The organism is Paenibacillus terreus (assembly GCF_042138595.1).
In the GTDB taxonomy this organism is placed as follows: Bacteria; Bacillota; Bacilli; order Paenibacillales; family Paenibacillaceae; genus Paenibacillus; species Paenibacillus terreus.
The window spans coordinates 173015-230685 of the sequence record NZ_JBHIRX010000001.1; the positions used below are offsets into that span (position 1 = coordinate 173015).

The window sequence follows — 57671 nt, forward strand, 5'->3', positions numbered from 1 at the left end:
ATCTCAAACCTGTTTAGTTTGGCGGGGAAATGCGCATGCTGAGTATGGGAGGGGAAAAAACGCTGCCACGCAAGAGGCGGCAAGGAGGTTGACAAGATGGCCAAAAGCGACGAGCTTGTCCGGTATATTACGGAGCAGGTCGTAAAATATATGGAACTGCCCCGTGATGTCCGGCGTGCCCGGAGAATGGAGAAAGAACCGTGGCGGACGCGCTGGTTCGGCATGCTTCCGTTCTCATTCTCCATGTGGCTCAAATCTTCGCGCAGCGAAGACAGAAAACAGAAGGCGGGAAGATAGTCCCAACCGACAAGCCCGGGTCCGGATATGGAGCGGGCTATTCGGTCTGCAATGATTCATTTTTCCTCGATTGTATAAAATGCGCCTGCAGCCGCAAGGCGGTTAAACGGCAGGTAACGTGTAGTTAGACCGGTATAATTCGTCCGTATATAAAGGCTTTCGGGTGCAGTATGATTCCCTGAGGCCCATTGCTGGTATCCGTTCACGGTAAAAGGAGAATTAAATACATAATTAAGCCCTTGAGCGCTGTAAATCATCATCATGTTGGGAGATGCTTGCAGCGCTTCTTCAAATTCACGGCCGCTGTGAAGTGAAAGCGGTTTTTGCTTCAGCCAAGCCAGGTCCGTATAAGGGCTGGCGTCCGCCGGGGCGGAATCGGTAACAATCAAAGCGATATCTGTAAGCGGTGAGGCTGTACCGGCAGAACTTGTACCGGTAGAGCCTGCCTGTTTAAGTTTATTTCTCCAGCCGGGTTCCCCCAGGGGCAAATCCTGTCCGGTAAAAGCGTCTATGTATAAGAGGGGCTCCCCAGCAGGGGATTGGATCTTCCAATAAGCGAGCGCAGGCTCCTCATACACGGGTGTCACCCGGATCTTGTCCATGGTGGTCTGATCCGCCGCCGCGAGCGATTGCAGGACAGGCTGCAATATATTCAGACTGAAGGGAGGAAGGCTGCCGGAGCCGTATTCATTTAACTTGAAAGAACCGTCCTTGTTCTGGGTTATGATCATATAACCCGCAGGCTCTCCCGCGTCCTGCACCAGTACGAGCCAGGAGTGTGTGCCCGGACCCAGCGGGTTGTAGGTTAAATCGGCGTTCTCCCAGCCTCTAAACTGCGGTTGACTGGCCAGCGAGGCGCGGGCTGCTTCGGCCGTGAGCTTCACAGCCTTTGGTGCGGCACTGCCGGAAGAGGCTTGTCTTGAGAGGCTGCCGATATCACTTTTGCTGTCTGCGTCAGGCTGACTTTGACGGGGCTGGACATCTGACAGCTTTGCCGCCACACTGGAGGAGACAATAGCTTGTCCATCCGTTTCTGCACGGACGGGCAGGGAGCACAGCCCAGCCGCTGTAAAAGCGATGATGGCCGCAGCGACAAGTCCCATCCCTTTGCCGGATGCGCTTCTGCGTTTCATTGGATTTCCACCTCTTTCATATACATTTCTGCAAAGTGTCGTATGATAAGCATAAACCGGGCGCAGCGAGAAGACTGCTGCTTGCTGTCGCCGGACGGGCCATAAAGAAAGGCACATACTGCTGTCGATTTAAAGATACAAGCGTCTTACGACAGCAAACGAAAGGCCGGAATCGCACGAATGGTGGCATCCGGCAGCCGGCTCCGTTGAATTTTGAAAGGTTATGTCCTCAGCGGAGATGGAAGAGCCCGCAGTTAATTGCGGAAATTTGCACCTTCGGCTCATACTGCCAGGACATTTCCTGACGGCGCGCGCTGTGCTGCTCCTGCACAGCCGTCCGTTTGGCTTCGTCGGGTTCCTTCAGCAAATCCTCGTAATACAGGTCGATGACCGCCAGCTCTTCAGTCAGGCGTTCTCTCGCCAGCTCCGACCACTGGTAATCCCGCTCCCGGATCTCCTCCAGCAGATAGGCTTCCAGCTGTGCCGCCGCCGCTGCAAGCGGCAGCTTGGCTGTCGGAATATGCATATTGCCTGCAAGCTGCGGGCTGAGCTCCTTGCCGGCCAGCAGCTTGCCGAAGTCCCCCTGAATCTGGCCAGTCCGCATGGAAATGCCGAGAAAGTGCAGTTCTTCCCGCTTCAGGTCGCAGACAAATTCCACCTTGAAGCATACGCCCAGCCAGGTCTCATACTTTACCGGCCTGCGCGCGTCGAGCTGCTCGGGCCCGGCCTGCTCGAACAGGTTGACATAACGCCCTCCTTCGCGGGCTGCGGCAAAAATCTGCTGCAGCCTTCTGCTGCCAAAGCTGACATCCTCGCGCAGAATCCGGTTCGGACCGAGCTGAGGCAAAGCCGGGGCCGCTCCGAAATAACGGGCAACCAGCCCGTTCGGATCTGGATTGGCGGCTGCGGGAGTGCTGTTCTGCTGCAGCTGCTCATATGCAGCCGGATCAAACACAAACGTATACGACATCGTTTCCGCCGGCACCCCGGTACGTTCAACATAGCTCCAGTAATACGGCCGGTTCGTCAGCGCTTTATCCGCCTCGGGAGACAGCTTGACGGTGACATGTGCCGGTGACTTTTCAATAATGCTGCAGCCGGTGGAGCGAAGGTAAGCCATTACATAACGCAGGATCTCGTCAGGACTCATGGACAAGTTAACGTTCTCCTTTCATATGTCAGCTGTGGCCTTCCCGCTCTACCTCCTGTTTGATGGAATCAAGGGAACGGCCGAGGGAATGCAGTTTGCTGCGGATTTCTTCTTCACTGCCGGACTCCAGCATAATTTTGTACAGGCTTTTTTCAATGGACTCGCGCTGCTCGAGCCGTTCGAGAATGACGTCCAGGCCGCCGATGACCCGCTCGAACATATTGATTTTTTCATGCAGCAGGTTCAGGATATGCTCTTCAATCGTGCCTGTCGTGGACAGGTTGTAAATGTGGACATCGTTCTGCTGGCCCAGCCTGTGCACCCGGCCGATCCGCTGCTCGACCCGCATGGGGTTCCAGGGAAGATCAAAGTTGATCATCTGGTTGCAGAACTGCAGGTTGATTCCTTCGCCACCGGCTTCGGTCGCAATCATGACCTGCACCCGCCCGCGAAAGAGGTCCATCATCCAGTCTTTGCGTCCCCGGTTCATTCCCCCGCGATAAGGGACGGCCGTAAGCCCGCGTTCCCTGAAGTAGTTCAGCAGATATTCCTGGGTAGCCCGGTATTCCGTGAAAATAATAACTTTATCATTCATTTCGCGGATCAGCTCAAGCGTCTTTTCCGCCTTGGTATTGGATTTGACCGCTTTGATCGCCGCGACAAGATCCCAGATGCGGTCGCGTAGCGGGGAGTCCGGCGCCAGCTTTTTGGCGAGATTGACGAGGGTGATGAACACCGCATCACGGCTGCTGCACACTTCCCGCTGCAGCGTCACCATAGAGAGCATGCTGCTCAGATTGCCGCCATTTGCCTGATACTGATCTTTAACGAAGGAGGTGACTCCGTCGTACAGATTCTGTTCATCAGGCGATAGCGCCAGGTTGATGTTGGATACATTCCTTTTTGTAAATTGCACGGGTCCTTCTCCACGCCGGTTGCGGATCATGACCTTGGCCAATTCGTCTTTTAGCTGCTCCTCGTTCTTGGGCAGACGCTTGTCGACTACGAAGTTGGCCGCGAAATCTCCCTGTCTGCCGAGCTGTCCGGGCTTGAGCAGGTTGATCAGATTAAAAAGCTCGGATAAATCGTTCTGTACGGGTGTCGCCGTCAGCAGCAGGCAGTATTTTTTGCGCAGCTTGGTAATGAACTGGTAGTTGGTCGTTTTTTTGTTCTTCAGCTTGTGGGCCTCGTCAATGATCAGCAAATCATAATCCGTATCCAGCAAAATATCACAATGCGGCTCCCGCTTGGCTGTATCCATAGAAGCAACGACCACATCGGAGTACCAGGAATGGGCTTTCTTCTGGGCGACGGCCGGGATGCCGAATTTGTGGTTCAGCTCCCGGACCCACTGCAGCACCAGCGAAGCGGGAACCAGAATCAGCACTTTGGATGCGAGGCCGCGAATAAGATATTCTTTCAGAATCATGCCGGCTTCGATTGTTTTGCCAAGTCCGACTTCGTCGGCGAGAATGGCGCGTCCGGACATTTCGAACAGTACCTTCCGGGCCGTGTCCAACTGGTGCGGCAGGGGGGTCAGCCCCTGCAGATGCTTGAGACACTGAAGCTCATCAAAGCTTGGTACGATGTTGGCCTCCTCGGCTTCAATAGCGAGCCTGAACAGCTCCCAGTCCCCCCAGGGCCCTCCTTTGCGCACTCTGGCGTCCAGCTCCTCTGCCCACGAACGGTCGAAATGGACGGGGACAGGCAGCTCATGCGGGGAAGTTGGAACAGCAGTTGAATTTGTCGATGGTCTCACAATCGATCCTCCTTCCTGAGGCTAATGGCAGGATACTCGTAGGTATTAGTATGGACCTAAAGCAGAAAGTTCATAACATAGCAGCGGAAGAATGACAGGGAAGCTCTATTAGATGAAGTGTTTTTTTCTCTTCAGCAGATGAATTGCAACCACGATCAACAAAGGAATGGTGAATCCGGTCAGCTTCCAAAGAGGCAGGATTACCGTGATGTGCTCCGTCAATCTTGTTTCGCTTCTGTGTAAAATAAAAGCACATATCATATTGATAAAAGTTAACGGAAATATGAGTAATTTCTCATCCTTTAATTTACATATACGTACGATTAATTGATTTAATATGAAAAGAATAATGCAAGCTTTCATGTAAGAACCTACGATTAAGGCTATCCCAACAATAAATTCTACCCGCTGAATAATAGGCTCTATATCAATCATTCGTGCAACCTCTACCATCGAATACTTTCTTTCCCCGGCTAGGGGTCCGAAGACAAGAATGGTTGATATCGTGACCGCAATCAATGTGATCACGCTGATACCAAACACAATAATCAGCTTTTTATGCAAATCCCGGGTCGGACGACGAACAAAAGGAAGAAGCAGGGCGAGTAAGACCGGTTCTGCGTGGGTGAAACCATATGAAAGGTAGGCGCCATGAAGTACAGGTTTGATTCCGTCAGGAAGAATAGGCAGAAGAAATTCGCTGTGATAATTAGGAAAGGACAACAACATCGTTAAGAAGATGAACAGCATCACGATGATGATTAAAATGGTAAACATTCTGCTCATGACTTCAATCCCTGCACGTACAGTTATGGCCACTGTGGTGAAGATAAAGATATCGAATACGTATTGGGGAGTTTCCCTCATTAAAGAACTGTTAGCATATTTGCCTACTTCAAATACGATATCCGTACTCATTTCAAACAAAAGTGAAATAAACGGGATAAGAATAATAATGGCGGGCCAGGTTCCCAAAACAGCTTGGCTATATTCATTAAAAGATTGTCCGGGATATTCCTTATCCAAGTAAAGGACAAGCAGCAATTGAATCATGGCAACCGCGCCGGAGAGCAGCAGAGATATCCACACACCGTTATGGGCGAATCCAATTAACGGACCGGGAAGGTTTACACTAGCTGAGCCAGTCAAATAAACAAAAAACAATACGATCAATTGTTGTTGACTAATGATCTGCTTATTCATAAAGATTATGCGGCTCCTTTTCTACGAATATTTTTCTAAATACTCGACAATGCTATGACCCCAATCTTTATACAGCCATAATGCAATGTCATGAAGAATAGGCATTCCAAATTCCCCAACATACTCAATACCAAGATAAATGGAGACAATAACGGTTACTTCATATGCGATCTTGTCGCGCAGTGCCATTTTCTTTATTTTGGCAAGATTATAGAGCGTCATTAACAAATAACTCGACATGACAACCATCATTTTTTCAGCCATTCGTTCGTGCTCCTTCGCTACCTGTCCATCGAAAGTGGTTTTGGTGATGCAGTTCCGCTATTCTTTATTTCAACTTTTACTTTAATGTCGAATTGAGTATCAGCGAAACGCTCACCCCAATTCCGCTTCCACCGTTTCCATAGAGCTGGATCTTTACGATAAATCCGGTCTCCTAATCCAATGAGGTCTAATTTCTTTTGGGTCATTCGGTTCAAAGTTTTTCTTAGAGATTGTTCAATTGTCCGAGCAGCGGCTTCAGTAAATTTTTTTTCATCTTCCGGAGTTTTTAATTTCGTGCATCTCATTTCACCAAGAGCTCCTGAGAGCTTAACGAATATTTGAAGTTTGACTGCTTCACCTTCAATTTGTGGTTTTAGTTTGGAATGGATGGATAATACTTCAAGGGAATTGTCGCTTGCATTGCCCGAATCGCGTTGTATTTCGCACGGAACGCGGATAATTCCACCCTTGTACTGACTAAGCAACATATGTATCATTCGTGAATCTTGAGCAGAAACGATCCCCTTCCATTTTCCTTTTTTTAAGACTGCCATTCCGTTAGCAACCAGCTCTTCTCCTTTTTCTCCGACTTTTGTGATGTAAGGAACTAACGAAATCCCCGTCTGGCTGCGAAGTCCGAGGAAAAGATCAAGTAAAGAAGTTTCGGTCGTTTTGTAATTTCCTTGATTGGAATATTTTGTGATTTGCATTAATTGTTGACTTTCTGTTTTTTCGATTAAGGGCTTCATCTTCAAATATTGCGCTGCTTTCCCTTGGGCAATAAAAAACGAAGAACTAAGTCTAGCCTCGTGATCCCGGTAAAAGAAATCCAAAAGCTGACCGACAGAATAAATTTGTACTAACTGATCTTCTATAATGATAGCCTTCAAATGACTCCATTGCCCTTTGCGTCCTGTATGAAGGATAATATCCCGAATCCCGTCAAACATCGTATTACCCTTAGTTTTCACATTGATATAGGATATACTTCCGCCTTGTTTTCCTTCTGAACCACCAGAATGTAGGGGTTTGTATACTTGCATGGTAAGATCAACCATTCCATGGTCGGCTTTATCGACAGCAAGCCCTAAGACAAAACACCTGTCCGTAAGTTCTGACTTATCCCAGCAACCCGGCAGCAATAGAACGCAGACCATCATACAGCCGGCAACTGCAATTTTCCGCATCATAAAGCCTTCTTTCAATAAAATTGCCTTTTATTTTTTAGATCCGAATATCAGCTTGCTGCGTGGTGAACGCAGTAAAATTTTTAACGGGGCACGAATGAGCGTATCCAATAATTGTTTAGGTTGAAGAGGAGCCAAAGGGGTTAGATATGGCTGCCCAAGGGATCTGAGACTCGTTAAATGCAGCAAGATCCAGAGAAAACCTATCATCAGACCGAATCCGCCCAGGACTGTGCTTAAAATCATGAGTGGAATCTTTAAAATTCTTAAAGCGGTAGCCATGTTGTATTGAGGAATGGCAAAAGAAGCAATTCCGGTTAATGCAACGACCACGACCATCGTTGGGGAGGCAATACCTGCAGATATGGCCGCTTCACCAATAACGAGAGCGCCGACAATACTAATTGTCGCGCCAATCTGTCTTGGTAATCGCGCTCCGGCTTCCCGAAGAAGTTCAAAGAAAAATTCCATGATAGCTGCTTCAACAAATGCAGGGAAAGGAATCCCTTCACGCGCATTCATGATGGCAAGTAAAAGGACGGTAGGAATCAATTCCGGATGAAAAGTCGTTAAAGCAATATACATGCTGGGCAAGCTTAAAGCCATAAAAAATGCAACGATCCTCATCAGGCGAATTAGAGAGGACATTATACTTCTTTGGTAAAAGTCTTCCGAGGATTGATACATTTCTGTAAAAAGTCCCGGACATATTAAAATCGAACCTGTACCCTCGACAACTATGATGATTTTGCCATCCAACAAAGCCGCCGTAGCAGTATCCGGCCGTTCTGTATAGCGGTATTGAGGGAACGGAGAATAAGTCGAATCCTCAATCCACTCTTCAATAAAAGAGGAATCAAGAACATTGACTTGCTTCATTCCGGAAATTCGCTTTTTTAACTCAGCTAAGACCTCCAAGTTAACTGCATTTATCAAATAAGCGATATTAATTTCAGTTTTGGTTTCTGCTCCAAGCGTAAATCTTTCTAATTTAAAATTAGGCGTTTTTAGCCGCTGCCGTAACATACCGATATTCTTTTGCAAATTTTCAACTGTACTCTCGCGGGGTCCATGAACCACGGATTCTGCGTTCGGTTCGGTCACTTGCCTGGTTATTAGTGAAGCCATTTTGTAAGATAAAGCTTGGTCCCAGCCATTAAAAAAGATAACAAGATGTCCTGTAACAATATCATCAATGGTTTCCTTCAAATTGTTTACAAGCTTGGCATATTGTGAAGAAACACCGTGGTTGCTGAAAAAGCGAATTACATCTTCGGGAGTGACAGAATTTATAGGGTTTTCTTCGGGGGGAACAAGGTCCTGAAGCGATGCTTTCATAAAATTTAATGTTTTATTCTCGAATAACGTTTCGAAATAAACGGAAAATGCTGTGTGCCGGAGCTCCGGTCCAAAGTGCCATTGAAAAACGGATAGATCGGCGCAGTCTTCAAAACGCGTTTTGATCCACTTTAAATTAGATTCCAAAACGGGTGAAATCGGCTGGATATCCGTTTCTGAACGAGTCCCGGAAAAGCTCGTCTGGTTCACGCTGTTAACCTCCTGAAGTAAAAACTATGGTTAGATTATTTCCAGCTCAATTTGGACTCATTCATGCTGTTCGAAGCTTTTTTAATATTGAACCGGGCTTAGGCTTTTTAATCCGTAAAGTCATTTATCTTTATGGTACACAAGGTAAGTTGAAATCGATGGCTAAAGGCGCCTATTCTCATGTTTTATCCGTGTTATGGTCTAAATACCCACGCACTACAGTACCGTTTTAGATATGATAAGGTATCACTCGGATTTAGGAGTGAGTTTTCATTGATGGAGGTGACTTTGAGATGTCTTATGCAGGATCTTGTTCTTGCGGCGGTATTCGCCCGTTCACAAGCACTGGAATAATTCTGGTCCTTTTCATCTTGCTGGTAATTATTAGCCGTACTTTCTTCCTGTAATATATAACTTTCGACAATTTGATATGTACTGTTTTAAGCACTCGCGCCGGAGAGCGGAAGCGCAACCGTTACGTGTGTGGCTTCGTACACGATGGATTGATCCATAGAATAGGAATACCATCTAAAAAAATCGGCCTTGTTCGCATTGCTTGCGAAGGGGCCGATTTTTAATTCGTTTTTGGATTTACTTATTTCAATTTTCCTGCACGGATGTCGTCTGTCGGCGTTTTCCAAAAACGTGATATCAGCAAATTCTGGAACAACCTGAACCAGGCAATGAGAAATCTTTGCTGTGGCTTCGGGTTTTTTTATAGCTTTATGACCCGGCAGCGTGGCTGGCTTAAAAAATGACAACGCTTTCTTAAGAAGATGGCTTTTAAAGACTACAGCATTTCAGACGGCATTAAGGGGATCTTTACCAGCGAGTGGGTCGGTCTTAGCGCTTTCGGGCTTTCCGGCACGGCGTATATACTTCATCCTCCTGCAGCAGGAGGATTTTGTTTTTTCCTTCAATTGGTTACTTCTTATTTCCCGAAAGTGGGCGTTTAACCCAGACCTATAAAATTGGTTTGCCATATATTAATTACAGCTTGCCGGGCAGCAAAGCACAAATGTCTATCGAAGTACCTTCAAAGTCGACAGATCTCGTTTAACGGAAGTTATTCATGCGATCTCAGGAAGCTTGCGTTTCAAGGTTTATACTTTCCGAGCTCTAAAAAAAGGAGGAGTGTTATGAACAGGCTCTTGGTTGCAGGCAACCGCTCGGTTCTAAAGTTTCTAATTCCCTCTTTGCTTCAGGCCATTCCCGAACCGTTCTCGATCATAATTACAGAGGACTGCTCGTCCTCTCAAACCGAGCTGGATGAAGAAATGAATGAAGTGCTGAATGGGAAGCAACCTGACGGAAGGATCGTGATAATAAAGAAAGATGAAATGTCATGGAGAGAGCTAGTACAGCCATTTCATTTTGTTTTATTTGCTTCAGTAAACAACAAACTTGAGCTTTACCATGAAATTTACAGTTGCTGCATAGAGGAGCAAAAGGTCCTCCTGCCTTTAACGTTTACGCACGAATACGGAATTCTTGGTCCAACTACAATAGAAGAAACTGATGCATCCTGGGAATCCTGTTGGCGGCGTCTGCATGTGCAAAACCGGGTGTCCCCTGCTCCCGCGCCAACGATTTTAAATATGATGTCTCATATAACATCCTGTTACGTGGAACGGCATCTGAGAACCGGCATTCCTGAACTGCAAAACAGTGTCTATATCTTGAGTGCAGATCCAATCCGCGGGCAAATCCATTCCTTTTTCAAACACCCTTTGACAGTTCAGCATATTCCGCTTTCCGGCTGGTCCCCCCTCCACATTCCCTTCAAGCAGGAGCAAAGCAGTATGATTGAGGAACAATTACAAGATTATCTTACGGGGCTTGTCTCTTCCCGCACTGGAGTTTTTTATTCCCTTGAAGAAAGCTCCTTTGATCAGCTTCCGCTTTCTTTATGCAGCATACAGACAGCGGATCCCCTCGCCGATGGTCCTTCCACGACGCTTCCAATCATGATTCATGCAGGAATTGATCATCATGAGGCGAGGAGAGAAGCAGGCTTATCGGGACTGGAAAGATATATGTCCAGCCTATGCAATCATCTCTTTGCAAATCAAATGCCAAATACTTATGTAGGTGTGGGAACGACTGGTTCAGAGGCGGCAGGACGCGGATTGCAGTCCCTGCTTCAAAGTGAATTGGACTATTTGTATCAAGGGGTTATTCCAGCAGCAGTTCCGTTTGAACCGTCTAAACTCCATGATCTGCGCAGTAAATATTATCTTGAATCCTTGAGGGCTTTAGCAGAGGATCTGGTTTTAGGATACAGTGAAGATTTATATCCTCACATCCCTATTGTCTGGGTTCGTTCCAACGGAACCTGGTATTATGCTATCGATTTAAATCCCACTTTGGCATTACGCCGTGTATTGGCTGAAGCTCTTCGACATATCCAGACGGGACATAGACGGTCAGACAGCATTTCATTCAAAACGATTTCGCTTGCCGGTCAACCAAAACAGATATGTCTGCCGGAAGCCGGCACCAGTTACTGTGCACAAGATATTGAAGACATATTGTCTGTATTGCATCCATTTCAGGTTCTGGTCACCAATTTGGCAGTAGAACCTTTTTTGAAGGAACTTGTGGTATACGGAGTACGCCTGAGCAAGGAGGTCTGCAAATGAATGTGCAAGGTGTGCAGCATGCCCGAAATAAAATACTAATTATTGGAGACGGGAAGCTGGCTGAGCTCGTGCATGATCAGTTAAAAGAAAGTTATTCTGTTGTCCGGCAGTCCATGATGCCAATGGACACGTCAGAGTTTAAGCTCGCGCTGATTTTGCAGGATGACTGGAATCCTGATTTACTGCACCGGACGGAGGAACAGACTCGGCAACAGGGCATTGCCTGGATTACCGGTTATATAACACAAGAGGAGGGGGTCATTGGGCCGCTTAACCGCCCCGGGATTCCAGGGTGCTCGCAATGCGCTGAATACAGGCTTCTAAATGCCGGCCGTGAAAGAGAGGAAATCCTGAACTCCCAGCTTAGTTTGCTTCTTCATGGAAAAATTGTACGGGATAAGCCCCTTCAAGATTGTGAAATCAGACCAATGGCTTGCTTCATTTCGGAAGAGGCCGACAAATACATTACAGGAAGAAGCAGTGGATTAGAAGGACGGATATATCTCCTGAATATGAAAACAATGGAAATCAACACACATCGCTTTCTCCCTGATCCAACATGCACAAGCTGCGGGCAATTGCCGGAGGATTCTCCCCAATTGGCTGTGCCTGTATTCGGTGCAAGCCAGAAAGCCGGCTCACACAGCTATCGCTGCATTCCTGAGGCTGAACTGGAGCGGGACTTATTAACGACCTATTTTGATGAAAGAACAGGTGTGCTAAGTCAAAAAATGAGTATACCCGCATCCATTTTTGCTGAGGTGGCTATGAGAGTCCCTTCACCTTCCGGGGATGAAATCGTTGGCGGAAAATCATTGTCCTTTAAATCAAGCGAAACGGTAGCAGCCCTCGAAGGGCTGGAACGACTGTGCGGCACATCGCCCCGCGGCAAAAAAAACGTCGTTTTTGCCAGTTATCGCGAGCTTGGGGAAGATGCAATAAATCCGGCTGAGGCAGGCACCTATTCGCAAGAGCAATACTCCATGCCGGACTTTCCCTATCAACCTTTTGATCCTGATCTTCCTGTTCCTTGGGTATGGGGATATTCCTTTTCAAAGCAAAAGCCGATTCTTGTGCCCGAGCAGTTAGCCTATTACAGTGGAACTGCCGGTTTTGTTCATGAATTTTCCAACGGATGCGCATTGGGGGGGAGCCTGGCAGAAGCTATTTTTCACGGTATTCTGGAGATCGTTGAACGTGATTCGTTTTTGATGACCTGGTATGCTCAGCTGCCGCTTCCCCTCCTTGAACCGTCCGCAAACCAAGACAGCATGGTGCAGCTTATGATGGAGCGAATGAGATTTGTTGCCGGCTATGATGTATTCTTCTATAACTCGACTATGGAGCATGGCATTCCCAGTGTCTGGGCTGTTGCAAAAAACAGAAAGCAGGGGGGACCCAATCTTCTATGTTCCGCAGGAGCACACGTGGATATCAACCGTGCAATTAAAAGTGCTTTATTTGAGTTGGCAGGTGCTATTCCAAGATTCGAAGCAGAGTACAAAATCCGACAGGATGAAATTTTAGACATGTTTAATGACCCGTATCAAGTTCAGTACATGGAGGATCATGCCCTCCTGTATTGTTTGCCTCAAACTGAAGAACGTTTATCCTTTTTGCTTGAAAATAAAGGGGCAAAATCTTCGGTTGCTCAATTCCCCCCTCTCACAACATATGTGGATATGGTTGACGAGTTATATGCTCTTATGGAGAAGCTTCGGAAAATTGGTCTTGATATCATTGTAGTCGATCAGACTTCTCCCGAGATTTCTGTAAAAGGGTTGCACTGTGTAAAGGTATTGATACCAGGTATGCTGCCCATGACATTTGGGTATCATTTGACCAGGCTCGAGGGATTGGACCGGGTGCTGCGTGTTCCTGCAGAGCTCGGGCATACAACAAAGAGGCTGACGAGAGAAGAGTTAAACAAGCATCCCCATCCTTTTTTGTAAAATGATTTAAAACTTGATAAGTTTGTATCAATCGCTTAAAATACTGAATAAACGTTCAGTGTTTTGAGCGATTTTGTTTTATCAGCACCAAAAGGGGTGGGGCAAGTGTGAATAAAAAGAAGCAGCAAACCGAACAGACGAAAAAAAGGATCGCTGATGCAGCCAAGGCACTATTTGTCCAAAAAGGCTACAAGGCTACGTCCATCGAAGATATTGTGAAAGCGACAGGGTGCAGCCCTGGCAACATTTATTATCACTTCAAGAGCAAGGAAGGGCTGTTTCTTCAATTAATTGAAGATTGGAACAGGGAATGGGAAGAAACCTGGGCGACCAAGGAATCTCTGTACCCGACAGCGACCGATAAATTGTATGGTATGGCCGAGCATTTGGCTGACGATCAGCTGAACCATCCGCTGACCAAGGCTGTTGATGAATTTTTCAACAATTCGGAGAAAACCCCGGACATCGATGAGCGCATGAACGAAATGGTCAAAGGTTATATTGCTTTCAATCGCCAGCTGCTGCAAAAAGGGATTGATGACGGTGAATTCAAAGCTGCGAATGTAACCGGACTTGCAATTATCCTGGATAGTCTGATGATAGGCTTAAATCAATATGCCCGGGGAATGGAACAACAGGAAGCGTTGGCGACTTACCGGTTAGCGATGGATGTTTTTTTACATGGCATTGCGAAGCCGGGGAGCTAACCTTTTTTTTCACTGCTATCTAGAATGAAAATTCAGTGTTGACGTGACTATGGGGGAAACAACATGACATTATTGTTAAAAAATCGGGGAGCACTGCTGATCCTGATGCTCAATCTTTTGCTTGTCTTCACGGGGATCGGGCTTATTATCCCGATTATGCCCAAGTTCATGGAGAATTTGGGGATTACGGGCGGCATTGTCGGTCTGCTCGTAGCAGCCTTTTCGTTAACACAGCTGCTTTTTTCACCGCTGGCAGGGCGGCTGGCCGATACTTATGGAAGGAAAAAGATGATCGTCATCGGCATGCTTATTTTTGCCCTTTCCGAAGGATTATTCGGGATTACAAGCTCTACATGGGTGATGTTTTTGGCGCGGATGCTCGGAGGAATCAGTGCCGCTATGATCATGCCAGCTGTCATGGCTTATGCGGCAGATGTCACCACAAAAGAGGAACGGGCCGCTGGAATGGGTTATATTAACGCCGCCATTACAACCGGCTTTATTATCGGTCCCGGTATCGGGGGATATATTGCCGAGTTTGGAATCCGGGTGCCTTTTTATGCTGCGGCAGCGGCGGCTATCATCGCAGCTTGTATCAATTACTTTATCCTCCCGGAATCCAGGGCGGTAGAGGAATCAGCATCAGAGGCTCCAGCTTTAGAGAAGCATCAGAGTGGCGGTCTTCTTACTCAATTGCGATACGCTTATCGGGAGCCATATTTTTTAAGCTTGATCATCGTTTTTGTCATGTCCTTTGGGCTCGCTAATTTTGAGACTGTCTTCGGATTGTTTGTTGATCAAAAATTTGGGTTCGAGCCTAAAGATATCGCCTTTATTATTACGTTTGGCTCCATAGCCGGTGCTGTGGTTCAGGCCACAGCTTTCAGCTGGATATTGAAACGCTTTGGCGATAAACGTGTCATATCGGTTTGCCTTTTCTTTGCCAGTCTGTTTATTCTTCTGACGTTATTCGTGCATAAATTCTGGCTGATTTTTGCCGTGACGTTCGTTATTTTCCTGGCGATTGACATTTTACGTCCGGCGATCAGTACGCAAATGTCCATGGTTGCGAAGGATCAGCAGGGTTATGTTGCAGGTCTTAACTCAGCCTTTACGAGTCTCGGTAATATTATCGGGCCCATTGTAGCCGGGTTTCTGTTTGATCTGAATATCAATTACCCATACACATTTGCTTGTATGATCCTGCTTATCTGTTTCTTTTTAACGCTTAAAAGACGTGCTATGCAGGGGGCCAATACAGCTTTATAGGATAGATCAAGTCGGAAGCACAATCCTGTAGAAATCAAAGTGGACGAAAAAAAGCAGCCGGACCGGACAAGGATGAACCCCTTGCCCTGGTCCGGTTTTCGATTTTTGTTGCTTTTGGGAGAGATCCCGTTATCCTATGTCTTACTTATCGTTTTCAGCTTCTTCGATATCTTTAATTGTCGTTTTCGTGAGATCTGCATTTGCAAAATCTTCTGTGTCAGGAAGCACCAGATCGAACTCGGACAGCTGCTGGATTTCAACTGCCGCGCTGTCAAATTTCACGTCGAGGATATGGCCGCCCTTCGTCCTATCATCCGAAAGAAAATGCATATGAAAACCCGGAACTTGAATCGTTGAAGCATAATTCGGAGTGTAGAAGCCGATAATGGTGCCTTCCACATCATGATCCTCGAAGACGGTTTGATGCGGGGTAACCTCCGTAAAAGGAGGATAAGGACGAGTCTGCTTTGGTACGGATCTATTTTTAATATAGTCGATTTTGCCATGTATTTTGATGGCATAGAAGTGATTCTTGTTATCGAAATTCGCTTTGAGCTTCTCGGAGAAATCCTGAAAGTCCTTTACGTTGGAAAGAGTCACCTTCTTCTTCGCATCGAATTTAGTAGTGACTGCAAAAGGAGTTTTCATTTTCCCATCCAACTCTTTCACTTGACCATTGCTGCTAACTTGATAGAATTTGTTGTCCAATTGAATCAATTCGCCGTCGAGACCATTCAGTGTTCCCAGCCCCATATTTCCATGCGTATTGAGTTCCTGCAAGGTCATTTCGCCATCATACTGGCCCTGCATAATCGCATTGATCGTGGAGTACTGGAACAACTTGTCCTGATAGCGCCCGTTTCTGCCTGATGCCGCGAAGGCAACAGAAGTAAACAACAGTGCTGTGAGGAGAAAAACAGAGAATGCAGTAAGCTTCTTTTTCATAAGCTACCTCCAAGTTAGTATTTATAGCAAAATGAAAGATTCCCGGGGGGATTCTGTCATTAAACTATCATGCTGTTTTTGCACTTCCGTTCATGTGCTCTCCGAATCATAAGAAGTGGAATTGGGCGTTATAGATGATTGGTAGAGGGGTTAGAATAAGGGGTACACTGCCTTTATCGGAAATTTTTTCTTGTTTGTTTAGAGCAATGGTGTAAAAAAGAGGAAGAAGTAATACCCCTCTACCAAATAAGCAGAGGGGTGATTGATATGGACTATGGTTAATCCTGTAAAGAACCATGAAGCCTTAACTCGGCTATATTCCCGAACCATGAGCCTGAATTGTAAATGCGGATATACCGGTATGGTGCTGTGTCGTTTACCGTAAAGGTTTGCCATTCTTGAAGGGCGGCAGCCCCTGGCGTGAGGTTCGACCAGTTCTCGTTGTTGTTGGAGCCTTGAACCACGGCGCCTTTGATCCGGCCGTAATATTGATCCTGTCTGGCCAACATTTCGACCTTCGAAACTAGAAGCCTCTTATCCGTTTTGAAATCAAAGGTAATGTAACCTCCCGCTCCGTTGCTGCCAAGCCGGAAATCGGAATTGGTGCTTGGATTCCCGTCAAACAGATAACCCACCTGTTTCATTGTTTCAGCAGGAGTTCGATTTCCGGCTGTTGTAGGATCAATTAAATAGGTTATCTCCGTCACATTGGGTATCAACCGGGATTCATCCGCAATAAACAGATTGGTGCTGTCCGTCGTCAGAATCACTTCATCTCCCTCAGTTCCGTTCGCTATTAGCTTGTAATTGATCGAGAAGCGAACCTTCCTATCCCCGGCATCGGGGCTGACGGTCCATTGTGCCGTCCAGTGGATATTATCCTCAGTAACAGCAGCAGCTTCCTGTCCTTGCATCAAGACCTTCACATCCCGAATCGGTTCGACCGCTTCAAAATCCAGCTTCACCGTATCGCCCGCTGCAATCCGGTTTTTCAGACTTTGGTCCGAGCTGATCGACACAGAGCTCATTTTGCTGATTATTTCGTGCCGCTGACCATAGATCCGCAATTCGCTGATTTCGAACATCGTGCTTTGCGGCTCAATGATGGCCAGCTTGAAGAAACGGAACGGGGTGTCTTTATAATCATCCTTCAGGGCGAGCCGTTGTTTCTCTTCGCTGCGAACGGTCATTTGATCCGTCAACCGTGTCCAGTTGTCTCCATCATTCGAGCCGAACACGGCAAGACCGGCGATGCGCTCGGGGAAGCTCCTTCTACCCTGGATCTCGAAAGCTTGCGCCGTAATTTTAAATCTGCTGCCGAAATCAAGGGTATGGTATTGATCCGGTGCCAAGCCATAAGCGACATAGCTGTTGTCATTATCGTCCGTAATGCTGGGGAGGTAATTACCGAAGGAAGAGGCAGGTACCATCTTGCCAAAGTCAAGGCTTCCATCGGGCAAAGCTTTGTTTAGAGGCTCCAAGCCTGCTACTGCCGTATGAAGGGTTTGCAATTTGGCGTAAAACACTGCATCCGTATCCGTCTCAATATATTTGATAGCGTCAGCGTAAGCATTGGTGTATGTCGCAAGGGAAGCCGACACATAGCTCTCATCCGGATCATATCCGGTGGTGGCTGCGGCAACGGCAGCAGCGCGATCAGCCTCTACCTCAATCTTTACATGCTTCGTGGATACCGACGTTTCATCGCTGGCTACAACGATAAAGGAGCTTGTTCCGGTATGCGTGGGGGTCCAGGTGAAAGCGCCGCTGCTGCTGTCCAATACAGCTCCCGCAGGACCATCCGCCATTTCATAGGTGACGATGTCCGAGGCGTTCGAATCCGCAGCCGCAAAATCCGCATGGATCGTTCCTCCTGCAAAAGCGAACAGATTCAGTGCCGACGGACCGGATTTAAATACAGGAGCGGATAACCCGCTGCCCGCCTGGACATGGAAATGATCCAGGTCCACCCTGGTGCCGTTACCCTTTACCTTCATATACATAAGGCTGTAGTTTTCATCGATCTGTGCGTAGGGAACCGTGTTGATGGACATATCAAAGGTAACGTATCTCCATTGTCCCTTTGTATCCGGAAGCGTAATCGTATGAAAGGGGATGGAGTTCCTTTCTTTACTAAGCTCAAGGGTGGCAGTCCCGTTGGTCCTGATTTTCAAACCGATGAGCTTGGGGGAGGTTCGCTGGCCGAAGGAAAGATTCAAAGGCACAATGGTGCTTCCCTCATCTGTTGCCGTGACTTCCACATAAGTAATGGTCCCTTCCTGCCTGGTTGCCGAATGGCTGTCAAGCGCCGTGTACCGGTCTTCGATATCTGCCAAAGCATCACTTGTCATTTCCTTGGGCAGATATTTGGCTCCCTCCGCTGCGGCTTCCTGCGGAATGTACAGCCAGAAATCCCCGCCACCGTCCGGGCTTTCCCAGGCTTGTGAGAGTCTCCCCTGATAATAATAATTGGACGGAATACGTTTCGTGAACGCTTCATAGAAGTAGGGTGCCTTCTCTGAGAGATCGACTCCTTTACTATAAGTATAATAGTAGTAAATATCCCAAAACTGGGCGGTGTTCATCCGGCCTCTGTAAAAATCGGATATGACCCGGTAAATGCCCAGGGGGCTGCCGTTCTCATCCATGGTGTAAACTACCGGGGTCCATGGGGTATCATATCCCAGCATGTATTGCCAAAAGTAATTGGCTGCTGTAAGAACACGGTGATCAAGAAATTCAAAAATATCCACCGCATCCGGAGCGCTTGAGGCCGTGCCTGCCACCGGGTCTACCCTAGTGCCCTGGGCCAGAAGCATCCGCGAAATAATTGCTGCATTCGTAATGTCTCCGGCGCCGTGAGCTTGATCTCTGCCCATTTCCACATGCTGAACGACTGGTGTCTCCAGCTTTTCTCCCGTGACAGCGTTGGAATCAACCAGGCGGAACAGCTGTTTAATGGAACCGTTAATGCCTTGATCTTTCGCCGTTTTGTTCACGGTAAACCATTCTACGGCTTCTTCGTATCGATCTCTGTTGTCTGTGAAAATATAACCCGCCATGGCTCCCAGCAGGGGGTAAGTGTGTTGGTTCATGAAGTGATTATTATCGTGAAGAAACGTTTCCGTCACCGGAATAATGAGATGGTTGGTGAAATTGGCCGTATCCTCGTCCGTCCACTTCAAGGCCTCCGTTCGGGAGCTCGTATACCGTAATATTTCCGCCGCTGTTACCATCCGGTTCAGCGGAATGCCTGTATGGATGTGAGCGTCAGTAAAATAAACGTATTTGGCAGGATCCATCTGGGACCAAATGCGAATGATGTGCATGGCGTTAGCCCGATAGGTTTCATCGCCGGTAATATAATACAGCAGTGCTTGTGTATACGCTTTCAATCCATCGGATATAAAACGCGAGTTAAAACCCTGACTGTCAAACGCATCACTTGCCGGTTTCGTTGGCTGCAAGGGATCCTGATTGCTGGAAGTAACCGTTTTGGAGGCTGTTGAGGAAACAAGCATGGCCTTATAATACGAATACCACGGTTCCTGCTTCGCCATGATCTGTGCCCGCATGTTTTCAAGAATGTACTTGGTCACCCCGATGCCCGGATGAAGAAATCCGTTGCTGCTTGTTTCCGTAATCTCTACCGTATCGGTTGCGCTCGGTGGCTCCTCTGCAGATACCGAGGCAGACGCTGGCAACCAGGGGATACACACAGCTGCAAAAATGAATGCAATAAATACGGCTGTCATCCGCCACCTCAGGCATGATTGGTACAGTCTGTACGTTCGCTTCAGAAAAATCTCCTCCTTTTTCTGTATAGTCAAGAAACACAATAGCAGAATCGCGAAGGGCAGGTATGCCGGTTTTTTAAGCGAAATATGCATTCTTTTTTGGATTTAGCGTCAGGACACAGAGGATCGACACAGGTTCCAGTTTTGTCATACAGCATTTGTCGTTATAATCGTAATCAAATAAAGGCAATGTTTATATTGCGGGTAAGCAGGAAGGAGCATGCTATGGAAAACATTAAATTATTGCTTGCAGACGATGAACCCGTCATATTGCGCGGACTGAAAAAACTGATATCCTGGGAAGAGCTTGGATTTGCCATCGTAGGTGAAGCCAATGATGGCCGGGAGCTCCGCGATCTGATCCGTGTACATGAACCGCAGCTAATCATCAGCGATATCAGCATGCCGGATGGCAACGGGATTGATATTATTGCAGAGTTGAATGAACAAGGGTACGATGCCAAGGTGATTTTTATCAGCGCCTTTCAGGAATTCGGCTATGCCCGTCAAGCTTTACAGCTGGGAGCGCTGGATTACCTGGTAAAACCTATAAATAAAAATCAGCTCGAAAAAGTGGCAGGAAAAGCAGCATCTATCATCCGGGAAGAATCCGACGGCGAGCGAAATAAAGAAATGCTGAGTTATTACGAAAAAAAGAACCGTTCCGCCACAATAGAACAGCTGCTAAACGGGTTGCTGGACGGAGACAGGAAGACACTCACTGAGCTTTCGCAAATGGGAGTCCTTGCAATAAGCCGCTTTACCACTGTATGTGTGCTGGAAATCGATGAAAATATCAATAGCTCGCAGTGGGAGGAACGGGAACGAAATCTGGTCAATTTTGCACTGTCCAATATCATTAGGGAGGCATTGGAGCAGGAACGGAGCACAGGCAACGGGTTGCTGGTTCAGAAAGAAGCAGGCTTTGCCATTCTTATTCAGCATGAAGAAAAAGAATATCCGCTTCAACTGGCGAATGATCTTCACCGTAAGATCAACGATTATTTAAAGCTGAGTGTTTCATGCGGCATAGGACAAAGCATGCCAGACATTGAAGAAGCGGCTGAATCTTATCGTTCTGCACTGAAAGCGCTTAACAGAAAATATTTCGAGGGGTTAAATCAGGTCATTTTGTATGAGGATCAGCGCACAAGGAACAACCCGGGGAATACATCCATTGCAGAGCTCCAGGCAGATTTGGTAAAAGCGTTAACCGCCCGGCAGAAGGAACTGCTGCAGCCACTGACAAGGCAGCTGCTTGAGCAAATCCGGATTCAAGCCGGAGATAACCGGAATCTGGCGGTAACGGGGGTTTACAATTCAATCCTGACCATCAATCGGGAGTTTGAGAAGATATGGGGTGGGATGGAGTCCATTCGTACTGACCAAGGCGCCCTGCTGGAAAAGCTGGCTGCATGTCCTTCCTATGCGGATGTTGCCCACACGTTTGAAAAGATTGTATCGGAAATGCTGCAGCATCCTGTGAGCAAGCTGTCAGGCAAAGAACGCGCGTTGTTATCGAGAACCAAAGCGTATATTGAAGACCATTATGCCAGTAATATCACACTGGAATCCATGGCTGCCCTTGTCTATATGAATCCCTACTATTTCAGCAGCTTCTTTAAGAAGCATACCGGGCAAAATTTTAAAAACTATGTCACCGAGGTGCGGATGAGGCATGCGCTTAAGCTGCTGCTTGAGTCGGATCTTATGGTCTATGAAATTGCCGACCGTGTAGGCTATAACCATGTAAGGCACTTCAGCGATATGTTCAAGAAAAGATTTGGCAAGGTACCGCAGGAGTACCGGCAATCCATCCGCCGGCATCAATCATAATCAACGAAGAAGGTGCTCCCTTCATGCGCTTCTGGAGATTGTTGACGAAAAGCATATTCGTAAAATTTGCCGCTTCTTTTATTTTGGTGGGTCTTATCCCGCTTTTTACTCTAAGCTATTTTTCCGTACAAATATTCTCGGGTTATGTAGAACGATATACGACGAGCAACCTGCAGCAAATGGTTATGTATATGAGCTATAATCTGAATTCAGCATTTCAGCAGTACAACGATATTTCAAAGCTCATGTATAACGTACGTTACGAAGGATTATCCGAAGATATAAAGCAAAATCAGACGTTTAATGTGAATGAACTGGAGCAGATCAATGCGACTCCCATCGATTCGTTCCTGAAGACCATCGTTTTTAGTGACAATTATATTACCGGCGCCTATTTTGTCCGGGCCGCAGACGGGCGTATCTATTACCAGGAACGAGAGAATAGAGGGATTAGAAGCGAACTGCTCCCGATCCGGGAATGGAGAGACGAAATGAGCAGCCATCCTTCGCAGGCGGCCATTTTTCCGACGCATCAAGATTCATATTTTACCGGGTCCAAGCGGGAGGTTTTTACGCTTGCACGCAATCTGATTGATACTTCAGGACGGCTTACCCGGGAACCCAAGGTGGTCGGCACTCTGTTTCTCGACATTGATACGGTCATGTTCAATCAATTTCTGAACGAGCTCTACCTCGGAGACCGGGACGAGCTGGTTTTGATCGATGGCCAGGACCATATTTATTTCAGCAACCAGGGGAACAGGACGAAGGATGAATTTTTATCGGGCAGCAAGGATAACGAGATGCTGGTGCTGAGTGAAGACATTCCTTTTGTCAACGGTCAGCTAATCGCGATGATTCATCGCGCAGGGCTGTTCGAGCAGCTTTTGTCCGCCCGGGCCACCGTATATATTGCGATTCTCATTTGTTCAGTGGCTTTGATTGTCATGGGAGCATGGTTCTCGCGCCGGCTCGCTGCGCCGATCCGCAAGCTGATTCAGCAAATGGCAGTGGTGGAGTCCGGAAGGCTGGACAGCATGCTTGCGGTCAACAGCAACGATGAAATAGGCAGGCTGACCCAAGGCTTTAACCGGATGGTCGAGCGTCTGCGGGTGCATATTGATGAAGCTTATGTGGCCCAGATCAAGCAAAAGCAAACCGAGCTGAATGCGCTAAAGAGCCAGATCAGACCTCACTATTTGTACAACACTCTTGAAGTAATCCGGATGAATGCGGTGGATAAAGAGGCGGATGAGGTTGCAGATATGATTCATTCCTTATCCAATCAATTGAAATATGTCATTGATTACGGAGAAGAACGGGTAAGTCTGCGCCGGGAGCTTGAGCATTTGCATGATTATTTTTATATCATTTCGGTCCGGTATGACAACAAATATATGCTCTGCTGCGATGTCGCTCCTGATGTGGAAATGGACTGGCCAATCCTGAAATTATGTCTGCAGCCGATCGTGGAAAATGCGATTCAGCACGGACTGCGCCAGAAGAAAAAGGGGACGGTTGGGATAACCGCAGAAAAGCGGGAAAAAGACCTGGCCATCACGATTTACGATGACGGCGTGGGAATGGACAGAGAGACGCTGATACGCATCAATGATTCCTTGTACGAGCCCAGCGCCCCAAGCAAGTCTATAGGTTTAAAAAATGTGCATGAAAGAATCCGGTCCATGTACGGAGAAAACTACGGTCTGTCCGTGAGCAGCCAGAAGAATATTGGAACCTCTGTGCTGCTCTGCTTTCCTATACCGGATTGAGGTCTTTACCAAGAGCGGATGATGTATCCGTTCTTTTTTCTTCTTAAATTCCCCGCATATGCGGCTTAAAAAAGTTCATACAAGCAAAAAAGCGCCAATGTTATTCTAGTTAACGAAAACGCTTACCTGTTTGGCAGAGCAGTTTCAACAGCTTTTATGAGATTAAAGGGGGGCCACAATGTGCTGAAAAAAGCGAAATTCAGGTTAACCGTACTCATGCTTGCAACAGCTATGATTTTGGGGGCTTGCGGTGGAAACAGCGGAGCAGGTACTGGGAAAACCGGGGCTGAACGTGGAGGGGACAAAGTAAGCTTTACCATTGGATACGCTGCCGGTGATCCGGCTGCGAAAAAAGCGATAGCCGATACCGTTAAGAGATTCATGGAAGCCAATCCGGATGTTGAAATCAAGGATCTCAGTGAAAATTCCAGCAGCTCCTATCTGGACTGGCTGAAAACGAAGGATGCGGTCGGCGAGTTTCCCGATCTTGTAGAGATGCGGGATACGGAAGTGTTTGCTGATGCGGATAAAATCGTTGAGCTGCCTTCAGACCTGCTGGATTTGTTTGATTCACCTCCGGCCGTGGAAGGCAAAGTGTGGAATGCGCCCTTGTCAATGAATGCGCCGCAAGGCATCATTTACAGCAAAAAAGCCTATGCGGATGCTGGCATCACCGAGCTGCCCAAAACGTATGGCGAGTTTATCGCCATCCAGGAAAAATTAAAGGCTTCCGGTATAACACCGATTGTAGTTGGCGGGAAAGATATTTTCCATATGGGATTTTGGGTAAACAAATTCCTGATAGATGAGGTGTACACGAAGGACCCGGACTGGAATTCCAAGAAGACGGCCAAAGAGGTCAGCTTTACAGACGCCAATGTCGTACAGGCGATGACGGATTATAAAGAGCTGTTCCAAAATTATGTGGACAAAGGCTGGCTCAGCACACCTGACAATCAAACGGTTTCTTTCCTGATCTCAGGCAAAGCCGCTCAACTCTATTCCGGAACCTGGATGTTCTCACAAATCGAAGAGGCCGATCCAAGCTTTGAATACGGCTTTTATGCAGTGCCTGACCGTGCGGGCAAAGTGAATATTATAGGGCTTCCATCACCTGCCGGATGGTCTTTATCCGCCGAAGCGGCCAAGGATCCGGAGAAAACGGAAGCGATCAAAAAATTCATTCGTTTCTTCTTCGAGCCGGAGCAATACTCGCAGTATCTGGCGAGCATCAACGGAATTCCGTCAACGAAAGAGAAAGTTACGTATAAAACCGGGGAAGCCATGCAAGCGGCTCTCGCTTTGATGAACGACCCGAATGTTACGAAATCCTTGGCTATTAATAACTGGTGGGGAGAGAATCTGATCCCGCCTCAGTTCCGCAACTGGTTCTATAAAAAGCTGCAGGAGATGGTCGTGAGCGACGGGGATGTCAAGACTTATATGCAGCAGGTGGATGCGGAATATGACAATCAGGTGAAGGCAAATTCGATGTAAAAATAAAACCTTTGGAGGAACCCGCGCCCAGAGTCCAAGGCGGTTCCTCTTTTTAAGGAAGGAGTGGATTGAATGGGAACGCCCGCATCATCTGCAGGGAAGCACATTGCAGCAGCAGTTCGTCGAAAAAAGAAAAAGCAGCATCCTTTTGCAGTCGTATTTATACTTCCGTCATTAATCCTGTATACCTTGTTTGTGATTGTCCCTACTCTTGGCAGCGTGTATCTCAGCTTTACATCCTGGGATGGAATAAGCGAAGATATAAGGTTTATTGGCTTCGCCAACTTTGTTGAGATATGGAACAGTCCCCGGGTTCATAATGCGCTGAAGAACACACTGATCATGACCGTAAGTCTAGTCATATTGGAAAACATAGCGGCTATTGCCATGGCTCTGATGGTTGACAAGGTGAAGTGGCTCAAGAATCTATTTCGCAGCATATTTTACTTTCCCACTTTGCTGAGCGGGATTGTGATGGGTTTCGTGTGGGCGATGATCCTGAATTATAATTTTGGCGTTGTCAATCAAATCCTGAATACCATCGGACTCGGAAGCTGGGCGGTGGATTGGTTGGGGGATCCCAAATACGCCATGCTGTCCGTCATCCTGTCCACGGTCTGGAAAGGCGCAGGCTACTACATGATCATCTATCTGGCTGGACTGCAGGGAATCCCGGCGGAGCTGTCCGAAGCGGCAAGCATCGATGGGGCGAATGGCTGGCAGCAGTTCCGTTATGTTACCTTTCCGCTGCTTGCAGGCTCCTTGACCGTATGTATGGTGCTCTCCATGATCAGCGCGTTGAAAATATTCGATCAAATTGCTGTCATGACGGACGGAGGACCGGGCTTCGCGACAGAAACGCTAACTTATATTATTTATAAGGTTGGTTTTGGCGAATTGAGGCAGGGCTTCGGTACAGCACTTGCGATGGTATTGTTTGTTATCATCCTGATCATCACCATTATTCAAGTGAAAATTCTCCGCAAGAGGGAGGTGCAGTATTGATATGAGCATGCAGACACGCAAAAAAACAGGTGAAGCGATTCTGTTCACGGTGACTTTGCTGGTGGCGGTTGTGTTCTTTTTCCCGATTCTGTTTAACCTGATGTCTGCATTTAAAAGCAATGGTGAGATTATGCGCGATGCTCTGTCGTTTCCGACCTCACTGTATCTGGAAAATTTCAAATATTTGTTGACTGAGACCGAGTTCCCGCGTGCAATCATCAACAGTCTGATCTTGACGATCGTTTCGATCGTCATGCAAATTCTCATTATTCCGATGGCAGGTTATGCGATCGAAAGAAGAAATGCCAAATGGACTCATTTCGTTTTTCTTTACTTCCTTGCCGGCATGATGATTCCTTTCCAGGCTTACATGATCCCATTGTTCAAAGAGCTTAAAATGCTTGGGCTTTACGGCAGTCTGGCAGGGCCGGTTGTTGTGTATATTGCAGGCGCAGTTGGCTTCGGATGCTTGCTCTACACAAGCTTTGTCAAAGGCATTCCCAAGGAAATTGAAGAGGCGGCCGAGATTGACGGCTGTAGCCGGTACACGATTTTCTGGAGAATTGTGTTTCCGCTGCTCGGACCGGTTACGGCCAGTATGGTCGTGTTGAACGGGTTGGGCATCTGGAATGATTTTCTGCTGCCGATGCTCGCGCTTCCGTCTGGGGAGCCCAAAACGATGGTCGTAGAAATTTACCGGTACATCGGGGAATTTTCATCGAGATGGGATATGATTTTTGCGGGAACGGCCTTGTCCGTTGTTCCTGTGCTTATTGCTTTTGTTTTTATGCAAAAATACTTTGTTAAGGGAATCTCGTCAGGGGCGACGAAAGGATAAAGTGGGTTACCCCACCATCATTTTAGAGAAGAAAGAAGAGGCGAATCCATGCTTACTTTTGACAGAAAAACCGCTTGGGTAGACGAGGTCGTGGACAAAATTACCGCCAAGATGGACTGGGTCAGCGAAAAATCAAAAAACAAAATCCCGTATACGACCATCGCAGGGGAGCATGATGACCGGTCACTCTATAATCCTTCCAATACGGAAGCGGACGGCATCAGCTGGTGGACCAACGGTTTCTGGGGCGGGATGATGTGGCAGATGTATCATGCAACAGGCAATCCGAAATACAAGGACGTCGCCGAAATCTCCGAGCAGAAGCTGGATGCCTGCTTTCAGGACTATTATGGTCTGCATCATGATGTAGGCTTTATGTGGCTGCCCACCAGTGTGGCCAGCTTTAAACTGACCGGCAACCCGGAATCCCGCAAACGGGCAATGCATGCGGCTAATCTGCTCGCAGGCCGCTACAATCCGGCAGGGGAATTCATCCGTGCGTGGAACGATCTGGATGGCGAAGATACGAGAGGCTGGGCCATCATTGACTGCATGCTTAATATCCCGCTCTTGTACTGGGCTTCTGCAGAAACAGGCGATCCCCGTTTCCGGCAGATTGCGGAGAAGCATGCCGATACAACCATGAATGCTTTTGTCAGACCTGATGGCTCCGTCAACCATATCGTTGAATTTGATCCGTTTGCAGGCGAAGTGGTCAAAACCTATGGCGGGCAAGGATACGAGGAAGGCTCCTCATGGACGCGGGGGCAAAGCTGGGCATTGTATGGCTTTATGATGAGCTATAACCATACAGGGAAGGAAGAATATCTGTATACGGCCAAGCGGGTCGCCCATTATTTTATCGCTAACATTCCCGGAAACGGAATAATTCCGGTCGATTTCAGGCAGCCCAAGGAGCCGGCATTGGAGGATTCAACAGCTGCGGCCGTTGCCGCCTGCGGTTTGATTGAGATTGCCAAGAGAGTAAGCCCTCATGAGAAGGATCTGTATCTGGGAGCTGCGATCAAGCTTCTGCAGACACTGGATCAGACACGTACCGACTGGACGACAGGCTGCGACTGCATTCTTAAGAACGGCTCTGCCGCCTATCATGCCGGCACCCACCATCAATCCATCATTTACGGAGATTATTTTTTCATAGAAGCTATGCTCAAGCTTAAGGGCAACGATTTATATATTTGGTAATTGTATTGTGCGCAATGGAGGGCTGCGATAATTTGGGATTTGACTTTAATTGAATGATCGTTTATTATTCAGACATGAGATATAAAGACAAAAATAAAAACGAAGCCATTTTTCAGGCAACCATTCAGCTTTTGAACGAGATCGGTTTTTCCGAAATTTCCATGTCGAAAATCGCCAAACGTGCTCAGGTATCGCCAGGAACGATCTATGTTTATTTTGAGAACAAGGAGGATATGCTGAGGAAGCTGTTTTTGAATGTCGAGCAAAAGATCAGTTCGAGTATGTTCGAAGGGCTCCATCATCCATTGCCGGTCAAGGCAAGATTTGAACTGATCATGAGCAACTATATTGAATTCATTCTTAACCATAAAGATGAATTCCTCTTTTATGAACAATTTTGCAATTCACCGCTACTCGAGAATTTGTATCTTGAAGACTCCAGTTTGATGTTCCAGCCTTTTTATAAATTGATTGAGGAAGGCAAGGAGCAGAAGCTGCTTAAAGATTATGATACCATGCTGCTGTTAGTTTTGATTTATGCTCCTGTAACCGAACTGGCCAAGCAGTATTACAGAAGAGAATTTGAATTTAATGATAAAAATGTGAAGGACTTGATTCAATCGAGTTGGGATGCTGTCAAAGCATGAGAGTCCTTCTTTTTTTAATCATAAAATGAATGAATATTCAATTTCTATTAATTGCAAAGGGTTGTTGGTACACATGTCCGGCAAGAGAAGAGTTCAATACCAAGCATCCAGAAATTTCGTAAACGGGAAGTTTAAATATCCGGTTGAAACGCCTATTAACTACACTGCGAAGGCTTTAATCCCAATCCTGCGGGATTATATCAAAGGCAACCCTAAGATACGGCCAAAAGAAAAGCTTCCGGTTCAGCCCATAACAATACCCGCATCAAAAGAAGAAATTAACAAAGCGGGTGTTACATGGCTAGGGCACTCTACCTCTTTAATACTGCTGGATGGACATCTTTTGCTGTTAGATCCGATATTTGAGCCCTATTCCTCTCCTTTGAGGTTTGGCGGGAGACGTTATAGCGGACAGCTACCAATTGAAATTGAAGACCTTCCGCAGATTGATGCGGTGCTCATCTCACATGATCACTATGATCATCTGGATTACCGGTCTATCAGGAGATTAAAAGATAAGGTGCGAACATTTCATGTTCCCCTTGGAGTTGGCAGTCATTTGGAAAGATGGGGTGTTGCTCCTGAGAAGATTGTGGAGCTTGATTGGTGGATGGAGGCCGGGTTTGAAGGTCTGAAGTTTCGCTGTACACCAGCAAAACATTCCTCGGGACGAGGTGTTTTTAAGCAAAATACCACATTGTGGTGTTCGTGGATTATCGAAGGAAAACATACAAAGATATTTTACAGCGGGGATAGCGGCTACGGTCCTCACTTTAAAGAGATTGGTAATCGTTATGGCCCTTTTGATCTGACGTTAATCGAGGCCGGACAATACGACAACAGCGGGTGGTGGCCGCTGCATATGCAGCCCGAGGAAACCGTTCAGGCCCACATTGAGCTGCAAGGAAATATTTTACTCCCGGTGCATTGGGGTGCTTTTACATTATCTACTCATGATTGGGATGAACCAATTGAGCGTGTACTCAAGGCCGCTGCTGCCAACAACGTCGTCTTAACCACGCCACGCATAGGAGAAACCGTAGAGATTGGGGCTTCTGAAGTACCGTCGGCTCCATGGTGGAGAGATATGACTTGAAGGGGGTGATGCATAAAAAACGGGGTATCGAACGATGAGTTTATAAAAAAAATCTAACACAATTATAGGAGGCATATATGAAATATTATTTCTTAGGTAAAAGCGGATTACGCGTTTCGGAGCTTGCTCTTGGCACTATGACTTTCGGTACAGATTGGGGATGGGGCGCAGGCACGGATGAAGCCCAGAAAATGCTGGACATTTATCTCGACCGGGGCGGAAATTTTGTCGATACGGCCAGTGGATACACGAACGGAAGCTCGGAAAAAATGCTGGGTGAAATTCTGGGCGAACGTCGTAATCGCATCGTGCTTGCCACGAAATATACGATGAATACGCGCCAAGGTGACCCTAATGCAGGCGGAAATCACAGAAAAAGCATGATCCGCTCCGTTGAAGCAAGTTTGTCGCGAATGAAAACAGATTATATCGACCTGCTGTATTTGCACTCCTGGGACAACACGACGCCGGTTGAGGAAGTGCTGCGGGCTATGGATGATCTGGTACGAGCGGGCAAGGTGCTTTATGTAGGAATATCGGATACACCGGCCTGGCAGATTTCGCGGATGCAGACGATCGCCGACCTGAGAGGGTGGTCTCCTCTGGTCGCTCTGCAAAATGAACACAGTCTGATCGAGCGAACGTCGGAAAGAGAGCTCACTCCGATGGCTCAGGAGATGGGGCTTGGGGTTGTTGCCTGGTCACCTCTGGCCAACGGTCTTTTGACAGGAAAATATTCAAGAGAAGATTTGCAGCAGCAAAGCAAGGAATCCGAAGGCTGGAGCTCGCGGGTAACCATGATGGCTAACCATGGCATGCTGAATGAACGCGTATTTAATATTGTGGATGAAGTCAAAAAAGTAGCAGATGAAGCGAATGCTCCGGCAGCGCATGTTGCGCTGGCATGGCTGAGAGCACAATCGTCCGTTACATCCATTTTGCTGGGGGCAAGCAAAGTCGGACAGCTTGAAAGCAATTTGGATATGCTTGATTTGCAGCTTACGGAGGAACAACTGCAAAGGCTCGACGCGGTAAGCGCGATTGAGCTCGGGTTTCCACATAAATACTTAAATGACCCAGCAAATCTGTGGGGAGTCTTTGGTGGCGTAGCTGTCGAGCGCCGCTAAGGTAAATCTATAACACCTTCAAGTGATTGTCGCCATGTCGATAGATATGGAGATGAGCTTGGAGGTGTTTTTTTTAATAACGGCTAAATATATATTAATTACAAAAATGCTGTATCACTCAGGTCATATGATTAAAAGTGCTGTAATAAAGTCCCGGCAAACGGGATGAGAGGGCATACCAGAGCTTTGCAGCAAAGATCATGGCACTTCCGGGTACTCTGGTGCTCGTAAGCTGTGCCTTGATTCGGCAATGACGAACGAGATCAAGCTTGCAACTTTCACAAGTATATTTACAAAAAATATGTTTGAAAGCGTTGACATAATAACGAAATAGCTTTATACTCCGCAATAGATACAAAAATAATGTAATTAAACAATATTATTGTCTGTATCTATGAAGCTACTTCAAAGGGGAGATTCGCATGAAAAAGAAGATTGGATGGCTCGCATTGACACTGCTGCTTTCGTTCTCATTGGTTTTAAGCGGATGCGGTGGAAGTGGCGGCAGCGGCGGAAGCAGTGAGCAGGGGGGCGGCGATTCGTCCGGTGACGGAAAAGTGACCCTGTCCTTCTGGACGCTGTTTGACGGCGGCGACGGTCAGAATATGCAGGCGATGGTCGATGAATTTAACAAGACTCACCCGGATATCGTCGTGAAGAATACGAAGCTGGCCTGGGGCGAGTATTATACAAAGCTGGTTACCGCTGTAGGCAACGGGACTGGACCGGACGTCGGCATCTCCCATACCTCCAGGCTGCCCGACCTGATTAACCAAGGGGTTGTAACGGAGCTGGATACCCCGGGAGCCGAGGCTGGTGTGGACTGGAACACCTACAATCAGAATCTCTTGAATGCGGTTACGGTAGACGGACAGCATTACGCCGTACCGATCGATACACATCCTTTTATTATGTACTACAACAAAAAACTGCTTAAAGATGCGGGTTTGCTTGGCGAGGACGGGAAACCGGTGTTTGAGCAATCGGCGGACGGTTTTGTGACCTTCCTCAAGACGTTGAAGGAGAAACTTCCTGCCAAGGTTACGCCGTTTGCGTTGTCCAATACCAACGATGACCCATTCCGTTTATGGTGGGCTTTGTATTCGCAATTGGGCGGTAATGACGTGATTTCAGATGATTTGAAGTCGGCAGCCATTGATAAAGAAAAGGGCATTAAGGCGGCTGATTATGTGCAGAAGCTGTTCACGGAAGGTTATATCAAGAAAAACGATCCGGACTTTTATAAAAACTTCCAGAGCGGCACGGCAGCGATCATGATGACGGGCGTGTGGGCAACAGGCACCTGGGAAGCAACAAAAGGGCTTGAGTTCGGTGCCATGCCGATTCCGAAAATTTTCGATCAGGAAGCGACTTGGGGAGATTCCCATACGATTATTTTGCCGCTGACCCAGAATGAGGACCCTGCCAAACGCAAGGCAGCCATGATTTTTGCCGATTGGGTTGCCGAGAATGGCCAGATCTGGGCTAAAGCCGGACATATTCCATCCAAGCCTTCTGTACTGGAAAAACAGGAGTATAAGGATATGCCTTACCGCAGCGATTACGCCGAGGTTGCGAGCGTCGTTAAATTCAGCAAGCAGTCCACGAAAAACTGGCAAATTCGCGATAATGCAGAATTCAAATTTTTGAATGAAGTATGGACCAATAAAATGACTCCGGCGGAAGCAATGGACAAAATGGAGACAGCCATTCAGCAAATTCTGAATGAGTAGTGCCAAAAGAGGGACGCTTATGAAAATCAAAAAATGGAGAGCGGATGTTCAGGCACTGGTATTTTTGCTTCCCTTTCTGATCATATACGGATTGTTTACCATTTGGCCAATGCTTAAAGGCGTTGAAATGACCTTTTACAAATGGACGCTGATCCGAAAAATGAGTTTTGTCGGACTCGACAACTTCCGTAAGGTGCTGCAGGACAGAGAGGTGTGGGAGGCGCTCTGGCATTCAACCTTTTTCGTCATTTTAAGCACGCCGACCATGATTGTATTGGCCTTGCTGCTGGCTCTGATCGCCAACCGGAAATCATTTTTGCAAAAGTTCTACCGCATCATCTTTTTTATACCAAGCGTGCTTTCTGTTGCCGTTGCGGCTTACCTGGGGCTGTTTGTATTCCAGCCCTATACCGGGCTTGTGAATTCAACGCTGCATGTCATCGGCTTATTGCCCGAGAATGCCGAAATTTTCTGGCTGACGGAAACGGGGCTGGCCTGGGTCGTCATTACGGTGGTCACCCTGTGGTGGACGGTCGGGTTTAACTTTATTTTGTATCTGTCCGCCATGCAGGAAATACCGGATGAAATTTACGAAGCGGCCAGGCTGGACGGGGCGAGCGATGCCCAAATCTTTTGGCGCATCACCCTTCCGTACCTGACTCCGCTGACCAAAACAATTACGATGCTGCAAATCATTGCTTCATTCAAGGTCTTTATGCAAATTTATGTCATCACAGGCGGCGGTCCGCTGGATCAGACACGTCCGATCATCCAGTTAATTTACCAGACCGGATTTAAAAACAACAATCTCAGTTATGCAGCCACCATGTCCTATATTTTGTTTGTCATTCTGCTGGTGCTGTCTGCGCTGCAATACTGGATTAATAACCGGAAAGGAGCGGAAGGCTGATGAAATGGCTGTATCGTATAGGCTCCCTGCTCATTGCGCTCATGTTTGCGGCTCCGCTCGTCTGGATGCTGGTCGTGTCTGTCAAGGAAGAGGGCATGAAGATCATCACCGTGCTGGACTGGTTCAAGCCGCCGTATTCACTGGCTGTTTATCAGGAGGTATTGCTGACCACAAAGCTGTCCCAGTGGATCGTCAACAGCTTGCTGGTTGCCGTGGTGGTCACGGTGCTGACGGTGATTTTCGCCGCCATGGCGGGTTTTGCCCTGTCCAAGGTGCCGTTTCGCTACCGCACGTTCATGTTCTTCTTCATCCTGGGCGGGCTGCTCATTCCCGGAGAAGCAACCATTATTCCGCTTTATCAGGTAGCCAAGGATTTGCATCTGCTGAACTCATACAGCGGGCTCATTATTCCGGCGCTGGCCTCTCCGGTGGCTGTAATTGTGCTTAAAAGCTTTTTCGATGGCATACCCAATGACCTGCTGGAGAGCGTGCAAATGGACGGCGGCGGCATCTGGAGAATTTTTATGAACATTATGCTGCCTCTGACCCGTCCGGCCATGGCTTCCATGGCGATTCTGACCTTTATCGGCTCGTGGAACAACTTTCTGTGGCCGTTTCTTTCCATCACGGACGACAACTTGTTTACACTGCCGATGGGCATTCCCACACTGATGGGCCAATACTCGGAGGATTACGTCAAACCGATGGTCATCAATGCGGTGGCTTCCGTGCCGATCATCATCTTGTTTATCATCTTCGAAAAGCAGATCGTAAAAGGTATCAGCATGTCCGGCATCAAGGGATGACCGGCAGATGTTAAATATATCAAGGGGATAGGTGGAAACCGTATGACTACAAAAGCTTATATCAAAGATTATCCGAGGCCGCAATTTGTGCGCAAGCAATGGCTGGATTTGAACGGGGAATGGGACTTTTGCTTCGATGATGAAAGGATTGGGGAAAAGGAGCAATGGTTCAACGATTTTCCGGAAGGGCAAAAAATTATTGTCCCATTTACCTATGAGACAAAAGCGAGCGGGATTGGAGTTGAGGACTTCCATTCCCTTGTCTGGTACCGCAGAAGTGTAGTGATTCCACAGGAGGCGGCAGGGAAAAGAACGATTCTGCACTTTCAGGGCGTGGATTATAAAGCAAAATGCTGGGTGAACGGTGTGCTTGCCGGCGAGCATGAAGGTGCTTATGCTGCTTTTTCGTTTGATATTACGCCTTTTATCAAGTACGGGGCGGAAAACCATCTCGTGCTTGAAGTGGAGGACAGTCAGAGCTGTACGCAGCCGCGGGGAAAACAGCGCTGGGTGGATCAGAATTTTGAATGCTTTTATGTGCAGAGCACGGGGATCTGGAAAAGTGTGTGGCTGGAGCATGTGAATGAAGCAAGAATTGAAGCGGTCAAAATGACACCCGATATCGACCGCCATATGATCCGCTTTGACTTTCAGCTCAAGGGCATCGAAGGCAAGAACAATCTGCGTCTGGAAGCAGCCATTGAGCTGAAGGGACAGCCTGTGAGAACGGTCAGCCTGTCTGCCGACAGGTCCTGGATCACGGTGGAGGTCAATGTACTCCACGAGGCCGGCGGCCCATGGAAGCAGAGTCTGTGGTCGCCGGGCTCGCCAAACCTGTACGATGTGGAGTTTGCTCTGTATGAGGGCGAGCAGGAGTGCGACCGGGTGTATTCTTATTTCGGCATGCGGAAAATATCGATTGAGAACGGACAGATTCTGCTGAATAACGCTCCGCTCTATCAGCGGCTGATTCTGGATCAGGGATATTGGCCGGACAGCCATCTGACTCCTCCGTCCGAGGAAGCGCTTATTGAGGACATCGATAAAACGGCCGCGATGGGCTACAACGGGGTCCGCAAGCATATGAAGCTGGAAGATTCGCGCTTTTTATATTGGTGTGATGTGAAGGGCATGCTGGTCTGGTCGGAAATGGCGGCTACCTTCGAGTTTAACGATGATGCAGTCAGCCGTTTTACGAGAGAATGGCTGGAGATTGTGCCGCAGCAGTACAATCATCCGAGCATTATCACCTGGGTGCCGTTTAATGAATCATGGGGCTTGCAGAGGATTGAGCATGATGTCATGCAGCAGCAGTTTACAGAAGGCATCTATCATCTTACGAAAGCATTCGATCCGTATCGCCCGGTCGTTACCAATGACGGATGGGAGCATACAGTCTCGGATATTTTGACCCTGCACGATTATGTGGAGAAGGGTGAAGAGTTCCTGGAGCGGTATCAGGACAAGGAGGGCATCGTAAACAACGAAATCTCCTTTAACAAATGGAAACGCGCGTTTGCGGAAGGATACGCCTATCGGGGACAGCCGATTATTATCAGCGAATTCGGAGGCATTGCGTTCCGCACGGATAAGGGCTGGGGATACGGGAACCAGGTGGATTCCGAGGAAGCCTTTATCAATCGGTTCCGCGCCATTACCGAAGCGATTAAGGCCACTCCTTATATCGCGGGTTATTGCTACACACAGATCACCGATGTGCAGCAGGAGGTCAACGGGCTGCTGACGGAAGACCGTCAGCCGAAGGTGCCGCTTGAAGTGATCCGGGAGATCAATCTGGCTTAAGGCAGTTATTGATTCACAGATTTTTTGGAGTGGAGGAAGAATATGTTCACAAGTGCGTCCTGGGAGGGCGAATATCAAGGGGAAAAAGCGGTTTGGTTGCGCTACGGTCCTTACGAGGCCGTCATGCTTCCGGAGATCGGCGGCAATCTGGTCGCATTTCGCAACAATGAACTGCAGTGTCGCTTCCTGCATGAACCGGCTCCGGAAGAGATGGAAGCGTTCAAGGCAAGGCCCATGATCCACGGCATCCCGGTGCTGTTCCCGCCGAACCGCTATGAGGACGGGCGGTTTGCCTGGAATGGGCGCACACTGCAGTTGCCTGTCAATGAAGAGGCTACCGGCAACCATCTGCACGGCTTTCTGTATAACATTCCTTGGACTGTGGATGAGTATGGGCAGACCGGACAGGAAAGCTATGTATCCGTTTCGGTCACCGTTGATGAAGGTCACCCGGTATATGCCGTCTTTCCTTTCCGCTTCAGCATCACCTTGCGTTATTCGCTCAGCAGCGACGGTCTTATGCAGCATGTGAGGGTCCGCAATCATGGCAGCACCGTGATGCCCTGCCTGCTTGCATTTCATACGTCCGTGAATGCACCGTTTGCCGCGGAGGGTTCGGCCAGGGATTACAAGCTGAAGCTGACCATCGGGCAGAGATGGGAGCTGGATGACCGTATGCTGCCGACGACACGGTACCAGCCCTTTGTGCCGGAGGAAGAACAGATGCGTGATGGAGGGGTCTATCCTTTCTTTGCCGAAATGGATAACCATTACACAGCCGTGCCGCAAAACGGGCGCAACCGGATGGAGCTGCACGATACGGTGCGGGGAATTACGCTCATCTATGATGTTGGGACCTCCTATAAACAATGGATGATCTGGAACAATGGCGCACAGGAGGGCTTCTTCTGTCCGGAGCCCCAGACCAATCTGGTGAATGGCCCCAACCTTGATGTGCGGGCTGAAGAAGTAGGAGTATTCAGTCTGCAGCCAGGGGAGATCTGGGAAGAGAGCAGCAGATTTTATGTGCGAAGAACAGTTCAGGACTAAGGATGAACATTCGTATGCCGTACCAGTTTTACACTTACAGAGCAAGAGTACTTCGCACTGAACGCGGAAGGTCAAGTCGTGCGGCTGATTACCGGCTTTGCTTGCCTGAGTGATTAGGAGAGAATAACACCGGATGATCGCATGATTTAAAAAGGGGCTGTCCCAAAAATCATTAATGGGACAGTCCCTTTCTTTTGCTCGTTATTCACAATTTTAAGCTTAAAGTCCGTACCTAGGGCAAAACTATCCGGTTAAATTAAGGCTCAAAACCGAGATCAGTGCTTGACAAAATAAATTATGACTTTGGCTCTGAGGCGGCTGTCTTTAGCGTTCGTGTCTTGGTATCCCTGCATGCTGCTTTGCACGATTATCCCTTTTGTTCAGGGGGGAGAGGGTGGGGGGATCACGGTCCTTTCATTTTTCCCCGGTGTCTTGCCCCCTTCCTCCCGTCAGGTCTGCTTCACTTCTCCTAAACCTTCTTCTCACAAACCTACTATCTAACGATCTCGAACATGTATGCTTCTCCCAAACATATTTTCTTCTCCTGAATTTATCGTCCTCTCTGCTTCCGGATCAAACGGGATAATCGTGCAAAGCGTCCGGACAGCGGATGTTGATCTGCTTTCAACGCCCTTCCGATATTTCTTGCCATGATCGGTTACCGGCTTGCCTGTCAAGTGCTGATTGTTAGGCTGAGCCTAAATTAATATACCTTTTTTTCACCCTATCAACACCTTCCCATATGACCCAGGCTGCATTATCTTTGACCTCAAAATATTGAGTTACTCCGTGGTTGCTTATAAAAAACCTTTTAACTTCACCATAAGGAAAATAATATGTGGTTGAGTGTGATTCATCTGAAGTAGTGAATTCCTCATGAAATGATATTCTCGGCAATTTGAGAGCTGCGGTTCTCGCTGTTTTTAGGTCTTTACTGTTCAAACTATCGATTACGGCAGGATCAGTGTTGTAGATAGCCACTGATTTCGAAGCATTGTCCCACTTTACTGTAGCTCCAAATGCCTCGCCGATAAAACGAAAAGGCACGTAAGTTACTCCGTCGATAATGCGGGCCGGCGCGCTTAAACTGATCTTATCCTTTCCTTTTGAAGCGACTTTGTTTCCTGCAACCAGAGTTACTTTTTCCTTGGTATTGGCGTTTGTAACCGTGACCGTTTTTGTCTTGTTGTCCCAGGACACCTGTAGATCAGGGAGAAAGTCGATAGTACGGATAGGAACAAAAGCAGTCTGATCAATCACTTTAGCTTCTCCATCATTCCTTAAAAGCCCATTAATATTCAATCCCACAGATGCATTGGCTGCAGCATAAGATGTGCTGCTCCAAATCAGTGGAACAGCTAGGGAAAATGTGGCAAATACGCAGACTATTTTCTTAAACATTTTGCACCATCCTAATTCAAGATTTGAAAAGGGCTTACCTTTCTCTTGAGGGATATAGTCAGGTTCGGCCCCGGCCTGTTCTCGGGTTTACGAAGAAGTCGGGGCGAATCTGCCCATGACCACCGTATTATAAAACCTTCCGTCGGCAAGCAGCTTGTCGTTTTTCAGCACACCTTCGATTTCGAAGCCAAGCTTTTTATACAGTGAGATGGCTTTGTCGTTCGTCTCCAAAACATTGAGGGACATTTTCTTAATGCCCGTGTTATCGGCCCAATTGATCGATGTCTGTAATAAATTTTTACCGATCCCATATCCCCAATACTCCTTCAGCACACAAACCCCGAATTCCACTTTATGTGAAAATCGCCTTAGATCAAAGCCCTCGCATCTGGAAAATCCCACGATCCGGCCTCCAACCTCGGCCACCAGAAACAAGTTGCAAGGCTTCTCTGTGTCTGTTTTGATCAACCGCTCAAATCCCGGAACGTCTATAAAGGCTTCTCCCGGTTCTCTGTCCAGATACTCGGTCTCGCCATCAATCTGCATCCTCAGCGCTGACAGTTGCTGCGCATCCTTATGAATTGCGGATCTTACCGTATAGATGAGACCTTTATGATGTATTTCTTGTTCAACCACTCTGCAGGGCTCCTTTGCACTGAAATTATATTTACTATATTACATTCTCCATTAAAAAGAGAATCGCTAGTGTCGAGGGTCAAATCTGCTTGGGCTCGTTATTAAGCTTTTCCCAGGAAATAAAATCATTATAAGCGGAGCGAAAAATAGGACAGGAATTTATTTCCAAATTTTATACGAAATCATATAGTAGAGTTATAGAGAGAAACAAGCAGTCAGTAATTCTCTCTTTCAAGTTAATGAAAACGTTCACCTATCCCCTGATTTATGAAGGGAGGTGGTTTGCAAAGTATTGGAGTTCCGCTGACAGAGCGGACGGATTCTGTGGATGTTGCTGTTTTGCTCATTCTGATTGATTAGATGAAGGAGGAACTGCATATGAAAGGAAACATCAAGGCTTCCTATACGATCTCAAACGGCAACTTTCGGGTGACAACAGGGGATCATGGAGAAATTACGAACCTGCAGATCGTCGGTGACAGCTTTCCGACCAACTATGTGATGAATGCCGGCAACGCCCCGCAGCAGAACACTTCCGATCACCAATGGCTGGGCGAGCTGATGTTTACGTACCGCTTGAATAATGGAGCTTGGACAACAGCCTGGAGCAGCCGTTCCGCTAATGGACGGACAATAAGTCAGAACGGCAGCACAATCAACGTAACCTATCAAAACTCCAGCAATGCGCAGGGAATTCGCAATTTTAAAGTGGATGAGTCCTATTCTCTGGTCAGCGATTATTTGCGCTGGTCGATTACGGTAACGAATACAAGTGGACAAACACTTGAAATCGGGGACTTCGGTTTGCCGCTGCCATTCAATGAGTATTGGTCAGGGGGCAATAACGAACAAATTTATGAAACCCGGGTTGTTACCCACTCCAATGTGGCCAACAACAGTTCTTTTATTACCGTGCAGCGGCCGAGCGGAATCGGAAACACGCTTCTTATGGTGCCCGACAGCTCCACCGGTGCAGGCTTTGAATATATGGACAACTGGCGGGTCGAAGAGCACCAGGGGAGCACATGGGCTGCGGATCAGGGCGGCTGGTCCGAAGGTTTGACGGTGTTCTATATTCATTCCAACGTGATCAAGAGTACCAATCGCGGCTATTTGCCGAATACGAGCCTCACACTCGCGCCGGGAGAAAGCAAAACGTATGCATTCAAGTTTTTTAAAGCTGCGAATGAGCAGGGAGTAAAAGACAGACTGTACGAGGAAGGCTTGATCGATGTTACCGTCATCCCGGGCATGATCGTGCCGACGGACCAGACCGCCAAGTTCAGCCTGCGCACGAAAAAAACGATCACGTCGGTGACCGCGCAGTACCCATCCCAGACGACGCTCACCCCGATTGGCACCGCTGCAGGAGGCCATAACCTGTATTCACTGCGCTTTAGCCGCCTGGGTGCAAATAACATTACCGTCAACTACGGAAATGGCGAAAAAACCGTGCTGCAATTTTACGCCATCGAGCCGATCGGCAGCGCTTTGCAGCGCCATGCGACGTTTATGGTCGAGAAGCAGCAGTGGAATGTGCCCGGTGATTTGCGCGACAAAGTATTTGATGACTGGATGATGCAGACCCACTCGCGCCGAAATGTTTTTAACGGATATTGGGGCTGGGGGGACGATTGGGGTTATACACACGGTCAATTTTTGGCTGAGAAAAATGTGCAGAAGCCCGTTGCCTCGGAAATCAGGGCTGTGGACCAGTATCTGGAGACGGCAATTTGGACCAATCTCATGAACGGGCATCATTCAGACTACCTTATTCATGACTTTTTAATGCCAGAGCCCAATACAACGCCGACTTACCGGGGATACGCTTATCCGCATGTTTACAACACCTATTTCAGCATGTACAAGATTGCCAAGCTGTACCCGGGCATGGTTAATTATATCCAGCCCCGTACGACGTACCTGCTGCGTGCCTACAATATTTTCAAAGCCCTTTACGAAGGTCCGGTCGCGTACAACTGGAATACCGGGCTGATGGGCGAAATGACGACACCTGACATCATCAAGGCCCTAAGGGATGAGGGGTATACGGCACAGGCCAACGATCTTGCGAGCAAAATGAATACCAAATACAACAACTTCAAAAATACAACGTACCCGTACGGGTCTGAGTACAATTACGACAATACCGGCGAGGAATCCGTCTATACGCTGGCCAAGATGAACAATAATCAGCAGATGATGGAAAAGATCAACACCAAGGTCCGGGCGACGCGCGGGCATATGCCGTTATGGTATTTTTACTCCGTGCCGGTCACCATTACCGGGGAGCCGTGGTGGAACTTCCAGTACACCGTCGCCTTGCAAGGCTACGCGATGGACGATTGGGTGCGCAATTATTCCACGAAGCCGGAGATTGAGCAGCGTCTGACCTATGCCTCCAAGCTTGGCAATCTCAGTGCGATCAACTCCGGGCAGATCAGCTCCGATCCGGCCGATATCGGCGCGGTGGCCTGGACCTACCAGATGACGAAGGGCAATTATGGAGCGCTCGGTCTGGGAGGCGGACCGCTGTTCAACGGCTGGAGGGGAATGTCCGGCGAAGCCGATCTTGGCCTGTGGGGTGCGATCAAAATATTGAGCGCCGACGTGGCGATTGACCCGCTCTTCGGCTTGTACGGCTACGGCTGTGAAGTGACGGAGGATGGGGGCAATTATGTGGTAACACCGAAGGACGGCGTGTTCCAGAGACTGAATCTGATTACGGAAAAGCTGGGCATGTCATTGGAGCGCGACACTTACACCACAGCTACCGTGGCCAAGAACAAAAGCTATGTCCGCTTCTCGCTGGCCAGCGCTACGCCTGGCACCGCTCATACGACTAAAGTGACATTTACCGGATTGCAGCCTGGATCATATAACATCCTGATCAACGGCAATGCAGCCGGTAATCTGACTGCCGTGAGTGGACAACCGGCTGTTGCCGACCTGGGCATCGGGACGGCTGCCGCTTATACTGTCGAACTGCGGCGCGGCTCTTGAAAAACGTGATGGTTGTGCCCCGTAAGGTGTGAAGAAGAAAACATGAGTTAAGCAGCCTCGGTCCCAGATTTTATTGGACCGGGGCTGCTTGTTTCATGAATAATTGCCGAAAAGCCCTGGCTAAAGGCAACTCAGAACATACACTAAAGCATACCAAATAACCAAGGAGGTAATTATTAATGAGCCATGTTAAACATCATTTGCACCATCCTTTTACATCTACGGGTGCAATCCTGGTACTGTTCATTCTGCTTGTAATCATTACAAGAGCATGGTGGATCTGATTCAGTAACCGGTGGGAACATCGGAAAGTCCATGGGAAAAGCCGCCCTTCGATGGCTTGAAGGGCGGCTTTGATTTGTCTGTACATGGTTATTGGTCTGCTTTATCGTGGGAAGAATGCAGTTTAAAACGTGCGACCAGTTGTTGAAGCTGCTCGGCCATCCGGGTCAGATCCGCGGCGGAGCTGCCGATCTCCTCCATGGAAGCAAGCTGCTGCTGGGCCGCAGCGGACACTGTCTCCGAATTACCCGCTGTTTCCTGGGAAAGACGGCCGACCTCTTCCATGGCCTGAACGACAGTGACCGTATTCTGGGCGAGCTCGGCGGCCGCTGCGGCGATGGAATCGATTTGCTTCGCGGACTTGGCGACCGACTTGCGGATGCGGGAGAAGGAGCGTCCGGAAAGATCCACGGCTGTAATGCCTTCGCCGACGCGTTCCTTCGCCGCATCCATCCGGTCAGTGGCGGTTGTCACACCGGATTGGATATCGTGTATCAGCTCGGTAATCTGCTGGGCGGACTGTGCAGACAGCTCGGCCAATTTGCGGACCTCTGTCGCAACAACGCTGAAGCCGCGGCCATGCTCGCCTGCCCGGGCAGCTTCGATGGATGCATTCAGGGACAGCAGGTTTGTTTGCTTGGCAATTTCGGAGATGGTGCTTACGATACTGCCAATGTGTGACGAACGTGTATTCAAATCTTCAATAACGCTGTCCAGCTCCGATACGGTCGTCTGGATGCTGTCCATTTTCATGACAGCCTCCCCGATCGCTTCGCTTCCGGAGTCCGCAAGTGCAATGGAGGATGCGGCAATCTCGGACATCTGCTGCATGGAAGCTGAAATATGATCCACCTCGGCGGACATCACCTGCATGCGATCATCCCCTTCGCGAATCGTTGCCAGCTGTTTCTCTGTGCCAGTGGCAACCTCCTGCATGGCGAGCGTCACATGCTCAATGGCTGAGGTGGTCTGCTCAGCCCCTGCCGCAAGCTGCTGGGAGGAGGAGGACAGGCTGTCGGTCATCTCCTGCACCTGCAGAATCATGGAGCGCAGGTTATCAACCATCACCTGAAAGTGGCGGGACAATTCCCCGATTTCGTCATTTCGGGCGGTAGCCACCTGTACTGTCAAATCTCCCCCGCTGATCTGCTCCGTATTCTGCTGCAGCCGCTTCAAAGGCTTCAACAGTGAATGAATAAGCAGCGTGGCCAGCACGCCAATAACAATGATGGAAGCAATAATAACGATCAGGGTCGTATTGCGGATCGGCTTGACGGCATCCGTGATTTCGGAGCTCATCATGGTTCCCGCCACCTTCCAGCCGGTAAGCTCGTTGGTGGTGAAGGTCATCTGTTTCGTCTGCCCGCCATAGTTGTATGTAAATGTATCCTTGTCCGCGGCAAACATTTTGTCTATATAATCGGCGTTGATGACCTTGCCAAGTTCCTCGGTCGGATGTGTGACATACTGCTTATTCTGATCCATGATGAGGATATATCCGCTCTTTCCCACCTGAATACTTGTCATCTCCTGTAGCTTGGTTAGGTTAAGAGACATGCCGAGCACCCCTTGCCCGTCGGCAATGGTACGGGAGATAAAAACAACCGGAATATTGTCTGAATTCATGGAAACAGCAGAAATCACGGTCTGTCCTGGCTGCGCCGCAGCCTGCTGATACCATGGCCGCTCGCGCGGATCGCTTTTACTGTCAGAGGCATCCTCGCGGGCGCGTACAATGTCCTGATTTTCCGTTCCGATAAAGATGTTCTGCACCTCAGAATGGGTGGCCAGATAAAGCTCCAGCTTGCCGCGCAGGCCGGATGCATCCGGGTCAATGGCATCCTGAGCGCTGAACAGCTGTGCATAATGCTCGATATCGGCCGCCTTGCTTCCGATTTGCTGCGAGACCATTTTATTGGCAATGTCCACGTTTGCGCGCGCGTTATCCAGCAGCTGCTGCTCAAAATTTCGTGCCGAGGAATTGTAGGATAAAGCTCCTACAGCCACAGCCGGGATCAGCATAACGATGATAAAGGTGATCATCAGTTTCTTATGCAGTGTCATTCTCGTTATTGATTTCATACCTATGACCCCTTTTACCTGTTTGTAATAACACAACGTGTTAGTAATATCGGTTTTTGGGCCCCAAATTTGTATATTTTAAACCAACAATTTTGCTGCATTTTGTTAGATTGGACGTTGGTGTTATTTCAATGGGGTTAAGATTCTGTAAACTATGATGGTCTACCTTTTACAAAAGGATCAGGTATACTGGGTAGGAAGGAAAAAAATGTGATAGAATCGGGATCAGCTTTACACAAGATCTCATTTAGCCGATAGGAGGTCATGAGACTTGGGAGAAGGACGCATTTTGGGGATCGCTTATGCGGTCATTCCGGTGGCAGACATTCAGAGATCCGCGGCATGGTTTATCAAGCATTTTGGATTTAACCTCCGCCATGAGCGGCAGGGCTATGCCAGCCTCTTTCGGGGAAATCGGCCCATTCTTGACTTGATAGAAACGGACCATGGAACACGGGCGGTTTTTGAGGCACACGGCAGAAAACGGTGGGTCATTACTTTTTTTACGGATGATATTGTCTCTCTGCATGCTTACCTGCTGTCGGAAGGTGTAAAGGTGGGGAACATTGCGGATGAAGGGAAGTACGGCAAATTTTTTGTGCTGGAAGACCCTGACGGCAATTTGTTCGATGTGTGGGAGCATCATGATTGTGAATTGGTATTCTGAAAAAACGTTCAGAAACGAACAGCTTGGCGGCATGACGCTGGATGCAGCTATGCAAAGATTCGCCTGGCATGTAAGGCATCATACGGCGCAAATTCAAAGCCTGGCGGATCGTCAAGGCTGGTAAGCTTATCCATCATCTATTACACTGTCTAGCATAGCACAGAAAGGAGGTTGGGCTTATGGAATTTTTGACCCGCAGCGGGTTTGAGCGGGCCGCGACATTTATGAAACATAAGGCCAGAAGGCTGGAACGCGCCTTGTTTGAGTATGAATTCGAGTCCGGTTCTTTTCATGCGGTGCTTGAGGAGCTGAAGCGATATCAGAATGAAGACGGCGGGTTCGGACACGGTTTGGAAGCGGATCTCCGCTGCCCGGACTCTTCCGCGCTGGCAACAACACGGGGCCTTGAGATATTGCAGATAGGGGAACCCTCGGAGCTTCGTAGAGACATGATTCTAAGCGCGCTGGATTTTCTGGAAGATACGTATCTGCCGGAGCTCAAGGGCTGGGACATTATTCCGAGGGAAGCGGAGAACTATCCGAGAGCTGTTTGGTGGAATTATGGAGTGTTCAGGGACCATTGGGGTAATCCAAATGCGGATATTATCGCTTTTTTCATGGATTACCGGTCTTTTTTCAAATTTACGAGTCTGAATGAATTGATCGATCATGCTGTTGAGTATCTGCTGAATCAATGCGATTTGTCCGAAATGCACGAGCTGTTCTGTTATCTGCACTTGGCGGAAAGGTTGGACAGTGAGCGGGGAAAGAGGATTGCTGACAAGCTTGAGCTGTTCCTGGATCGATGTGTGGATATCCGTACCGGCGAGCGGACAGGATACACCGCAGCTCCGCTCCAGGTCGTTGACTCTCCTGCCTCTCACTACTATAAAAAGTATGCGGAAGTGATTCCCGCCGAGCTGGACCTGCTTGTTCATAGTCAGGCTGAAGACGGTTCGTGGGAGCCGAACTGGGATTGGCATCAATATGAGAAGGAATGGACGGATGCCAGGAGAGAGTGGCAGGGTGTACTCACACTGCAGGCTCTCAGAACACTGCGGAACTTTAACAGAATCGAATGATACGCTAAAAATCAGGACTGTATTATGGATGTTTTCAGGGCAGCAAGAACTACTGGGAGAGGGTAGACATGCAATTGCGAAGAGTGAAAATTTTGGGTACAGGCAAATATTTGCCCGGCCGGATCGTGACGGATGAAGAGTTGGACGAGCGTCTTGGCGTTCCCCCAGGATGGGTGCATAAAGCGACCGGTGTTGGCGTGCGCCATTTTGCAGCCGAGGGGGAGACAGCGTCGCAGATGGGGGCAAGAGCGGCGGAAGCGGCGCTGGCGGATGCCGGACTTTCTTTCGCGGACATCGACTGTTTGGTGTGCACAAGCGGCACCAAGGAGCAGCCGCTGCCCTCCACCGCGGTATTTATTCAAAAGGCGATGGGCCAGGGGGAGTCGGGTGTGCCGGCTTTTGATATTGACTCGACCTGCCTGAGCTTTTTGGTGGGGCTTGATGTCATGTCATATATGGTGGATGCCGGACGGTACAGAAATGTGCTGCTTGTGGCTACGGAGATTGCCTCGGCCGGCCTGAACTGGAAGGATAAAGAAAGCGCCGCCTTGTTTGGAGACGGGGCTGCGGCAGTTGTGATCGGGCCATCCGGTACGGACGAGAGTTCACAAATTGTACATACGTCCCTGCATACTTATGGCAAAGGAGCGCATTATTCCGAAATTCCCGGCGGCGGGACCAAATATCCTCCGGGTCAGCAGAACATTCCTGTGAAGGACCCGTTTCTGTTTCATATGGACGGTCAGGGTATATTTCGCATGGCGTCCAGGCTGCTGCCGGACTTTATTGCAGGGCTGCTCAAGCAATCCGGTACAGCCATGAAGGATTTCGGTGTCGTCATCCCCCACCAGGGCAGCGCGATGGCGATGCGTTTGCTGCGCAAGAAGCTGGGCATCTCCGAGAGCCAATTTATGAATATTACGCCCAATCACGGCAATACCATCGCCGCTTCCATCCCCATGGGGCTGCATGAAGCGATTCGTCAGCAGCGCATCCGGCGCGGAGAACGCATGCTGCTGATCGGCACCGCAGCCGGTCTGTCATTGGGGGGCATGGTCATTGACTATTAAAAATGGGGTAACGCAGGCACCGCTTAATATTCTGATTACCGGTGGCCGGGCTCCCGCAGCGCTCGAACTGGCCAGACTGCTGCATCATGCCGGACATCGGGTGTACGCGGCCGAGAGTGCGGCCAGCCATTTGTGCAGGGTATCATCAGCGGTGGAAGAAAGCTTCAGGCTGGCGCCTCCGCGCCAGCAGCCGCAGCGCTTCCTGGAGGAGCTGGAGACCCTGATCGTCCGCTTGCGGATTGATCTCCTCATACCGACGTGTGAGGAGATTTTCTATATTGCTCGGGGGCTGGAGAGACTGAGGGGGCATTGCAAAGTTCTGTCGCCGGGCCTCGGACAGCTGAGGCAGCTGCATCATAAGGGTGAGTTTATAGAGCTGGCCCGTCGGCTCGGCTTTAAGGTTCCGCATACGGAGCTGATCACGAGTGCAGAGGAATGGGAGGCGGTAAGAGAGCCGGGCAATTTTTCTTCCGGCAGCAAGGTGTTCAAGCCGGCGTATTCCCGCTTTGCCTCAAGGGTGATCATGCCGAACGAGTTCGGGCGGGATCAAGCGGACAGAAGGCCCGGGTCTGTGCCTGTTCATATTCCAGTTCCGCAGATTACGCCCGCAGCACCATGGGTGGCTCAGGAATTCATACAGGGGAAGGCCTTGTGTACATACAGTGTGGTCCATGACGGCAGAGTGGTGGCGCATGCCGCCTATGAAAGCCGCTATCGTACTGGCAAGATCGGAGCCAGCGTCTATTTCAAGCATGTTGATCACGCGCTTGCCCATGACTGGGTGACCCGGTTTACAGGCAGTCTGCGCTTTTCGGGACAGATCGGCTTTGATTTTATTGAGGCACGGGACGGCACGCTCTATCCGATCGAATGTAATCCGCGCGCTACCAGCGGCATTCATCTTTTTGCCGCAGGCGGCGGGCTGGAGCAGGCTCTTGCCGCTCCGGACAGGCTTGTACGTGCCAAGCGTACCGTAACCCCGCATGATGGCTCCGCTGCGATGATAACGCTGGCCATGCTGGGCTGTGGGCTGCGGGGAAACCGCAGCAGACAGGATTGGGCAGCGTGGCTGGATTCGCTGCGCAGAGCGCGGGATGTCATCTGGCGCAACGATGATCCGCGGCCCTTTCTGGAGCAGGTGCGGATCGTCTGCAGCGCCTGGCGGTTGAGCAGACAGCTGGGCATTACGATGACCGAAGCGCTGACTCAGGATATAGAATGGAACGGTGAGACATGACGACAAAAGCATTGGTTACGGGAGCGACCGGATTTTTGGGCCGCCATGCGGCTCTGCGGCTGGCTCAGATGGGATGGGATGTCAGCGGTATGGGCCGCAGCAGGGAGAGCGGCGCGCAGTTGAACCGAAACGGCATCCGTTTTGTACCGGCGGATATGCGGGACGCAGACAGGGTCATGCAGGCGTGCGAAGGTCAGGATTATGTATTCCACTGCGCTGCCTTGTCTTCTCCCTGGGGAGACTACGAAGAATTTTACGGCAGCAATGTCCTGGCAACACGCCATATTATAGAAGGCTGCCGGAGGCATGATGTAAGGCGGCTCATTCATATTTCAACGCCAAGCATTTATTTCAATTACAGGCCACGCTTCCTGATCCGCGAATCGGAGCCGCTTCCGGCGCGGCCGGCCAACGCTTATGCAGCGACAAAGCTGCTGGCGGAGCGTGAAGTGATGCAGACCTGCCGCGAAGGGCTGCCGGCCTTGATCCTGCGTCCGCGGGCCATATTCGGCCCGCTGGATCGGACGCTGTTCCCCCGGCTGCTGAAGGCGAACGGCAAGCTCGGCGTGCCTTTGCTCGGCGGCGGACAGGCACGGATTGATCTGACCTATGTGGACAATGTGGTGGACGCGATGCTGCTGGGCTGCAGTGCTGCGCCTGCCGCTCTGGGACAGGCTTACAATATCAGCAATGGTGAGCCGCTGCCGTTCCGGGAAGTGGTGGAGAAGCTGTTCGCGCTGCTGGACATTCCGCTGCGCACGCGCAGCATCCCGTACGGGGCCGCTTACGGAATCGCCGGCCTGCTGGAGCTGGCGTACCGTGTGCTGCCGCTGCGCGGAGAGCCGCTCCTGACCAGGTATACGGTCGGATCGGTGGCAATCCCGCATACGCTTGATATTACGCTGGCACGCGAGAAGCTGGGCTACACACCGAGCGTATCCGTATGGGACGGGCTGCAGCGCTTTGCGGACTGGTGGGTGGCACAAGCATGATGACATCCCTTCCTGTGAAACTGCTGCTGTCTGCCGCGGGATATTGTACGCATCCGGAATTCCTGACCCTGCGTGGAGGCTCGCTTCGTCCCGTAACTTTTCCGGCAGGCTTTACCTGCATGCTCCACCCGACGCATGGCCCCGTGCTGTTCGATACAGGGTACAGCGGGCGCTTCTTCACGGAAACAGCCCGCCTCCCGAATGCGCTGTACAGGCATATTACACCGGTCGTGTTCCGTGAGGAGGACAGCGCGGCGAGCCAGCTGCGGGAGGCGGGAATAACGCCGCAGGACGTCCGGTACATCGTGCTGTCCCATTTCCATGCCGATCATGTCGGCGGACTCCGGGATTTCCCGAATGCACGCTTTATATACCTGCAGAAGGCTTATGATGCAGTGAAGCAGCTCGGTCCCCTGCGCCGTGTGCGTGCAGGATTTCTGCCCGGTCTGCTGCCGGACGATTTTGCGGCCCGCTCCCTGCCGGTAGCGGCAGCGTCTGCCGTTCGGCCCTTTGAGCCAGGTTTTCCGTTTCATGAAGCCTATGACCTATTCGGGGACGGCAGCATGCTGGCAGTGGAGCTGTCAGGTCATGCCGCAGGCATGATCGGGTTGTTCGTATCCACCGAGCGTCAGGACTATCTGCTGTGCGCCGATGCCGTGTGGTCGAGCCGCGCCTTCATGGAGAATCGGCCGCCGCATCCAGCCGCCGGTCTCATTATGTCGGACCGCAGGGAGTACAAGCGCAGCTTTGAGCTGCTGCGGCAGCTGCATACGCATTATCCGGCAGTGCGCATCGTGCCAAGCCACTGCCGGGAAGCGCTCGCTGTGTGGGGAACGGGGGAATGGGAATGAAGCTGCATCTGATTTTGTACTATTATTTGCGTGCCCTGAACGCGCGCAAATGGACGGACCGCGCCAGGCTTGAGCGCTGGCAGGAAAAGAGGATCGTCCGTCATGTGGAATCGATCCGGAGAAACTCGCCATTTTACCGGGAACTATGGCAAGGCATTGCTGCTGCGGATTGGCGGAGCTTTCCTGTTATCGACAAGCAGATCATGATGGACCATTTCGACAGCCTGAACACGGTCGGAATCAGCCGGGAGCAGGCGATGGAAGCGGCTCTGCTGGCGGAACAGACCCGTGATTTCAAGCCGTTGGTGAGCGGGGTTACAGTCGGCCTGTCATCCGGCACCTCCGGCAATCGGGGGTTGTTCATCGTCAGCGCGCACGAACAGGCGGCGTGGAGCGGCACAGTGCTGGCCAAGCTGCTGCCGGGAGGTCTGCTGCAGGCGGAAAAGATCGCTTTTTTTCTCCGTGCCAACAGCAATCTGTATGAATCGGTAAAGCGCGGCCGTCTGCAGTTCCAATATTTCGACCTGCTGGAACCTGTTGAGCAGCATGTCCGGCGGCTGGAGGCCTATCGCCCGGGGATTCTGATCGCCCCAGCCTCCATGCTGCGCCTCCTTGCCGAAGAGCAGGCGGCAGGCCGACTGACGGCACAGCCGCGCAAAATCATCTCCGTGGCCGAGGTGCTGGATCCGCTGGACCGCCGCTATATTGAAGAGATTTTCAGGCTGCCGGTGCACCAGGCGTATCAGTGTACGGAAGGGTTTCTTGGCGCCACCTGCGAGCATGGCACACTGCATTTAAATGAAGATATCGTTCATATTGAAAAGGAGTACATCGACCGGGCGAGCCGCCGCTTTGTGCCGATTGTTACGGATTTTTCGAGAACATCGCAACCTGTTGTCCGTTACCGCCTGAACGATATTTTGACAGAGGCGGCTACTCCCTGCCCATGCGGCTCTGCCTTTACGACCATCGAGCGTATCGAAGGACGCTGTGACGATATATTATATCTTCCGCGCGCCGGTAATGGAGACCTGGTGGCCCTTTTTCCGGATTTCGTCACCCGTGCCGTGATCGCGGCCTCACCTGCAATAGAGCATTACCGTGTCGTGCAGACCGGAGCGGAAACTCTTGAAATCTCCTATAAAGGGCGGAACGGGGAACTGCAGGACACTGGGGATGTTCAGGAGCAAATTGCCGTGCAAATCATTCAGCTCTGCCATCACGTCGGCTGTGTTCCGCCGCAAATCAGCTTTGTGTCCTATAATTTCATACCTGGAGCTCTAAAGCTGCGGCGGGTGGAGAGGAGATGGAACCCGTGACTGCGAATGTTAAATGGTATGATGAGACGAATATCGGCAAGCTAATGTGGCCGGACACGGAATATGGCCGATATGCGAAGAAGTATATTTTGCCGTTAATGATAGGGCAGTCCGTATCAAGCTATATTCATAATGTCCGGACCCGGCTGCTCGTTGTAACGGTAGACGGCATTCCGCTGCCGGTTACTGTCAATGACATGGAGTATGACAATTCATACGTCTGTTCCCCATATACTCACTATGTCACGTATGCAGGAGAGGAGCTGGCCAATCTCCGCAGTCGGCCTGCCGAGGTTTTGCTAGGCGGAATGCTGAACATGATTGGCCAGCTTCTGCGCAGAGCGCGATTTAATCGTGTTATACAGGTGAATAACTGGATCCTGTCCACGAATTTGTATCCTGTTCTCACTCCGGGGCAGCTGGAAGCGGTCATTGACGAACTGCAGCAGCATTATCCGCGGCATGCCATTTTATGCCGCTCCCTGAACAGGGCTGCAAGCGGCCGTTTACTGGATGCCATGAAAGAGAAGGGCTGTAAGCTGGTACCCAGCCGCCAGATTTATTTGCTCCATGGAAGGCAGGAACAGGACATGGCATTCGCGGAAGCGGCTGCTCCACATCCGGTTAATGCCAAAGCGAGATGGCTTGTCAAAAGAGACCGGGGACTGATTCGGAAGCAAGGCTACAGCATTTCCGGCCCGTCCGACATGCAGCCTGACGATGCTCCCCGCATCAAGCAGCTTTACGATATGCTGTACATTCACAAGTATTCCGCCTGCAACCCGCAGTTTACGGAGCAGTTTATACAATTGGCTATAGAAACAGGCACGCTGGAGCTGTACGGGCTGCGCAAGAACGGACGGCTGGATGCTGTACTTGGCTTCTTTGCCAGAGAAGGGATCATGACTGCGCCTCTGTTCGGATATGATACAACTCTGCCCCAGAAAACGGGGCTGTACCGGATGCTGTCCGCCGTTCTGATCGGCATCGCGGAGGAAAGGGGGCTGCTGCTGCACGAAAGCTCGGGTGTTGGGCAGTTCAAGCGTAACCGCGGCGCAGTGGCGGAGCTGGAGGTTACGGCTGTGTTTGACAGGCATCTGCCGTTCCTGACCAGGGTCTGCTGGACGATTTTGGAAAAACTGCTGTGGAGCATCGGCGTGCCGATCATCCGGAAATTGAAGCTGTAGTAATCATTCATTCACCGGTTTATTTTTGCATGGAAGGAAGGAGACAGGCATGAAGGAAGATCTCCAAAGCACGCCTGCGCCGGTCGTCTTGATTACAGGTACATCAAGCGGCTTCGGCCTGCTGACGGCAGTCACGATGGCTCGTAAGGGATACCGGGTTGCAGCCGCCATGCGGGATACGGGCAAAAAAGGCGACTTGATGAGCATGGCGCGGCAGATGGGTGTCTCTGACAGGATTCATGTGCTGCCCCTGGATGTGACGGATTCCGAATCCATTGAACAAGCGGTAACTGAAATAATAACCTCATACGGCAGGATCGACGTCCTGGTCAATAATGCCGGCTTTGCGCTGGGCGGTTATGTAGAAGAGCTGCCGATGGAAGACTGGCGTCACCAGATGGAAACGAATTTTTTCGGGCTGGTGGCGGTGACACGGGAAGTGCTGCCTCATATGAGAGTTCGCGGTTCAGGGCTGGTCATTAACGTGGGCAGTGTCAGCGGATTGGCGGGTTTCCCCGGGTATGGCCCTTATGCCGCTTCCAAGTTCGCGGTGGAGGGATTCAGCGAGAGCCTGCGGCATGAAATGGCTCCATTTGGCGTTCGTATCGTGCTCGTGGAGCCGGGCGCTTTTCGCACTCCGATCTGGAATAAGGGACTGGAGCGCATCCGCACTGCCGACACTTCGCCGTATCACGACAGATTGCAAGCGGTGCTCCGTTATTCAAGGAAGGCGGCGGAGACTGCCCCCGACCCGCAGCAGGTTGCGGATCTGGTCGGGCGCATCGTATTTATGCGCTCACCCCGGCTGCGGTATGCAGTCGGCAGGGGATCGGGGCTGCTCATATGGGCCAAAACGCTTTTGCCGTGGAAATGGTTCGAGCGAATAATTGCCTGGGGATTGGGCTAGTCATACCGTCCCGTTTGGCAGAAATCCTCGTAAGCCTGTGTGTTGTTGGTTGTCGGAGAACTGGCGGGAGAGGGCGGGCATCCAAGCCATATCGTTTAAATAATAAGGAGGGAACGTATGCGACTGGAAACGGAAAGACTGCTGATTCGTGATTTTGTACCGGAGGACTGGGAAAGCGTGCATCAATATGCGTGCAACGAGTCGGTGTGCAGGTACACGATGTGGGGGCCGAACACCGAGCAGCAGACCAAGGACTATATAGCTCAGGTCATTGCAGCTCAGACACAGGCTCCCCGCCAAGCCTACGAATTCGCGGTGGTCCTGCGTGAAGAAGGGCGTCTTATCGGCGGATGCGGGATTGGATTAAATGCGCCAAACGGCGAGATCGGGTACTGCTTTCATCCGGGTTACTGGGGCTGCGGTTACGCCACCGAGGCAGCGAAGGCAATGCTTCTGTTATCAATTTCCTCTTTCGTTTTCAACTATTTTCAAGCAGTGTTTTCAAATGTATTGGCAAATCCGTAACCGGGTAGTATATTTAGGAAAGGAGACATCATAATTAGGAAAATATACATAGAATACTTCATACTCCATATTTTTTTAAGGAAAGCACAGGATAGATGGATCATTTGAGGCAAACCCATTGCTCAAGCGCCTAGGGTCTATTTGAGCTACTATAGATTCAGTTCATTATAATCGCAAAAAAGTTAATATAAAAGCGGTCCCTCTTTTTTTAAAGTACACCGATGGATGTTTTCTACTATAATTATAAAGAGGCTATCTTGAATTTTTGAACACCTCTTGTTTGGATCAAGCATCTTTTGCAGCAGGGGAGCAGGGTGAACATGAAGGTAATTCTTATCGACGATGAACTTCTTGCAATCGAGTTCCTGGAGCGACAACTGAAGAAGCTTCCGGATATAGAAATCGTAGGGAAATATTCTGACGTGGAATCTGGAAAGACAGAAATATTGCGTAAAGCTGTTGATGTTATTTTCCTCGATATCAGTATGCCTGAAATGAGCGGAATTGAATTGGCCGAGGACATTGTGAGAAACAAGCCGGACGTTTCGATTGTGTTTGTGACGGCATTTCATGATTTTGCGGTGCAGGCATTTGAATTGGAAGCGCTTGATTATGTCGTGAAGCCGGTAACCGTTCAGCGGCTGGCCAAAACGATTGAAAGAATTCAAAAACGCACTCATAACCGGCATGCAATCGGAGATGCTGCTGAGGAGCCTGCGCAGACGTCATCCATCCGTGTCCATTTATTCCGGCAGTTGATGATCGAGTCGCCCCTCGGCGAGCTTAAGCTGCTGCAGTGGCGCACCAACAAAGCACAGGAACTATTTCTATATTTGCTGCAGCACCGGGGGCAGCCGGTACGCAAGTCCATGCTTGTCGAGGTTCTGTGGCCTGACTACGAAATAGAAAGAGTGTATGCGCAGCTGTATAACACGGTTTATCATGTACGGCAGACCCTGCGTCCGTTCACGGATTACATAAAGCTCGAAACGGTAGCTGAGGGTTACATTTTGCAATTGCAGAACGTTCTGGTTGATGTCGATGAATGGAAAAAGATGCAAACTGCGCTGTCTGCCCCTTCAATGGGAGCTGTAAAGGACTATCTGAGGGTGATCGAAGCATACACGGGGGATTATCTTGGGGAATATGATTATTGGTGGCTCGAGAGTGAGCGGGAGCGGCTGAAAGCGTTGTGGCTGCACACCTCTTTCGCCCTGGGAGGATGGTATGAAGAGCAGAAGCTGATGAATGAAGCAGAAAAATGTTACTTAAAGATTTGCGACATATTTCCTCAAGAAGAAAAAGCTCATTTCGCATTAATGCAAATCTTTGCCGGCCAGCAAATGAACAATAAAGTGCTGCTTCAGTACGGCAGGCTGGAGAGCGTGATGCAGGAGGAACTGGGGATAGAACCTAGTATTCATATTATCGAGTGGTACGAGGCATGGAAAAAGAAAATGAAAATATATATATGACCAGCACCTTTAAATCTGGGTCGTCCAGATTGGGAGCTGGTTTTTTTTGTCTTGTTTTTGCAGCTTCGGGTCTCACAATTCTGTAAAGAATATGTAGAGATTTTGCCCGTACAATGTTCATTGTTCCATTTTGCCAATGTGATACGAGAAGAGGGTGACAAGTTTCAAAAGATGAACAGGAAAATTCTAGCCATGATCATGGCCTGGATGCTCATCCTTCAAGCAATATCCGGGGTCGGGGTTATGGCGAACGATGCTTATGCGGCAACTACGCCAGGTACAGGTCAAGGATCCGGAACGGAAGCGGACGGAGATCATGGAGGCGGGCTTCCAGCTTCGGATGCTGACGGGGGACTGGAGCCATCCGGACATAACGGCGTGGATACGACTGGAAAACGAGAATATTCAGGTAATAACGTGCTATCGCAAACAGAAAAAGGGAGTGCGCTGCCAGTGCAGCTTACCGGTCTGGCTATTCTGCTCCTGGGCATATGGTTGAAATTCCGCAAAAAACAATCGATAGAGTAGCTGGATTATACCTGGCACCTCCTGAAGGCTGTATATAAATCGGGAGGTGCATTTTTTTTGCTGTTACAAATTCACCTGTCAGTTGTTATAATCGGTTCTATGATCAACTGGTTTGACAGTTTATAGTCAAAGGATTGGATGTTTTTGCAGAAATTTATGGATACGTTATCTCCTAAAAAAATGATATGGATCCTGCTGTTGTTTGTTGTTATTTTGGCCGGGATAAGGCTGCTTTGGCTCAGCTTCAACATAGAACCGCCAACTCCTTCAGCAAAGCAGGGAGTTCTGGATCTGCGGGAATTATCTTTTGACGACAAGCGTGTTGTAACGCTAAACGGGGAATGGGAGTTTTATCCTGGAGAATTTCTGACGCCTCAATCCGCTGGGAGAGGACAGGAACAGGAGAATAAGCGGTGGATACAGGTTCCCGGCGCCTGGAAGCAAACGGACGGTATGGGAACCAATCTGGGAATAGGAACATATCGGCTGCGGGTCTTTATAGATGACCCCAGTATTACTTATGGCATTCGGGTATCGAGCATCCAGACGGCCTCAAGATTATATATTAATGGCGAGTTAGTAAAGGAGATGGGCCAACCGGCTGAGGCCCGCTCGCTGAATCATGCGAGAAATATTCCGTTCTCGGACTTTTTTCAACCAGATTCAAAAGAAATTGAGCTAGTTGTTCAGGTCTCCAATTTCGATTATCCCTATGCGGGAGGCATTATGAAGCCGATCAAACTGGGAACAGCGGCAGCTGTTTCGTCACAAACGCTTGTAGCGCAGGCTATGCAGTTGGTGGTGGCCATTGTCATTCTGATGTTTGTTTTTTTTAGCGCCATTCTGTTTATTATGGGTTATCGGAAAAAAACGGTACTTTTTTTTGTGGGGCTGCTTGTTTGCGCACTCACAGGATTGATGATGGACGACGATCGGCTGCTTGTGGAATGGTTTCCCATGGATTTAAGATGGGAAGTTAAAATCAGGCTTATAGCCTATATCGGGATAGGCTTATGCCTGATTTGGTTTGGACAGGCCATGTTCGCCCCGGGAGCTCTTAAAAGGTTTATGCGTTCGTTCAATATCTTCGGCGCAGCGGCTATTTTAGCTGCAGTCGCCCTTCCCATTGATTTTATCGTTTATCAGCGAAAGTTTCTTTTGGTATTGGTTTTGCTTAATATCACCATGGTTCCATATTTTGTGTTCAGAGCAATTCGTAGAGGGGAGAAGGATGCTTTCATTTTGCTA

47 protein-coding genes and 1 pseudogene (1 of these 48 cut by a window edge) are annotated in these 57671 nt (G+C 49.2%); 35 read left to right on the forward strand and 13 right to left on the reverse strand.

From position 1 onward, the window contains the following. The first annotated feature begins 96 nt into the window (after positions 1–96). Positions 97–297: a YqzE family protein gene (locus ACE5KN_RS00830; protein WP_375525057.1), complete on the forward strand. Its 201-nt coding sequence runs from the start codon at positions 97–99 to the stop codon at positions 295–297. Between the two features lie 56 nt (positions 298–353). Here the strand turns inward: ACE5KN_RS00830 and ACE5KN_RS00835 are convergent, their stop codons facing one another. The 8 genes from ACE5KN_RS00835 to ACE5KN_RS00870 all read right to left on the reverse strand — a co-directional run bounded on the left by ACE5KN_RS00835 (position 354) and on the right by ACE5KN_RS00870 (position 9302). After that, positions 354–1430: a hypothetical protein gene (locus ACE5KN_RS00835; RefSeq protein WP_375525058.1), complete on the reverse strand. Its 1077-nt coding sequence runs from the start codon at positions 1428–1430 to the stop codon at positions 354–356. A 229-nt stretch (positions 1431–1659) separates the two neighbouring features. Next, positions 1660–2586 carry a YqhG family protein gene (locus ACE5KN_RS00840; RefSeq protein WP_375525059.1) on the reverse strand — a complete coding sequence of 309 codons (927 nt, stop codon included), beginning with the start codon at positions 2584–2586 and terminating at the stop codon, positions 1660–1662. A 22-nt stretch (positions 2587–2608) separates the two neighbouring features. Next, positions 2609–4339, reverse strand: coding sequence for a DEAD/DEAH box helicase (locus ACE5KN_RS00845; protein WP_375525060.1), 1731 nt, complete (start codon positions 4337–4339; stop codon positions 2609–2611). Positions 4340–4447: 108 nt separating this feature from the next. Further along, positions 4448–5542: a GerAB/ArcD/ProY family transporter gene (locus tag ACE5KN_RS00850; RefSeq protein WP_375525061.1), complete on the reverse strand. Its 1095-nt coding sequence runs from the start codon at positions 5540–5542 to the stop codon at positions 4448–4450. Between the two features lie 21 nt (positions 5543–5563). Further along, the gene (locus tag ACE5KN_RS00855) at positions 5564–5806 is read right to left on the reverse strand and encodes a hypothetical protein (RefSeq protein WP_375525062.1); all 243 of its coding nucleotides are present in this window, start codon (positions 5804–5806) and stop codon (positions 5564–5566) included. A 17-nt stretch (positions 5807–5823) separates the two neighbouring features. Next, positions 5824–6993 (reverse strand): Ger(x)C family spore germination protein, encoded by a 1170-nt coding sequence (locus ACE5KN_RS00860; RefSeq protein WP_375525063.1) that lies wholly within the window; start codon positions 6991–6993, stop codon positions 5824–5826. A 30-nt stretch (positions 6994–7023) separates the two neighbouring features. Further along, entirely contained in the window at positions 7024–8541 is a 1518-nt protein-coding gene (locus tag ACE5KN_RS00865) for a spore germination protein (protein WP_375525064.1), read from the reverse strand. A gap of 440 nt (positions 8542–8981) precedes the next feature. Next, positions 8982–9302 (reverse strand): hypothetical protein, encoded by a 321-nt coding sequence (locus tag ACE5KN_RS00870; protein WP_375525065.1) that lies wholly within the window; start codon positions 9300–9302, stop codon positions 8982–8984. Positions 9303–9737: 435 nt separating this feature from the next. On the opposite strand from ACE5KN_RS00870, the gene ACE5KN_RS00875 reads away from it, so the two are divergent. From ACE5KN_RS00875 to ACE5KN_RS00890, 4 genes are all read left to right on the forward strand, one after another. Next, positions 9738–11183 carry a hypothetical protein gene (locus tag ACE5KN_RS00875; RefSeq protein ID WP_375525067.1) on the forward strand — a complete coding sequence of 482 codons (1446 nt, stop codon included), beginning with the start codon at positions 9738–9740 and terminating at the stop codon, positions 11181–11183. Further along, complete coding sequence (locus ACE5KN_RS00880) at positions 11180–13135, forward strand: TOMM precursor leader peptide-binding protein (protein ID WP_375525068.1); 1956 nt, start codon at positions 11180–11182, stop codon at positions 13133–13135. Before ACE5KN_RS00875 ends, ACE5KN_RS00880 begins: the two co-directional genes overlap by 4 nt. 107 nt (positions 13136–13242) lie before the next feature. Further along, positions 13243–13842: a TetR/AcrR family transcriptional regulator gene (locus ACE5KN_RS00885; RefSeq protein ID WP_375525069.1), complete on the forward strand. Its 600-nt coding sequence runs from the start codon at positions 13243–13245 to the stop codon at positions 13840–13842. Positions 13843–13905: 63 nt separating this feature from the next. Continuing rightward, the gene (locus tag ACE5KN_RS00890) at positions 13906–15111 is read left to right on the forward strand and encodes an MFS transporter (RefSeq protein ID WP_375525070.1); all 1206 of its coding nucleotides are present in this window, start codon (positions 13906–13908) and stop codon (positions 15109–15111) included. A gap of 141 nt (positions 15112–15252) precedes the next feature. On the opposite strand, the gene budA is transcribed toward ACE5KN_RS00890, so the two are convergent. After that, entirely contained in the window at positions 15253–16056 is an 804-nt protein-coding gene (gene budA, locus ACE5KN_RS00895; RefSeq protein ID WP_375525071.1) for an acetolactate decarboxylase, read from the reverse strand. 278 nt (positions 16057–16334) lie between these two features. Beyond that, a complete protein-coding gene (locus tag ACE5KN_RS00900; RefSeq protein ID WP_375533015.1) occupies positions 16335–19811 on the reverse strand; it encodes a discoidin domain-containing protein in 3477 nt (1158 codons plus the stop codon). Between the two features lie 267 nt (positions 19812–20078). On the opposite strand from ACE5KN_RS00900, the gene ACE5KN_RS00905 reads away from it, so the two are divergent. The 14 genes from ACE5KN_RS00905 to ACE5KN_RS00970 all read left to right on the forward strand — a co-directional run bounded on the left by ACE5KN_RS00905 (position 20079) and on the right by ACE5KN_RS00970 (position 37179). Then, positions 20079–21689, forward strand: a complete 1611-nt coding sequence (locus ACE5KN_RS00905) for a response regulator (protein WP_375525073.1) — start codon at positions 20079–20081, stop codon at positions 21687–21689. Between the two features lie 23 nt (positions 21690–21712). After that, entirely contained in the window at positions 21713–23461 is a 1749-nt protein-coding gene (locus ACE5KN_RS00910) for a cache domain-containing sensor histidine kinase (RefSeq protein ID WP_375533016.1), read from the forward strand. Positions 23462–23641: 180 nt separating this feature from the next. Beyond that, the gene (locus ACE5KN_RS00915; RefSeq protein WP_375525075.1) at positions 23642–24958 is read left to right on the forward strand and encodes an ABC transporter substrate-binding protein; all 1317 of its coding nucleotides are present in this window, start codon (positions 23642–23644) and stop codon (positions 24956–24958) included. 72 nt (positions 24959–25030) lie between these two features. Further along, positions 25031–25963 (forward strand): carbohydrate ABC transporter permease, encoded by a 933-nt coding sequence (locus tag ACE5KN_RS00920; protein ID WP_375525076.1) that lies wholly within the window; start codon positions 25031–25033, stop codon positions 25961–25963. A gap of 1 nt (position 25964) precedes the next feature. Beyond that, entirely contained in the window at positions 25965–26801 is an 837-nt protein-coding gene (locus ACE5KN_RS00925; RefSeq protein ID WP_375525077.1) for a carbohydrate ABC transporter permease, read from the forward strand. A 48-nt stretch (positions 26802–26849) separates the two neighbouring features. Further along, the gene (locus ACE5KN_RS00930; RefSeq protein ID WP_375525078.1) at positions 26850–28007 is read left to right on the forward strand and encodes a glycoside hydrolase family 88 protein; all 1158 of its coding nucleotides are present in this window, start codon (positions 26850–26852) and stop codon (positions 28005–28007) included. A 74-nt stretch (positions 28008–28081) separates the two neighbouring features. Further along, complete coding sequence (locus tag ACE5KN_RS00935) at positions 28082–28654, forward strand: TetR/AcrR family transcriptional regulator (RefSeq protein WP_375533017.1); 573 nt, start codon at positions 28082–28084, stop codon at positions 28652–28654. Between the two features lie 73 nt (positions 28655–28727). Beyond that, complete coding sequence (locus tag ACE5KN_RS00940) at positions 28728–29750, forward strand: MBL fold metallo-hydrolase (protein ID WP_375525130.1); 1023 nt, start codon at positions 28728–28730, stop codon at positions 29748–29750. A 77-nt stretch (positions 29751–29827) separates the two neighbouring features. Beyond that, the gene (locus tag ACE5KN_RS00945; protein ID WP_375525080.1) at positions 29828–30877 is read left to right on the forward strand and encodes an aldo/keto reductase; all 1050 of its coding nucleotides are present in this window, start codon (positions 29828–29830) and stop codon (positions 30875–30877) included. A gap of 422 nt (positions 30878–31299) precedes the next feature. After that, the gene (locus tag ACE5KN_RS00950) at positions 31300–32610 is read left to right on the forward strand and encodes an ABC transporter substrate-binding protein (RefSeq protein ID WP_375525081.1); all 1311 of its coding nucleotides are present in this window, start codon (positions 31300–31302) and stop codon (positions 32608–32610) included. A 19-nt stretch (positions 32611–32629) separates the two neighbouring features. Further along, entirely contained in the window at positions 32630–33520 is an 891-nt protein-coding gene (locus tag ACE5KN_RS00955; protein WP_375525082.1) for a carbohydrate ABC transporter permease, read from the forward strand. Beyond that, positions 33520–34326: a carbohydrate ABC transporter permease gene (locus ACE5KN_RS00960; RefSeq protein WP_375525083.1), complete on the forward strand. Its 807-nt coding sequence runs from the start codon at positions 33520–33522 to the stop codon at positions 34324–34326. The genes ACE5KN_RS00955 and ACE5KN_RS00960 overlap by 1 nt, the downstream gene beginning before the upstream one ends. Positions 34327–34368: 42 nt before the next feature. After that, positions 34369–36129 carry a glycoside hydrolase family 2 protein gene (locus tag ACE5KN_RS00965; RefSeq protein ID WP_375525084.1) on the forward strand — a complete coding sequence of 587 codons (1761 nt, stop codon included), beginning with the start codon at positions 34369–34371 and terminating at the stop codon, positions 36127–36129. A 42-nt stretch (positions 36130–36171) separates the two neighbouring features. Beyond that, positions 36172–37179: an aldose 1-epimerase gene (locus ACE5KN_RS00970; RefSeq protein WP_375525085.1), complete on the forward strand. Its 1008-nt coding sequence runs from the start codon at positions 36172–36174 to the stop codon at positions 37177–37179. A 687-nt stretch (positions 37180–37866) separates the two neighbouring features. On the opposite strand, the gene ACE5KN_RS00975 is transcribed toward ACE5KN_RS00970, so the two are convergent. Together ACE5KN_RS00975 and ACE5KN_RS00980 are read right to left on the reverse strand one after the other, a co-directional pair. Next, positions 37867–38580 carry a copper amine oxidase N-terminal domain-containing protein gene (locus tag ACE5KN_RS00975; RefSeq protein WP_375525086.1) on the reverse strand — a complete coding sequence of 238 codons (714 nt, stop codon included), beginning with the start codon at positions 38578–38580 and terminating at the stop codon, positions 37867–37869. Between the two features lie 87 nt (positions 38581–38667). Further along, entirely contained in the window at positions 38668–39216 is a 549-nt protein-coding gene (locus ACE5KN_RS00980) for a GNAT family N-acetyltransferase (protein ID WP_375525087.1), read from the reverse strand. Positions 39217–39594: 378 nt separating this feature from the next. On the opposite strand from ACE5KN_RS00980, the pseudogene ACE5KN_RS00985 reads away from it, so the two are divergent. Further along, a pseudogene (locus tag ACE5KN_RS00985) lies at positions 39595–42207 on the forward strand (DUF5695 domain-containing protein); the annotation flags it as partial. 191 nt (positions 42208–42398) lie between these two features. Further along, a complete protein-coding gene (locus ACE5KN_RS00990) occupies positions 42399–42503 on the forward strand; it encodes a YjcZ family sporulation protein (RefSeq protein ID WP_355320010.1) in 105 nt (34 codons plus the stop codon). Between the two features lie 88 nt (positions 42504–42591). On the opposite strand, the gene ACE5KN_RS00995 is transcribed toward ACE5KN_RS00990, so the two are convergent. After that, positions 42592–44583 carry a methyl-accepting chemotaxis protein gene (locus ACE5KN_RS00995; RefSeq protein ID WP_375525088.1) on the reverse strand — a complete coding sequence of 664 codons (1992 nt, stop codon included), beginning with the start codon at positions 44581–44583 and terminating at the stop codon, positions 42592–42594. A gap of 271 nt (positions 44584–44854) precedes the next feature. Here ACE5KN_RS00995 and ACE5KN_RS01000 point away from each other — a divergent pair, with 271 nt between their 5' ends. From ACE5KN_RS01000 to ACE5KN_RS01065, 14 genes are all read left to right on the forward strand, one after another. After that, positions 44855–45250: a VOC family protein gene (locus ACE5KN_RS01000; protein WP_375525089.1), complete on the forward strand. Its 396-nt coding sequence runs from the start codon at positions 44855–44857 to the stop codon at positions 45248–45250. After that, positions 45234–45374 (forward strand): DinB family protein, encoded by a 141-nt coding sequence (locus ACE5KN_RS01005; RefSeq protein WP_375525090.1) that lies wholly within the window; start codon positions 45234–45236, stop codon positions 45372–45374. Before ACE5KN_RS01000 ends, ACE5KN_RS01005 begins: the two co-directional genes overlap by 17 nt. Before the next feature lie 55 nt (positions 45375–45429). Then, a complete protein-coding gene (locus tag ACE5KN_RS01010; protein WP_375525091.1) occupies positions 45430–46332 on the forward strand; it encodes a hypothetical protein in 903 nt (300 codons plus the stop codon). A gap of 68 nt (positions 46333–46400) precedes the next feature. Beyond that, positions 46401–47402: a beta-ketoacyl-ACP synthase III gene (locus ACE5KN_RS01015; protein WP_375525092.1), complete on the forward strand. Its 1002-nt coding sequence runs from the start codon at positions 46401–46403 to the stop codon at positions 47400–47402. Further along, entirely contained in the window at positions 47392–48639 is a 1248-nt protein-coding gene (locus tag ACE5KN_RS01020; RefSeq protein ID WP_375525093.1) for an ATP-grasp domain-containing protein, read from the forward strand. Before ACE5KN_RS01015 ends, ACE5KN_RS01020 begins: the two co-directional genes overlap by 11 nt. Further along, positions 48636–49631, forward strand: coding sequence for an NAD-dependent epimerase/dehydratase family protein (locus tag ACE5KN_RS01025; RefSeq protein WP_375525094.1), 996 nt, complete (start codon positions 48636–48638; stop codon positions 49629–49631). Before ACE5KN_RS01020 ends, ACE5KN_RS01025 begins: the two co-directional genes overlap by 4 nt. Beyond that, on the forward strand, positions 49628–50482 hold the full coding sequence (locus ACE5KN_RS01030) for an MBL fold metallo-hydrolase (RefSeq protein ID WP_375525095.1): 855 nt from the start codon (positions 49628–49630) through the stop codon (positions 50480–50482). Before ACE5KN_RS01025 ends, ACE5KN_RS01030 begins: the two co-directional genes overlap by 4 nt. After that, entirely contained in the window at positions 50479–51801 is a 1323-nt protein-coding gene (locus ACE5KN_RS01035) for a F390 synthetase-related protein (RefSeq protein ID WP_375525131.1), read from the forward strand. The genes ACE5KN_RS01030 and ACE5KN_RS01035 overlap by 4 nt, the downstream gene beginning before the upstream one ends. Beyond that, the gene (locus tag ACE5KN_RS01040; RefSeq protein ID WP_375525096.1) at positions 51789–52988 is read left to right on the forward strand and encodes a GNAT family N-acetyltransferase; all 1200 of its coding nucleotides are present in this window, start codon (positions 51789–51791) and stop codon (positions 52986–52988) included. Before ACE5KN_RS01035 ends, ACE5KN_RS01040 begins: the two co-directional genes overlap by 13 nt. A 49-nt stretch (positions 52989–53037) precedes the next feature. Then, the gene (locus ACE5KN_RS01045) at positions 53038–53895 is read left to right on the forward strand and encodes an SDR family oxidoreductase (protein WP_375525097.1); all 858 of its coding nucleotides are present in this window, start codon (positions 53038–53040) and stop codon (positions 53893–53895) included. 117 nt (positions 53896–54012) lie between these two features. Continuing rightward, on the forward strand, positions 54013–54420 hold the full coding sequence (locus ACE5KN_RS01050) for a GNAT family N-acetyltransferase (RefSeq protein ID WP_375525098.1): 408 nt from the start codon (positions 54013–54015) through the stop codon (positions 54418–54420). A gap of 320 nt (positions 54421–54740) precedes the next feature. Then, positions 54741–55895 carry a response regulator gene (locus tag ACE5KN_RS01055; RefSeq protein ID WP_375525099.1) on the forward strand — a complete coding sequence of 385 codons (1155 nt, stop codon included), beginning with the start codon at positions 54741–54743 and terminating at the stop codon, positions 55893–55895. Positions 55896–56066: 171 nt separating this feature from the next. Further along, positions 56067–56423: a hypothetical protein gene (locus ACE5KN_RS01060; protein ID WP_375525100.1), complete on the forward strand. Its 357-nt coding sequence runs from the start codon at positions 56067–56069 to the stop codon at positions 56421–56423. A 180-nt stretch (positions 56424–56603) separates the two neighbouring features. Further along, positions 56604–57671, forward strand: the 5' end (the start) of a protein-coding gene (locus ACE5KN_RS01065; protein ID WP_375533018.1) for a hybrid sensor histidine kinase/response regulator. It continues 2037 nt past the right edge of the window; only the first 1068 of its 3105 coding nucleotides appear in the window; its start codon is at positions 56604–56606; its stop codon lies off the right edge, out of view.

Coding starts and splice junctions, on each gene's coding strand:
- ACE5KN_RS00830 (WP_375525057.1), top strand. CDS start 97: ATGGCCAAAAGCGACGAGCTTGTCCGGTATATTACGGAGCAGGTCGTA.
- ACE5KN_RS00835 (WP_375525058.1), bottom strand. CDS start 1,430: ATGAAACGCAGAAGCGCATCCGGCAAAGGGATGGGACTTGTCGCTGCG.
- ACE5KN_RS00850 (WP_375525061.1), bottom strand. CDS start 5,542: ATGAATAAGCAGATCATTAGTCAACAACAATTGATCGTATTGTTTTTT.
- ACE5KN_RS00855 (WP_375525062.1), bottom strand. CDS start 5,806: ATGGCTGAAAAAATGATGGTTGTCATGTCGAGTTATTTGTTAATGACG.
- ACE5KN_RS00860 (WP_375525063.1), bottom strand. CDS start 6,993: ATGCGGAAAATTGCAGTTGCCGGCTGTATGATGGTCTGCGTTCTATTG.
- ACE5KN_RS00880 (WP_375525068.1), top strand. CDS start 11,180: ATGAATGTGCAAGGTGTGCAGCATGCCCGAAATAAAATACTAATTATT.
- ACE5KN_RS00890 (WP_375525070.1), top strand. CDS start 13,906: ATGACATTATTGTTAAAAAATCGGGGAGCACTGCTGATCCTGATGCTC.
- budA (WP_375525071.1), bottom strand. CDS start 16,056: ATGAAAAAGAAGCTTACTGCATTCTCTGTTTTTCTCCTCACAGCACTG.
- ACE5KN_RS00900 (WP_375533015.1), bottom strand. CDS start 19,811: ATGACAGCCGTATTTATTGCATTCATTTTTGCAGCTGTGTGTATCCCC.
- ACE5KN_RS00905 (WP_375525073.1), top strand. CDS start 20,079: ATGGAAAACATTAAATTATTGCTTGCAGACGATGAACCCGTCATATTG.
- ACE5KN_RS00910 (WP_375533016.1), top strand. CDS start 21,713: ATGCGCTTCTGGAGATTGTTGACGAAAAGCATATTCGTAAAATTTGCC.
- ACE5KN_RS00920 (WP_375525076.1), top strand. CDS start 25,031: ATGGGAACGCCCGCATCATCTGCAGGGAAGCACATTGCAGCAGCAGTT.
- ACE5KN_RS00925 (WP_375525077.1), top strand. CDS start 25,965: ATGAGCATGCAGACACGCAAAAAAACAGGTGAAGCGATTCTGTTCACG.
- ACE5KN_RS00930 (WP_375525078.1), top strand. CDS start 26,850: ATGCTTACTTTTGACAGAAAAACCGCTTGGGTAGACGAGGTCGTGGAC.
- ACE5KN_RS00935 (WP_375533017.1), top strand. CDS start 28,082: ATGAGATATAAAGACAAAAATAAAAACGAAGCCATTTTTCAGGCAACC.
- ACE5KN_RS00940 (WP_375525130.1), top strand. CDS start 28,728: ATGTCCGGCAAGAGAAGAGTTCAATACCAAGCATCCAGAAATTTCGTA.
- ACE5KN_RS00945 (WP_375525080.1), top strand. CDS start 29,828: ATGAAATATTATTTCTTAGGTAAAAGCGGATTACGCGTTTCGGAGCTT.
- ACE5KN_RS00950 (WP_375525081.1), top strand. CDS start 31,300: ATGAAAAAGAAGATTGGATGGCTCGCATTGACACTGCTGCTTTCGTTC.
- ACE5KN_RS00955 (WP_375525082.1), top strand. CDS start 32,630: ATGAAAATCAAAAAATGGAGAGCGGATGTTCAGGCACTGGTATTTTTG.
- ACE5KN_RS00960 (WP_375525083.1), top strand. CDS start 33,520: ATGAAATGGCTGTATCGTATAGGCTCCCTGCTCATTGCGCTCATGTTT.
- ACE5KN_RS00965 (WP_375525084.1), top strand. CDS start 34,369: ATGACTACAAAAGCTTATATCAAAGATTATCCGAGGCCGCAATTTGTG.
- ACE5KN_RS00970 (WP_375525085.1), top strand. CDS start 36,172: ATGTTCACAAGTGCGTCCTGGGAGGGCGAATATCAAGGGGAAAAAGCG.
- ACE5KN_RS00975 (WP_375525086.1), bottom strand. CDS start 38,580: ATGTTTAAGAAAATAGTCTGCGTATTTGCCACATTTTCCCTAGCTGTT.
- ACE5KN_RS00990 (WP_355320010.1), top strand. CDS start 42,399: ATGAGCCATGTTAAACATCATTTGCACCATCCTTTTACATCTACGGGT.
- ACE5KN_RS00995 (WP_375525088.1), bottom strand. CDS start 44,583: ATGAAATCAATAACGAGAATGACACTGCATAAGAAACTGATGATCACC.
- ACE5KN_RS01010 (WP_375525091.1), top strand. CDS start 45,430: ATGGAATTTTTGACCCGCAGCGGGTTTGAGCGGGCCGCGACATTTATG.
- ACE5KN_RS01015 (WP_375525092.1), top strand. CDS start 46,401: ATGCAATTGCGAAGAGTGAAAATTTTGGGTACAGGCAAATATTTGCCC.
- ACE5KN_RS01025 (WP_375525094.1), top strand. CDS start 48,636: ATGACGACAAAAGCATTGGTTACGGGAGCGACCGGATTTTTGGGCCGC.
- ACE5KN_RS01030 (WP_375525095.1), top strand. CDS start 49,628: ATGATGACATCCCTTCCTGTGAAACTGCTGCTGTCTGCCGCGGGATAT.
- ACE5KN_RS01035 (WP_375525131.1), top strand. CDS start 50,479: ATGAAGCTGCATCTGATTTTGTACTATTATTTGCGTGCCCTGAACGCG.
- ACE5KN_RS01040 (WP_375525096.1), top strand. CDS start 51,789: ATGGAACCCGTGACTGCGAATGTTAAATGGTATGATGAGACGAATATC.
- ACE5KN_RS01045 (WP_375525097.1), top strand. CDS start 53,038: ATGAAGGAAGATCTCCAAAGCACGCCTGCGCCGGTCGTCTTGATTACA.
- ACE5KN_RS01050 (WP_375525098.1), top strand. CDS start 54,013: ATGCGACTGGAAACGGAAAGACTGCTGATTCGTGATTTTGTACCGGAG.
- ACE5KN_RS01055 (WP_375525099.1), top strand. CDS start 54,741: ATGAAGGTAATTCTTATCGACGATGAACTTCTTGCAATCGAGTTCCTG.
- ACE5KN_RS01060 (WP_375525100.1), top strand. CDS start 56,067: ATGAACAGGAAAATTCTAGCCATGATCATGGCCTGGATGCTCATCCTT.